Origin of the sequence: Methyloceanibacter stevinii (assembly GCF_001723355.1) — a bacterium.
GTDB lineage: Bacteria > Pseudomonadota > Alphaproteobacteria > Rhizobiales > Methyloligellaceae > Methyloceanibacter > Methyloceanibacter stevinii.
In genome coordinates this window covers 286,630-341,549 of record NZ_LPWE01000011.1, presented here as the reverse complement: position 1 = coordinate 341,549, position 54,920 = coordinate 286,630, and the positions used below count along the sequence as shown (strand labels likewise).

At 63.3% G+C, this 54,920-nt stretch carries 59 protein-coding genes and 5 pseudogenes (2 of these 64 only partly in view); 15 read left to right on the top strand and 49 right to left on the bottom strand.

The window, feature by feature from the left end; translation table 11 throughout:
* Nucleotides 1–536: the 5' portion of a ribulose-phosphate 3-epimerase gene (gene rpe / locus AUC70_RS08415; protein ID WP_069444414.1), read on the bottom strand. 154 nt of this gene lie to the left of the window's left edge; only the first 536 of its 690 coding nucleotides appear in the window; its start codon is at nt 534–536; its stop codon lies off the left edge, out of view.
* Between the two features lie 164 nt (nt 537–700).
* Here rpe and pgl point away from each other — a divergent pair, with 164 nt between their 5' ends.
* From pgl to AUC70_RS08390, 6 genes and pseudogenes are all read left to right on the top strand, one after another.
* On the top strand, nt 701–1,432 hold the full coding sequence (pgl, locus tag AUC70_RS08410) for a 6-phosphogluconolactonase (protein WP_069444413.1): 732 nt from the start codon (nt 701–703) through the stop codon (nt 1,430–1,432).
* Between the two features lie 108 nt (nt 1,433–1,540).
* Nucleotides 1,541–1,861, top strand: a complete 321-nt coding sequence (locus AUC70_RS08405) for a nickel-binding protein (protein WP_206599335.1) — start codon at nt 1,541–1,543, stop codon at nt 1,859–1,861.
* A 9-nt stretch (nt 1,862–1,870) separates the two neighbouring features.
* The gene (locus AUC70_RS08400) at nt 1,871–2,548 is read left to right on the top strand and encodes a Crp/Fnr family transcriptional regulator (RefSeq protein ID WP_069444412.1); all 678 of its coding nucleotides are present in this window, start codon (nt 1,871–1,873) and stop codon (nt 2,546–2,548) included.
* A 165-nt stretch (nt 2,549–2,713) separates the two neighbouring features.
* Nucleotides 2,714–4,890: pseudogene (glgB, locus tag AUC70_RS08395) on the top strand (1,4-alpha-glucan branching protein GlgB).
* 83 nt (nt 4,891–4,973) lie between these two features.
* Nucleotides 4,974–5,387, top strand: a complete 414-nt coding sequence (locus AUC70_RS17520) for an AMP-binding protein (RefSeq protein WP_206599334.1) — start codon at nt 4,974–4,976, stop codon at nt 5,385–5,387.
* Nucleotides 5,387–6,499, top strand: a complete 1,113-nt coding sequence (locus AUC70_RS08390; RefSeq protein ID WP_244505571.1) for a class I adenylate-forming enzyme family protein — start codon at nt 5,387–5,389, stop codon at nt 6,497–6,499. Before AUC70_RS17520 ends, AUC70_RS08390 begins: the two co-directional genes overlap by 1 nt.
* 48 nt (nt 6,500–6,547) lie before the next feature.
* Here AUC70_RS08390 and AUC70_RS08385 read toward each other — a convergent pair whose 3' ends face one another.
* From AUC70_RS08385 to AUC70_RS08370, 4 genes are all read right to left on the bottom strand, one after another.
* Nucleotides 6,548–7,009, bottom strand: a complete 462-nt coding sequence (locus AUC70_RS08385; RefSeq protein ID WP_069444411.1) for a hypothetical protein — start codon at nt 7,007–7,009, stop codon at nt 6,548–6,550.
* The gene (locus tag AUC70_RS08380; protein WP_083241406.1) at nt 7,000–8,406 is read right to left on the bottom strand and encodes a L,D-transpeptidase family protein; all 1,407 of its coding nucleotides are present in this window, start codon (nt 8,404–8,406) and stop codon (nt 7,000–7,002) included. Before AUC70_RS08380 ends, AUC70_RS08385 begins: the two co-directional genes overlap by 10 nt.
* 98 nt (nt 8,407–8,504) lie before the next feature.
* Nucleotides 8,505–8,696 (bottom strand): hypothetical protein, encoded by a 192-nt coding sequence (locus tag AUC70_RS08375; protein ID WP_069444409.1) that lies wholly within the window; start codon nt 8,694–8,696, stop codon nt 8,505–8,507.
* A gap of 53 nt (nt 8,697–8,749) precedes the next feature.
* A complete protein-coding gene (locus tag AUC70_RS08370; protein WP_069444408.1) occupies nt 8,750–8,959 on the bottom strand; it encodes a hypothetical protein in 210 nt (69 codons plus the stop codon).
* Nucleotides 8,960–9,220: 261 nt separating this feature from the next.
* On the opposite strand from AUC70_RS08370, the gene AUC70_RS08365 reads away from it, so the two are divergent.
* From AUC70_RS08365 to AUC70_RS08355, 3 genes are read left to right on the top strand one after another with little or no spacing between them, the layout of a single operon-like run.
* Entirely contained in the window at nt 9,221–9,715 is a 495-nt protein-coding gene (locus tag AUC70_RS08365; protein WP_069444407.1) for a hypothetical protein, read from the top strand.
* A 33-nt stretch (nt 9,716–9,748) separates the two neighbouring features.
* Nucleotides 9,749–10,522 (top strand): DUF937 domain-containing protein, encoded by a 774-nt coding sequence (locus tag AUC70_RS08360; RefSeq protein ID WP_069444406.1) that lies wholly within the window; start codon nt 9,749–9,751, stop codon nt 10,520–10,522.
* Nucleotides 10,519–10,875, top strand: coding sequence for a hypothetical protein (locus AUC70_RS08355; protein WP_069444405.1), 357 nt, complete (start codon nt 10,519–10,521; stop codon nt 10,873–10,875). The genes AUC70_RS08360 and AUC70_RS08355 overlap by 4 nt, the downstream gene beginning before the upstream one ends.
* 62 nt (nt 10,876–10,937) lie before the next feature.
* Here AUC70_RS08355 and AUC70_RS08350 read toward each other — a convergent pair whose 3' ends face one another.
* Nucleotides 10,938–11,558 carry a TetR/AcrR family transcriptional regulator gene (locus AUC70_RS08350; RefSeq protein WP_069444404.1) on the bottom strand — a complete coding sequence of 207 codons (621 nt, stop codon included), beginning with the start codon at nt 11,556–11,558 and terminating at the stop codon, nt 10,938–10,940.
* 450 nt (nt 11,559–12,008) lie between these two features.
* On the opposite strand from AUC70_RS08350, the gene AUC70_RS08345 reads away from it, so the two are divergent.
* On the top strand, nt 12,009–12,626 hold the full coding sequence (locus AUC70_RS08345) for a hypothetical protein (protein WP_141702030.1): 618 nt from the start codon (nt 12,009–12,011) through the stop codon (nt 12,624–12,626).
* A gap of 89 nt (nt 12,627–12,715) precedes the next feature.
* Here the strand turns inward: AUC70_RS08345 and AUC70_RS08340 are convergent, their stop codons facing one another.
* Both AUC70_RS08340 and serA read right to left on the bottom strand, forming a co-directional pair.
* Nucleotides 12,716–13,366, bottom strand: coding sequence for an HAD-IB family phosphatase (locus tag AUC70_RS08340; RefSeq protein WP_069444639.1), 651 nt, complete (start codon nt 13,364–13,366; stop codon nt 12,716–12,718).
* Nucleotides 13,367–13,368: 2 nt separating this feature from the next.
* The gene (gene serA / locus AUC70_RS08335) at nt 13,369–14,961 is read right to left on the bottom strand and encodes a phosphoglycerate dehydrogenase (protein ID WP_069444402.1); all 1,593 of its coding nucleotides are present in this window, start codon (nt 14,959–14,961) and stop codon (nt 13,369–13,371) included.
* A 373-nt stretch (nt 14,962–15,334) separates the two neighbouring features.
* Here serA and AUC70_RS08330 point away from each other — a divergent pair, with 373 nt between their 5' ends.
* A complete protein-coding gene (locus tag AUC70_RS08330) occupies nt 15,335–15,916 on the top strand; it encodes a hypothetical protein (protein WP_069444401.1) in 582 nt (193 codons plus the stop codon).
* Nucleotides 15,917–16,243: 327 nt separating this feature from the next.
* Nucleotides 16,244–16,921 carry a zinc metallopeptidase gene (locus tag AUC70_RS08325; RefSeq protein ID WP_206599331.1) on the top strand — a complete coding sequence of 226 codons (678 nt, stop codon included), beginning with the start codon at nt 16,244–16,246 and terminating at the stop codon, nt 16,919–16,921.
* A 36-nt stretch (nt 16,922–16,957) separates the two neighbouring features.
* Here AUC70_RS08325 and AUC70_RS08320 read toward each other — a convergent pair whose 3' ends face one another.
* A complete protein-coding gene (locus AUC70_RS08320) occupies nt 16,958–17,611 on the bottom strand; it encodes a 3-oxoacid CoA-transferase subunit B (protein WP_069444399.1) in 654 nt (217 codons plus the stop codon).
* On the bottom strand, nt 17,608–18,264 hold the full coding sequence (locus tag AUC70_RS08315; RefSeq protein WP_069444398.1) for a 3-oxoacid CoA-transferase subunit A: 657 nt from the start codon (nt 18,262–18,264) through the stop codon (nt 17,608–17,610). Before AUC70_RS08315 ends, AUC70_RS08320 begins: the two co-directional genes overlap by 4 nt.
* Before the next feature lie 710 nt (nt 18,265–18,974).
* Here AUC70_RS08315 and AUC70_RS08305 point away from each other — a divergent pair.
* Complete coding sequence (locus AUC70_RS08305) at nt 18,975–21,185, top strand: efflux RND transporter permease subunit (protein ID WP_342022012.1); 2,211 nt, start codon at nt 18,975–18,977, stop codon at nt 21,183–21,185.
* A gap of 2 nt (nt 21,186–21,187) precedes the next feature.
* Here AUC70_RS08305 and AUC70_RS08300 read toward each other — a convergent pair whose 3' ends face one another.
* Nucleotides 21,188–22,033 carry an SDR family oxidoreductase gene (locus AUC70_RS08300; RefSeq protein WP_069444395.1) on the bottom strand — a complete coding sequence of 282 codons (846 nt, stop codon included), beginning with the start codon at nt 22,031–22,033 and terminating at the stop codon, nt 21,188–21,190.
* 193 nt (nt 22,034–22,226) lie between these two features.
* Here AUC70_RS08300 and AUC70_RS08295 point away from each other — a divergent pair, with 193 nt between their 5' ends.
* Nucleotides 22,227–23,381: an alkane 1-monooxygenase gene (locus AUC70_RS08295; RefSeq protein ID WP_069444394.1), complete on the top strand. Its 1,155-nt coding sequence runs from the start codon at nt 22,227–22,229 to the stop codon at nt 23,379–23,381.
* Nucleotides 23,382–23,418: 37 nt separating this feature from the next.
* Here the strand turns inward: AUC70_RS08295 and ccoS are convergent, their stop codons facing one another.
* The 16 genes and pseudogenes from ccoS to AUC70_RS08220 form a co-directional block, all read right to left on the bottom strand.
* Nucleotides 23,419–23,586: a cbb3-type cytochrome oxidase assembly protein CcoS gene (gene ccoS / locus AUC70_RS08290; RefSeq protein ID WP_069444393.1), complete on the bottom strand. Its 168-nt coding sequence runs from the start codon at nt 23,584–23,586 to the stop codon at nt 23,419–23,421.
* Nucleotides 23,583–25,778, bottom strand: coding sequence for a heavy metal translocating P-type ATPase (locus AUC70_RS08285; RefSeq protein WP_083241404.1), 2,196 nt, complete (start codon nt 25,776–25,778; stop codon nt 23,583–23,585). Before AUC70_RS08285 ends, ccoS begins: the two co-directional genes overlap by 4 nt.
* On the bottom strand, nt 25,775–26,278 hold the full coding sequence (locus AUC70_RS08280) for a FixH family protein (protein ID WP_083241403.1): 504 nt from the start codon (nt 26,276–26,278) through the stop codon (nt 25,775–25,777). The genes AUC70_RS08285 and AUC70_RS08280 overlap by 4 nt, the downstream gene beginning before the upstream one ends.
* The gene (gene ccoG / locus AUC70_RS08275; RefSeq protein WP_069444391.1) at nt 26,275–27,747 is read right to left on the bottom strand and encodes a cytochrome c oxidase accessory protein CcoG; all 1,473 of its coding nucleotides are present in this window, start codon (nt 27,745–27,747) and stop codon (nt 26,275–26,277) included. Before ccoG ends, AUC70_RS08280 begins: the two co-directional genes overlap by 4 nt.
* 19 nt (nt 27,748–27,766) lie before the next feature.
* Nucleotides 27,767–28,632, bottom strand: a pseudogene (gene ccoP / locus AUC70_RS08270) (cytochrome-c oxidase, cbb3-type subunit III).
* Between the two features lie 3 nt (nt 28,633–28,635).
* The gene (locus tag AUC70_RS08265) at nt 28,636–28,812 is read right to left on the bottom strand and encodes a cbb3-type cytochrome oxidase subunit 3 (RefSeq protein ID WP_069444390.1); all 177 of its coding nucleotides are present in this window, start codon (nt 28,810–28,812) and stop codon (nt 28,636–28,638) included.
* Between the two features lie 10 nt (nt 28,813–28,822).
* Nucleotides 28,823–29,557, bottom strand: coding sequence for a cytochrome-c oxidase, cbb3-type subunit II (gene ccoO / locus AUC70_RS08260; protein WP_069444389.1), 735 nt, complete (start codon nt 29,555–29,557; stop codon nt 28,823–28,825).
* A gap of 10 nt (nt 29,558–29,567) precedes the next feature.
* A pseudogene (ccoN, locus tag AUC70_RS08255) lies at nt 29,568–31,239 on the bottom strand (cytochrome-c oxidase, cbb3-type subunit I).
* A gap of 191 nt (nt 31,240–31,430) precedes the next feature.
* Nucleotides 31,431–31,790: a c-type cytochrome gene (locus AUC70_RS08250; protein WP_069444388.1), complete on the bottom strand. Its 360-nt coding sequence runs from the start codon at nt 31,788–31,790 to the stop codon at nt 31,431–31,433.
* Nucleotides 31,787–32,467: a helix-turn-helix domain-containing protein gene (locus tag AUC70_RS08245; protein WP_069444387.1), complete on the bottom strand. Its 681-nt coding sequence runs from the start codon at nt 32,465–32,467 to the stop codon at nt 31,787–31,789. Before AUC70_RS08245 ends, AUC70_RS08250 begins: the two co-directional genes overlap by 4 nt.
* A 106-nt stretch (nt 32,468–32,573) precedes the next feature.
* Complete coding sequence (locus tag AUC70_RS08240) at nt 32,574–32,975, bottom strand: DNA-binding transcriptional response regulator (protein WP_069444386.1); 402 nt, start codon at nt 32,973–32,975, stop codon at nt 32,574–32,576.
* 135 nt (nt 32,976–33,110) lie between these two features.
* Complete coding sequence (gene fixJ, locus AUC70_RS08235) at nt 33,111–33,737, bottom strand: response regulator FixJ (protein ID WP_069444385.1); 627 nt, start codon at nt 33,735–33,737, stop codon at nt 33,111–33,113.
* Nucleotides 33,737–34,441, bottom strand: coding sequence for a sensor histidine kinase (locus AUC70_RS17950; protein ID WP_141702027.1), 705 nt, complete (start codon nt 34,439–34,441; stop codon nt 33,737–33,739). Before AUC70_RS17950 ends, fixJ begins: the two co-directional genes overlap by 1 nt.
* Before the next feature lie 5 nt (nt 34,442–34,446).
* Nucleotides 34,447–35,277: a PAS domain S-box protein gene (locus AUC70_RS17945; protein ID WP_158007404.1), complete on the bottom strand. Its 831-nt coding sequence runs from the start codon at nt 35,275–35,277 to the stop codon at nt 34,447–34,449.
* A 61-nt stretch (nt 35,278–35,338) separates the two neighbouring features.
* Nucleotides 35,339–35,692, bottom strand: coding sequence for a hypothetical protein (locus tag AUC70_RS17125; RefSeq protein ID WP_069444384.1), 354 nt, complete (start codon nt 35,690–35,692; stop codon nt 35,339–35,341).
* Between the two features lie 41 nt (nt 35,693–35,733).
* Nucleotides 35,734–36,066 carry a hypothetical protein gene (locus tag AUC70_RS08220; RefSeq protein WP_083241402.1) on the bottom strand — a complete coding sequence of 111 codons (333 nt, stop codon included), beginning with the start codon at nt 36,064–36,066 and terminating at the stop codon, nt 35,734–35,736.
* A gap of 185 nt (nt 36,067–36,251) precedes the next feature.
* Here AUC70_RS08220 and AUC70_RS08215 point away from each other — a divergent pair, with 185 nt between their 5' ends.
* Nucleotides 36,252–37,811: an MFS transporter gene (locus AUC70_RS08215; RefSeq protein WP_069444383.1), complete on the top strand. Its 1,560-nt coding sequence runs from the start codon at nt 36,252–36,254 to the stop codon at nt 37,809–37,811.
* A 24-nt stretch (nt 37,812–37,835) separates the two neighbouring features.
* On the opposite strand, the gene modC is transcribed toward AUC70_RS08215, so the two are convergent.
* From modC to nifE, 22 genes and pseudogenes are all read right to left on the bottom strand, one after another.
* Nucleotides 37,836–38,924 (bottom strand): molybdenum ABC transporter ATP-binding protein, encoded by a 1,089-nt coding sequence (modC, locus tag AUC70_RS08210; RefSeq protein ID WP_069444382.1) that lies wholly within the window; start codon nt 38,922–38,924, stop codon nt 37,836–37,838.
* On the bottom strand, nt 38,921–39,589 hold the full coding sequence (modB, locus tag AUC70_RS08205) for a molybdate ABC transporter permease subunit (protein ID WP_069444381.1): 669 nt from the start codon (nt 39,587–39,589) through the stop codon (nt 38,921–38,923). Before modB ends, modC begins: the two co-directional genes overlap by 4 nt.
* Nucleotides 39,590–39,666: 77 nt before the next feature.
* Entirely contained in the window at nt 39,667–40,374 is a 708-nt protein-coding gene (modA, locus tag AUC70_RS08200) for a molybdate ABC transporter substrate-binding protein (RefSeq protein WP_244505552.1), read from the bottom strand.
* Nucleotides 40,375–40,512: 138 nt separating this feature from the next.
* A complete protein-coding gene (locus AUC70_RS08195) occupies nt 40,513–40,764 on the bottom strand; it encodes a (2Fe-2S)-binding protein (RefSeq protein ID WP_069444380.1) in 252 nt (83 codons plus the stop codon).
* A gap of 157 nt (nt 40,765–40,921) precedes the next feature.
* The gene (locus AUC70_RS08190; protein WP_069444636.1) at nt 40,922–41,215 is read right to left on the bottom strand and encodes a ferredoxin family protein; all 294 of its coding nucleotides are present in this window, start codon (nt 41,213–41,215) and stop codon (nt 40,922–40,924) included.
* A 49-nt stretch (nt 41,216–41,264) separates the two neighbouring features.
* On the bottom strand, nt 41,265–42,572 hold the full coding sequence (locus AUC70_RS08185; RefSeq protein ID WP_069444379.1) for an FAD-dependent oxidoreductase: 1,308 nt from the start codon (nt 42,570–42,572) through the stop codon (nt 41,265–41,267).
* Between the two features lie 9 nt (nt 42,573–42,581).
* Nucleotides 42,582–43,697: an electron transfer flavoprotein subunit alpha/FixB family protein gene (locus AUC70_RS08180; protein ID WP_069444378.1), complete on the bottom strand. Its 1,116-nt coding sequence runs from the start codon at nt 43,695–43,697 to the stop codon at nt 42,582–42,584.
* An 18-nt stretch (nt 43,698–43,715) separates the two neighbouring features.
* Nucleotides 43,716–44,561 carry an electron transfer flavoprotein subunit beta/FixA family protein gene (locus tag AUC70_RS08175; protein WP_069444377.1) on the bottom strand — a complete coding sequence of 282 codons (846 nt, stop codon included), beginning with the start codon at nt 44,559–44,561 and terminating at the stop codon, nt 43,716–43,718.
* A gap of 223 nt (nt 44,562–44,784) precedes the next feature.
* A complete protein-coding gene (gene nifW, locus AUC70_RS08170; protein WP_069444376.1) occupies nt 44,785–45,129 on the bottom strand; it encodes a nitrogenase stabilizing/protective protein NifW in 345 nt (114 codons plus the stop codon).
* Nucleotides 45,126–45,875, bottom strand: coding sequence for a serine O-acetyltransferase (cysE, locus tag AUC70_RS08165; protein ID WP_069444635.1), 750 nt, complete (start codon nt 45,873–45,875; stop codon nt 45,126–45,128). Before cysE ends, nifW begins: the two co-directional genes overlap by 4 nt.
* Before the next feature lie 47 nt (nt 45,876–45,922).
* A pseudogene (gene nifV, locus AUC70_RS08160) lies at nt 45,923–47,084 on the bottom strand (homocitrate synthase).
* Nucleotides 47,077–48,266 (bottom strand): annotated as a pseudogene (nifS, locus tag AUC70_RS08155) (cysteine desulfurase NifS). Before nifS ends, nifV begins: the two co-directional pseudogenes overlap by 8 nt.
* Nucleotides 48,263–49,288 (bottom strand): iron-sulfur cluster assembly scaffold protein, encoded by a 1,026-nt coding sequence (locus tag AUC70_RS08150; protein ID WP_069444634.1) that lies wholly within the window; start codon nt 49,286–49,288, stop codon nt 48,263–48,265. Before AUC70_RS08150 ends, nifS begins: the two are co-directional and overlap by 4 nt.
* Nucleotides 49,289–49,315: 27 nt before the next feature.
* Nucleotides 49,316–49,636 carry a HesB/IscA family protein gene (locus AUC70_RS08145; RefSeq protein ID WP_069444633.1) on the bottom strand — a complete coding sequence of 107 codons (321 nt, stop codon included), beginning with the start codon at nt 49,634–49,636 and terminating at the stop codon, nt 49,316–49,318.
* Between the two features lie 160 nt (nt 49,637–49,796).
* Nucleotides 49,797–50,312, bottom strand: coding sequence for an iron response transcriptional regulator IrrA (gene irrA / locus AUC70_RS08140; RefSeq protein WP_069444632.1), 516 nt, complete (start codon nt 50,310–50,312; stop codon nt 49,797–49,799).
* 27 nt (nt 50,313–50,339) lie between these two features.
* Nucleotides 50,340–51,056 (bottom strand): nitrogen fixation protein NifQ, encoded by a 717-nt coding sequence (locus AUC70_RS08135; protein ID WP_069444375.1) that lies wholly within the window; start codon nt 51,054–51,056, stop codon nt 50,340–50,342.
* Nucleotides 51,057–51,067: 11 nt separating this feature from the next.
* Nucleotides 51,068–51,379, bottom strand: coding sequence for a ferredoxin III, nif-specific (gene fdxB, locus AUC70_RS08130; RefSeq protein ID WP_069444374.1), 312 nt, complete (start codon nt 51,377–51,379; stop codon nt 51,068–51,070).
* A gap of 41 nt (nt 51,380–51,420) precedes the next feature.
* Nucleotides 51,421–51,627, bottom strand: coding sequence for a CCE_0567 family metalloprotein (locus tag AUC70_RS08125; protein WP_069444373.1), 207 nt, complete (start codon nt 51,625–51,627; stop codon nt 51,421–51,423).
* Between the two features lie 33 nt (nt 51,628–51,660).
* Complete coding sequence (locus AUC70_RS08120; RefSeq protein ID WP_069444372.1) at nt 51,661–52,161, bottom strand: NifX-associated nitrogen fixation protein; 501 nt, start codon at nt 52,159–52,161, stop codon at nt 51,661–51,663.
* Complete coding sequence (nifX, locus tag AUC70_RS08115; RefSeq protein ID WP_069444631.1) at nt 52,154–52,564, bottom strand: nitrogen fixation protein NifX; 411 nt, start codon at nt 52,562–52,564, stop codon at nt 52,154–52,156. The genes AUC70_RS08120 and nifX overlap by 8 nt, the downstream gene beginning before the upstream one ends.
* Nucleotides 52,565–52,610: 46 nt before the next feature.
* Nucleotides 52,611–53,984: a nitrogenase iron-molybdenum cofactor biosynthesis protein NifN gene (gene nifN / locus AUC70_RS08110; RefSeq protein ID WP_069444371.1), complete on the bottom strand. Its 1,374-nt coding sequence runs from the start codon at nt 53,982–53,984 to the stop codon at nt 52,611–52,613.
* Between the two features lie 6 nt (nt 53,985–53,990).
* Nucleotides 53,991–54,920, bottom strand: partial view of a nitrogenase iron-molybdenum cofactor biosynthesis protein NifE gene (gene nifE, locus AUC70_RS08105; protein WP_069444370.1) — the 3' portion only. 735 nt of this gene lie beyond the right edge of the window; only the last 930 of its 1,665 coding nucleotides appear in the window; its start codon lies beyond the right edge, outside the window — the gene reads right to left on this strand; its stop codon occupies nt 53,991–53,993.

Sequence of the window (54,920 nt, the reverse complement as noted above, 5' to 3'; positions counted from 1 at the left end):
ACTTCGAGGTGGATGGGGCGGTCCCCGATCATCTGTCTGATCGCGCGGATCTTGTTCAGCTGTTCGGGAATAAACGACTGACCGCCAAAGCCCGGATTGACGGTCATCACCAAGACCCGGTGCAGCTTGTCGAACACATACTCAAGGGCGCTTTCGGGGGTGGATGGCGTCAAGGCCACCCCGGCCTTCATCCCGAGACTGCGGATCAGCTGAACAGAGCGGTCGAGGTGGGGGCCGGCCTCCGCGTGCACCGTCACCATGTCCGCTCCGGCCTCGGCGAAATCGGCGAGGTATGGATCGCACGGCGCGATCATCAAATGAACGTCGAAAGGTTTCTTCGTATAGGGGCGGATGGCCTTCACCACATTCGGCCCCATGGTGATGTTCGGCACGAAGTGCCCGTCCATGATGTCGATGTGAATCCAATCGGCCCCAGCCTGGTCGACGGCGCGAACTTCTTCGCCCAACTTGGCGAAGTCGGCGGACAAGATCGACGCGGCGATGACGATGTCATCAGTGACGATGTCTCGGGTCATAGAGGTCCCTCGGATCTGTCCGGGCGCGGCTTACCCTATCGCGAGTCGACGTGCGGTGTCGAAACCTGCGGCACCCCTAGACATCTTCCCATCGCACGGTTGCGACACGTGTCACTTTCTGCCCCTATCGTGTCCCGACCGATGAGCAAGAAGAGGCAGGCGATATGACACCGGCATTTGGCACATTGCGGATTTGCGAGGACGCCGCCGATCTGGCGCACAAGGGCGCCAAGTTCCTCTGTGAGCACGCGGCAGCACGGACCGAGCGAACGATTGTGGCCTTGTCCGGCGGCAATACGCCTAAGCCGTTGTATGAGCTCCTCGCCCAGGAGCCGGTAAAGTCCGCCATGCCCTGGGATCGGGTTCATTGGATTCTCGGCGACGAGCGCTTCGTGCCGCCATCCGACCCCGCCAGCAATTACGGTATGGCGCGGGCTGCGTTTCTCGACGACGTCCCCGTGCCGCCGCAGAACGTGCATCCGGTGAAGACGCACGGCGTGACGCTCGACGAAGCCGCCGAGGATTACGAGGCGATGCTGAAGGGGCTTTACGGCGCCGACACGCTGCAGCCCGGCAAGCCCCTGCTGAACATCACGCTGCTCGGCCTTGGCGACGACGGCCACACGGCCTCGCTCCTGCCCCACGAGCCGGTGCTGCAGGTGCGCGATCGTTGGGTGGCGCCCGTGCCCAAGGGCCGCGTCGAGGAACGCGTCACCCTCACCTATCCGGCCATCAATGCGAGCGAGATCGTCGCCTTCCTCGTCTCCGGCGAGGGCAAGCGCGAGGTTCTCGACAAGATCCTGTCCGGCGACGACAGCTTCCCCGCCTCCCATATCCGGGCATTGGGCGAAGTGCTCTGGTTCGCCGACCGCGCGGCGGCCGGCCGCTGGGCTTGATATCTCCGGCCTCGCCTCCCCGTAACAAATGTTCCAGAAGGCGCCCCGCGGCCTGTGCTTCGAAGGGGACGGCGCAACCACGCGCCGATCTCACAAGGAGCTAGACCCATGCAAAAGATGAAGTTCTTCGTCGACACCCACGACCAGGCCAACGGTACGTTCCCGCAAGGCATCTCAAAGGAAGACTTCGCCGGCTTCTACAAGAAGTACGAAGCGGCTTGCGAGGAAGAAGGCGTCGTGAGCCTCCGCGTCCATGTCGGTTTCGAAGCGGGACGAGCTTTCTGCCTCAACATGGCCCCCGACGCGGACGCGTCCGGCGTGTTCACGACAAGGTCGGTCTTCCGTTCGATGAAATCACCGAGGTCACCATGGCGACGCCGGGCGACATGTTCTTCGCACGGGTGGCCTGACCCCACCCATTCCGCGTAGAAGTGGCGGATGACCGTTGCAGACCACGTCTCCGCCGCTTTCCCCTTCGTCCGCGCCATGAGCCCCGCGGCACGTGACCGCCTGCTCGGGGCGATCGCGCCCAAGGCCGTGACGCCCGGGACGGATCTTCTCCGGCCGGGCGATCCCGTCGACGGCGTGTATCTGGTCCGGGGCGGGGCTATTCGCGTTTACTACATCGAGGAGGATGGCCGCGAAGGCACGCTCTACTGGGTCGAACCGGGACAGAGCTGCATCCTCGCGCTGAACAGCCTGTTCTCCGAGATCCCCTACCCGGCCTTTGCCGCCGCCGACAAGGATGGCGCCGCGTTTCTGGCGATCCCCGGCGGCGTGTTCCGCGAGCTGTTCTCGCACGAACCCGCGGCGCAGCGATTTCTGTTCGATCAGCTCTCGGTGCGCGTCTTCTCCCTGCTCCAACTCCTCGAGCAGCGTATGCGGCTGCCGCAGGAGGAACGGCTCATCGCGCTCCTGCTCGCTAAGGCCGATGGCGCCGGCATCGTGGCATTGTCACAGGATGAAATCGCCCGTCACCTCGGAACCAGCCGGGAGGTTATCGCGCGGCTTCTGCGAAATATCGCCAATCAGGGCTTGATTGAGTCGGGCCCACGCCGTATCGCGTTGGGCGACATAGAGCGCTTACGCGCGAGGCTGTCTCGTGCGGACAGCTAGACGATACACAACTGTTGGGCCGAGATCGTCTCATGCGCCGCAGTATCGTCATCCTTTCCTAGTCCACATGGGAACCCTAAGCCCCAAATCGTTAGCCCCGTGAAAGACCCTATCGTGCCGCGACCCGCCCCGACCTCCGCCACGCCTTTGCCCCGCAAGAGCTGGATGCCGAGCCAAGCCGACATGGACGCCATTGCGCGCGGCGAGCACGGCAATCCGTACGCGGTTCTCGGGCTGAAGCGGTCCCGCGACGGCGCATCGGTCCGCGCCTTTCTTCCCGACGTGGACTCCGTCAGCGTTTTCGATCCGGAGACGGGCGAGGAAATTCCGCTTGTCCGGCTGCACGAGGCGGGCATTTTCGGCGCCAAGGTGCCGATGACGTTCACGAGCGCCTATCTCAAGCGCTGTGTGCGGGACGGCGAGACGGAGGAAATCGACGACTCGTACCGGTTCGGACCGATCCTCGGCGAACTCGATCTGCATCTGTTGGGTGAAGGCACTCATCTGCGGCTCTACGAGAAGCTCGGCGCTCATCTCATCCGGCACGAGGGCGTCGAGGGTGTCGGCTTCGCCGTCTGGGCGCCCAATGCCGCCCGCGTCAGCGTGGTCGGCCCGTTCAACGACTGGGACGGCCGCCGTCATGTGATGCGCAAGCGTCCCGAGGCGGGCGTCTGGGAGATATTCGTACCAGGTCTCGAAGCCGGCGCGCTGTACAAATACGAGATCCTGGGCCCCGGCAACGAGTTGCTGCCGCTGAAGTCGGACCCGTTCGGCTTTCAGCAAGAACGTCCGCCCGCTACGGCCTCCATCGTTCATCCGATGCCCCGCCGCCCGGCCGCCGGCTCAGATTGGCGGAAACACCGGCAAACGGCTCACGACATCCACGCGCCCATCTCGATCTACGAGCTTCATCTTGGGTCGTGGATGCGCGGGCCGGGCAATGACTACCTCTCCTACGCCGAGCTTGCGGACAAGCTCATTCCCTATGTGCAGAAGCTCGGCTTCACCCATATCGAGCTGATGCCGGTGAGCGAGTATCCGTTCGACGGGTCCTGGGGCTATCAGCCCATCGGACTGTTTGCGCCCACCTCGCGCTTCGGCACGCCGGAAGAGTTCTCCGACTTCGTTGCACGGTTTCACGCCGCCGGGATCGGCGTCATGGTCGACTGGGTCTCGGCCCACTTCCCGACCGATTCTCATGGTCTCGGCCGGTTCGACGGCACGGCTCTCTACGAGCACGAGGATCCGCGGCTCGGCTTCCACAAAGACTGGAATACGCTGATTTACAATTACGGCCGGCGCGAAGTGATGAACTTCCTCCTGGCCAACGCGCTGTTCTGGATGGAGCGGTTCGGGATCGACGGATTGCGCGTGGATGCCGTCGCCTCGATGCTCTACCTCGACTACAGCCGCGAGGACGGCGAGTGGATCCCGAACAAGTTCGGCGGCAACGAGAACCTTGAGGCCATCGCCTTCCTGAAGCGCTTGAACGAGCTCGTGTTCGCACAAGAGCCCGGCGCCACGACCGTGGCCGAAGAGTCGACCGCCTGGCCCGGCGTCTCACGGCCGACCTATGTGGGCGGGCTCGGCTTCGGCTTCAAATGGAACATGGGCTGGATGCACGACACGCTCGTGTACATGCAGAACGAGCCCATCCATCGCAGTCATCATCAAGACAAGCTCACCTTCGGCTTGCTCTATGCCTACTCGGAGAACTTCGTGCTGCCGCTGTCCCATGACGAGGTCGTGCACGGCAAGGGCTCTCTCCTCAACAAGATGCCCGGCGACCGCTGGCAGAAATTCGCTAACCTGCGCGCCTATTTCGGTTTCATGTGGGGTCATCCGGGCAAGAAACTTCTCTTCATGGGTGGCGAGTTCGCACAAGAGGCGGAATGGAATCACGACCAGAGTCTCGATTGGCACTTGCTCGCCGACGGCATGCACCAGGGCGTGCAGAAACTCATCGGCGATCTCAATCGGCTCTACCGCGAGACGCCCGCTTTGCACGTCTACGACACGGAACCGCGCGGCTTCGAGTGGGTCGACACGACGGACAACGAAGCAAGCGTGATTTCCTTCCTGCGCCTGGGCAATGACGGCGATGCGCCCGCCCTCGTCGTCTGCAACTTCACCCCGGTGACGCGTGAGGGCTACCGCGTAGGCGTGCCGTCCGGCGGACGTTGGCTCGAACGGGTCAACACGGACTGCAAGCTCTATGGCGGCTCCGGCGTGGCAATCTGGGCGCGGTGAAGGCCGAAAAGGTGCGGTGCCATGGGCGCCCCTACTCGGTGAAGCTGACCTTGCCGCCGCTGTCGACGCTGATCCTGACGCCCGAGGGTTAGGCCGCGACCGGCGGCTAGACCGCATCGCGTTGGGGATGCGGCAAGGCTTGCAAGGGACAGGCGAAGCGCGTAGCAGGCCTGGCATGGATGCGATCTTCGATCAGGGCCCGCCGCCTCCCTGCCCCGAGCCGTTCAACCTCGCGGCTTATGTCCTGTACCGGGCGGGCGACCTCAGCGAGAAAACAGCGCTGTCCGTGGTCTCGCCCGATGGCGCGGAGACCTGGAGCTATGGGGCGCTGGAGGCGGCCGTGCTCGGCGCCGCAACGGGTCTCAAGGAACAAGGTCTCGAGCCCGGCGACCGGCTCCTCATGCGCCTCGGCAACAGCGTCGAGTTCCCGATCTGCTATTTGGCGGCGCTTGCCGCCGACATCATTCCCGTTCCGACGTCCGCGCTCCTGACGGAAGAGGAAGTTTCGCAAATCTGCGAGGACGTCTCGCCCCGGCTGATCGTCGCCGGCGCGGGATCGCCGTGCCGCCTAACACGCCGTGCCCGGTGATGGGAGAGGACGCCTTTCGGTCCCTCTACCGGTTGCCGGCGGCCGGCTATGCGCTCGGCGATCCGAACCGTCCCGCTTACATCATCTATACATCCGGCACGTCGGGCAGTCCGCGCGCAGTCACGCACGCCCATCGGGCCATCTGGGCGCGCCGCATGATGTGGGACGGGTGGTATGGGCTGACCGAGGACGACCGGCTGATGCATGCGGGATCCTTCAACTGGACCTACACGCTGGGGACTGGATTGCTGGATCCCTGGTCGCACGGCGCCACGTCTCTGATCCCTGCAAACGGCGTGACGCCCGATCAGCTTGGCGCCCTCATAGGCGCGCACGAGACCACCCTGTTCGCGGCCTCGCCGGGGGTCTACCGGCAACTCCTCAGAACGCCGCCCGGTCGTTGCGCCTCGCTGCGCCATGGTCTCTCAGCCGGTGAGAAGCTGCCGGACGCGACGCGGGCGCATTGGGAAGACGCCACGGGCACGCCGATCTTCGAAGCATTCGGCATGTCCGAATGCTCCACCTTCGTGTCGGGCAGTCCGGATCACCCTGCCCCTCATGGCACGCTGGGCTTTCCGCAAGCCGGACGGCGGGTGGCTGTGCTCGGCGAGAACGGCTGCGTCGCGCGCGGCGAACACGGCGTCCTCAGTGTCTCGCGACGCGACCCCGGCGTAATGCTCTTCTACTGGAACGCCGAGGCGGAGACGGCAGCCCGCTTTGACGGCGAGTGGTTCTTGACGGGCGACCTCGTGAGCATGGCGCCGGACGGGGCGCTTACCTATCTCGGGCGCGCCGACGACATGATGAATGCGGGCGGCATCCGGGTCTCGCCTCTCGAAGTCGAGAACGTTCTCAACGCCCACCCGGACATCGCCGAGAGCGCCGCCGTGGAGGTGCTGGTCAAGGCCGACACGACGGTGATCGCAGCATTCTACGTGCCGCACGGGCAGGTCGACCTGGCGGATATAGAGCGGCACGCCGCCGAAAAGCTCGCGCGCTACAAATGCCCGCGCATCTATGCGGAGGTGGAGTCGCTACCGAAAGGACCGAACGGCAAACTGCTCAGACGCCGTTTGCGCGACGAATACGAGACGTCCCACGGCCAGCGTTGAGAACCCTGAAGGAGCCCGGCTTGGCGAGCGTGAGCGGAAGCCGTTGGCCTAGCGACCGCGCCGGAAGAGGCCGAATCCGCGCGGAGCCGAGACTGAGCGCCGGGTGGTCGTCCTTTGTCTCGTGATGACGCGACGACGCTGCGTTTCTTCGCGGGCGAAGCGTTTCTTCTGCGAGGCGCGTTGACGCGCAAGATTACGCTGTTGGGCCTTTGCCTTCTCCGCGACAACGTTGGACTTCGCCGAGTCAGTCGTCCGCACGATGAAGTCGTCACCCTCGGGAAGGACAGATGAGTGCTTGCCGACATCGGCGACGATGAACGACGCGCCCGAGGTCAGGCCGCCCGCGATCTCGTCCTTCATATCCTCGGGAATCGTGATCCGGTCGAGCACCGACTGGGAGTCCTCGCCCTCAAGGCTGAACCCGACCCAGCCTGGATCACTTCCATCGCTGGGCTGTACATAGGTGAAAAGATGTGTCCCGAGCGGCTTCTTGGGATCGCTCAGCTGCACCGGAACATGCCGGACCCGGCTGAAACCTTTGCGCAAGAACAGATAGCGTCGGGAAGCGGCCCCTTGCCGGCGGCCTCGTAGACTTTGGCCGCGATATCCTCGCTGAAGATCCCCCGCTGCCGCAGACCATGGTCCTTCTCGAAGGCACGGATGGCCTTCCTGGTGCCATCCCCGAGGTAGCCGACGAATTGATCCTGGGGTTCGAGGTAGCCCATGGCCGCAAGAGCCTCTTGCGTGCCGATCGCGATATCCCGCTCCTCGCGGCGGGTCACGAGAATATGCCAAGCCCTTTCGTCTTCTTCTTCGGCGTCGCCGGCATCACCGGTCGCCGCTGCAAGCTTCTCCTCGGGCGCAAAGGCGGCCGCCAGGGCGCCGGCGCGAAGGCCCGCATCGACGCTGTCGTCAGCCGACACATCGCTCGGGTCTGCCGCTGCTGCCGGCATCACCAGGGCAGCGCTCTCGATGCGTTTCGGCGCAACCATCGGCCCCGTCGTCATGGCGACCTTGCCGCCGACCTCCGTCATGCGGAAGAGCTTGGGCGCGAACGCATAGGGCATGCGTACGCAGCCGTGGGACGCCGGATAGTTCGGCACGGCGCCGGCATGCAAAGCGGTCCCGGAGCGCGTCAGGCGCTGCATCCACGGCATCGGCGCGGCATCATACAAGTTCGAGAAGTGCTCCGGCTTCTTCTCCAGAATGCCGAATACACCGGTCAGCGTTTGGTATCCGGTCTTGCCGCTCGACACGCGCGTGCTCTCGACACGCTCAAGTCCGCGGTAGACATGGAGCTGCTGGTCTTTCAGCGAGATGATGAGTGTCAGCGGTTCAGCGATATGCCGCCCGCTAATGTCCGTGGACGCAATCTCCACGGGCTCAATCGGTTCGCTCGGCTCGATTTCCACCAGGTCGTCGCGCGCGACCGTCTCATCCAACGGCTCGGGCACCGCTTTGGACTGAAGGGCGATTTCCTTGAGAGACGGTGTCGTCAGCGAGACCGGCACGAGCTTGGCGCCCTCGAGCGGCACGGCGTCGGGCAGTTGGAGGCCCGCCAGTTGCTCGTGGCGCGGTTCCGCGGCATCAAGGTTTTCGGACATTGCAATCGGCTGCATGACCTGAACCACATCGAGCCCGTCGGACAGCTCCTGTTCCTGTGTGTCAAGCTCGGAGGCCTCGAGGGGTTCGTTGTCGCCAGCGACCACCGGTGCATCGGTGATACCTGCGGGGCCGGTGTCGATCAGCTCGACCAGGGGCGCCTTAGAGATTTCCGCCGCATCCGAAGCACTCATGGCCGTAGGCGAAGCACTCATGGCCGAAGGCTGCGTTTCAGCCGCGCCCGCGCACAGCGGGAGCGCCGGGACGAATAAGACTGCCAAGGTGGAGAGGTGCGTAAACCTCATAATTCTTCCTCGCTGCGGTCAAACGAGTGGAATCACACACCCGTTTTCCGGGAAACTAGTTACAAGAACGTGACGCAAATCTCGATTTCTGCGCCGATCTATTTCGTAAGTTCAACGTCGACCCGGCTCGACGGCACGAGGCGCTGAACGCAATCTGACTTGGTTTTTTTGCCCTGCTGGCACTCAAGCACACCGTTGATCAGGAAACTCCCGATCTTGTCGCAGGCGATCTTCTTGAACTCGAACATCCGCAAGGTGCGCTTCTTGGCATCGAGCGGCGCGACGCTCATGGCGAACCGGCGCTCGAAAACATCTTCGGAGTTGAAAACGACCAGATCGATTTTCAGCTTGTCGTATTCGGCAGCGCCTGGTTATCGAAGACGAAATAGGCCTGACAGCCGGCCGCATCGTTGCTCAACTTATTGAGTTCCATGCTGACCTCGTCTGTAGCCGCCTTCGCCGACGACTGTCCGGCCATGAACACACTCACGACGACCGCCGCTACTGCGAGACTGGCGCGTCTTACGCCAAGGCCGAATGCTCCACCGCGCATACATCCCCCCTCTGATGCCCGTTGTCTGCCACGAATAACCCGTTAGGTGTAACCAACTACGCCAATTTACAAGGCCATCATTGTCATTAACCGCCACGCACGGACTTTGTTCGCCAAAAAGATTGCCGAATGCGGGAGAACGATCAGGATACACTGTCCGATCTAGATGGTCGGGCACGCAGATCGCCCCCGCGAAGATCGCGTTGCTTCGATATTGTGCAGTTCTTTTGATAGGAACTTACGTTCTATGAGGAGGCGCCGATGGCCGACAAACAAAGCTTCACACAAGACGAATGGATCACGATCCTGATGAGCCCCACGATCGCCGGCATGGCGATCACAGCCGCCGACCCCAGCGGGCTGTGGGGAATGCTCAAGGAGTCGTTTGCAAGCGGCACAGCCCTCGCCACGGCTAAGTCGGATCCGAGTGCCGATCCGTTGGTCAAAGCCGTCGTCACCGATTTCGAGTCCGCGGATGGGCGCGGTGAAATCATAGAAGCCCTGAAGGCACGCTTTGCCGGCGCCACGCCGGACGACGTCGTGCCCAAGGCGCTGGCCGTCCTCGCCGATGTCGCCCGCATTCTGGACGCCAAGGCGCCTGGGGACGCCGCCGCCTTCAAGGCCTGGCTGGAAGAGATCAGCTTGAAGGTTGCGGAAGCCTCCAAGGAAGGCGGCTTTCTCGGCTTTGGCGGGGTCAGGGTGAGCGACGCGGAAAAAGCGACATTGGCTGACATACAGAAGACCCTCAGCGCTTGAGCTGCGGGCAACTCACGGAAGGAGGATTCCAGCATGGCAACGTTGCAAGACATCCTCGCCGCCTCTCAGCACGGCGACGCCATGAACCTCATCGCACGTGCCTACGACCTGACCCCTGAACAGACCGAGGCCGCAGTCGCCGCCCTTCTGCCTGCGATCTCCCTTGGCCTGAAACGGTCCACCGCGACGCCCGAAGGGCTCGGTGACCTGTTCGATGTGGCGGGGCGCCAGCCCAGTCTTTACGCCATGTATGACGACCCGGACGTCGCGCTCTCGCCGGAGGGGGTCGCTTCCGGCAACGCGGTCTTGGCCAACCTGTTCGGGTCACCGCAGGCCAGCCGGGCGGTAGCCGCCCACGCGCAGCAACTGTCCGGCGTGGGCGGGGCGATCCTCGAGAAGATCCTGCCGGTCCTGGTGGGGATGCTTCTGTCGGGCCTGATGCGCGGCAGTTCGGGCCAGGCCGGACCCGCACCGCAACAGCCGATGCCACGGCAACCGATGCCGAGACAGCCGGAGCCCCAACAGCCGGGACCCGGCGGCGGGGGAATCTTCGATATCTTCCGCGAGATTTTCCAGCAGGGCGGCGGCTCGTCGGCCCCCTATCAACCGGGGCAAAGTCCGGTGCCACCGATTGGCGATATCCTGGATTCGGTCGGCGACGCCGCCGCGCGCCTGCCGAGCCCGCAAGGCCCAAGTTTCCCGTCCCGGACGTCTCTGCCGAACTGCCGGACACGGGCACCCAATCGCAGCCGGTTCCCCGTCCCCCTGCATCGGGCGGCGATCAAACCTTCCCTGGCGGCCCGGTGACACCAGGCGGCGACATCTTCGGACAGATCTTGAAGGAACTCGGCAAGGCCGTTCAGGAGGGGCGCGTCAAACCGGTGATCGTCGGCCCGGGCGGCCCAGGCACACCCGCTGGCGGCGGACAGGCGCAGCCCCAACCTCAAGGCGGGGGCATCTTCGGCGATATCCTGAAGGAGATCCTCGGCGGCGCTCTCGGCCAAGGCCGCTCAGCACGTCAGTCGCTCGCAGACTCGGGCGCGGGTGCGTTTGTCTTCGGCGACGCGCTCGAACACGGCACGAGCCTTCCCGAGCGCGACACGGCGAGCCTACAGGAGATTTTCGATCGTTTCGGAGCGATACCGCCCCAGGCGGATTGACGAGGCTGGCCTGCCTGCGCGGATCGGATCTCAGAGGTGCTAAGTCGTATGCGACTGCCAGCCTAGACAGCCGCGTCGGCCCCGGCGTCTGCTGAGATACAAGCGTCGCCCGGCAAATACGGATTGGCGAAAAAGCCTTCCGCCCAACGAAGCCGTTCGTCGGGGTCGCGCAACGCTTCGGGGACATAGATGACCCCCTTCCCCACTTGATAGGCAAGGAAAGCATGGGTGCGAAATTCGAGCTCCGCGCCTTCGAAACCCATCTCCGCAAATAGCGACCGGCAAAAGAGGTGACGCCTGGCATCGACTTTCCGAACCATCTCGGCCACGGACGGCTCTTGAGCCGCCCAACTCCGAAAGGCGATGTCATACCGGTCCAATCGCTCGCGAACGATGAGGCGCATCATCTCAAGGACGCGCTCGCGCGCAGACACCTGAAGGGCCCCGACCTCCTTGATGACGCGATCCGTGTAGCTCCGAGACCAGAAGTCGAGGAGCTTCTGGACGAAATCGTCCCGCGATCTGAAATGATGATAGAAGCTGCCTTTGGTGACGCCGAGATCGGCCGCGAGTTTGTCGATCCGCAGCTTTGCCTGCCCTTCCTCGGCCAGAACATTCAGCGCCGCGGCGAGCCACGTCTCCCGGTGGAAGCGCGGACCGGATTCAACTCGTCGTTTCAGCAACCTAAACCCCTGAAAAGCCAGCCAGCGCACCTCTGATTGGCTTTGGTAACATGGCCTCCAAAACCATGCCAAAATGCAGGTTTGGCAAAAATGACGGGAATATGTTGCAAATGTTGTGGCTAGCCACCGGAGTTTGGCCTCTCGCCATTGTTCTGGGTTCTGGCCGGATGACGTCTGGGCACACCCAACGATGCGGTGCCGGGCTCTCCGTGCCGCGGTCGGTGGGCCAAAGTTTTTCGCACGCCGGCAGGTATTGATCTGTGCAGTTAGGCCGACAGTCACCACATTGCTGTTACGGGAGTCCCGTATCGCTGCAGCGTCCCGACGATGCTTTCAATGCTGTCGCTACGCGGCTTTCGGCCAGCAGCCGCACATACAAAAAGAGAGCGGCAATGGAATTGGTGTCCAATTGGCTGTCCCTGGAAACTCCAAGCAAGTGAGGCCTGAGATATGAGTGAACAATCTTCCCTTCAGAACAGTGTGAATGTGTTCGTCGATTGGGCGAAAGCACGTCTCGACGAGATGGCCGCCAACGCCGGAACGCTGCAGGCCAATCTCGACAAACTCGATGCGAATTCGCGCGCTCAAGCCGAGCAGGCCATTGCGCAATTGAATCAATGGGTCGAGCAAGGCCAGCGCGACATCAATACCGCACAGGCGCAGGGCGAGGCTTCCGTGGCCCAGGCCAAGGCCGACATGGAAACCCTCTGGGCCAACTTTCAGAACAACGCCGGCGACTGGGCCGGCCTTCTGAAAGACAATCAGGCCATGTTCCAGGCGCGGGCCCAAGCGCAAGTTCAAGCTTGGCAGGACACGGTCAATGCCTACATGGCGCGCGTGAGCGACGTCAACGACAAGAACAAGGCGCAAGCGCAGGCCCAGGTCGCGCAGCTCCAGGCGGACGCCAAGAAGGCCCAAGCGGATCTCACGGCGAAAGTCGACGAACTGACCAAGGCGGGCCAATCCTCCTGGTCGGCGATGAGCGACGCGCTCGACCAGTCGCGCAATGCCTTTGCGAAATCGCTCGAGACGACAGCCAAGAACTTCAACGACGCGATGAAGAGCTAGCGTCCCTCGACGTCACAGACCTGATGCGAGACGTTCATGGGAGGCGCTGATCGGTGCCTCCCATTTTCTTGATTGCCACAACGCGTTCTTTACAAGAGCGCGTCGAGGACCGCCGTGAGCGACGGCCCGGCGACGAAGATGTCGGCGCCCGATTTCACGGTGTCGCGAACGACCACGCCGCCGAAACCGACGATAAAGGCACCGGCCTCACGCGCTTCTATGTCCGTCGCGCCGTCGCCGACGAGAGCCACCGACCGTTCCCCGCCGCTCAATACGCGGCAGACCTCCGCCTTGCCCCCTGGCTGGGCCAGGGGCGAGTTCCGGTCGAAATCGCAATAGGCCCCGTCACCGCCGAACATCACGTCGACGGCGTGGACATTCGCCACCGGCACGCCGAGCGTGTCTGCCAAGGGCAGAATCGCCTGCCTCAGTCCGCCGCTGATAATGTGAACGTCCGTCCCGGCGCCGCGCAGGGCCCGCACCGACTCCTCTGCCCCGGGGACCATCTGCTCCACGTAGAGCTGCGCCAGCCATTCGACCGCCGCCCGGTCGGGCCGCACGAGGTCCAGGCGCCTCCCGTATACGGCATCAAGCGCCAACTCGCCGGCCATGGCCGCCGCCGTGAGCGGGGCGACCTCCTTCTCGGCGCCGGCACGGCGCGCCAATTCGTCGATGCCTTCCACCCGGCTGAGGGTGCTGTCACAGTCGAAGCAGACGACGTCGAAGGGCTTGGCGGACACGGTCACAACGCAAAGCCAACGGCCTGCTCGATGGGCGGCAACGACCGGATCTCCTCCATGGCCGCTGCCGACAGGGAGGCCGATATGCTGATCAGCGCAATGGCGGTGTCGGGGTCATCGCCCACGCCCACCTGCATGCGCGAGATGTTGATGTTCTCACGACCCAAAATGCTGCCCAGTGCGCCGACGACGCCCGGCCGATCCTGATGGCGCGTGAAGAGGAAGTTCCCCTTGGGGATGGCTTCCACGTCGTAACCGTCGATCCGCACAAGCCGCGCATGGCTGCCGCCGAGCAATGTTCCCGCCACAGTCGTCGTACGGCCGCCGCTCTGCGCCGAAATCTCCACCAGCGAAACGAAATCCCGCGCCTCCTCGGTTCTCGACTCGGTGACCTCGATGCCCTGCTCCTTGGCGAGATGGCCCGCGTTGACCCGGTTCACCCGCCCGGTCATGCGCTGGCTGAGCAACCCCACCAGTGCCTCGGCGGTGATGGGCCGGGAATCCAACTCTGTCACCCGGCCGAACAGATGCACGTCCAATTGTGAGATCGGCCCTTCGCAGAGCGCTCCCACGAGACGGCCGAGTGCATAGGTCAAACTCTGGTACGGCGCGGTCTGTGTGAGCTGGTCGGCAGTAACGCGGGGCAAATTGACGGCTGTCTCGGCGGCACCAGTGCTTAGGAACTTGATCATGTCCTCGGCGATGCGAAGGCTCACCGCCTGCTGGGCCTCCTCCGTCGAGGCGCCCAGATGCGGCGTCAGAACGATGTTATCGAGCGCGAGGAGCGGAGACCCGGTTGGCGGCTCGGCTTCGTAGACATCGAGCGCGGCACCGGCGAGGTGTCCGCTCTGCAGGGCATCGAGCAACGCCGCCTCGTCGATCAGGCCGCCCCGCGCGCAATTGATGATACGGGCGCCTGGCTTCATCGAGGTCAAGCGGGGCGCGTCGAGTAGGTGATGCGTCTTGTCGCTCAAGGGGCAATGAAGCGTGACGTAGTCCGCGGATGCGAGCAGCGTCTCAAGATCGGCGGCTTCAGCTCCGTGCTGGGCCATGATCTCCGGCGCAACGAAGGGGTCGTAGGCGAGCACCCGCATCTTCAGGGACGCACATCGCTCGGCGACAAGGCGTCCGATCGTCCCGAAACCAATCACGCCGCTGGTCTTTCCCGACAGCTCAACGCCGGAAGTACGCGCGGGCTTCCACTCGCCGCCTCGCACGGCGCGGTCCGCCTGCGGCAGATTGCGGCTGAGCGACATCAGGTGGGCGATGGAAAGTTCCGCCGTGGTCGTGGCATTCGCGTCCGGCGTATTGAAGACGACGATCCCTCGCTCGGTGGCGGACGGGATGTCGATGTTGTCGACGCCGATCCCCGCACGGCCGACGGCCCGCAGGCGGCTCGCCGCCTCGATAACGGGCTTGGTCACCTTGGTCTTGGAACGGACGATCAGGGCGTCATAGTCGCCGATCCGCGCGATCAATGCCTCCTCGTCGAGCCCTGTTTCGACATCGGCGCGAATGCGGGCGTCGCTGTCGAGAATATCGCGGCCCGAAGCGTGGATCGGATCGGCGATCAGGACACTATAGAGCGCACTCATGGGGTACCCCTTCCTGGCTCTTGGGAATCGCTCATTTTGCTGCAGTGCAAGAATGCCAGTCTCCGCGTCCCCTGCAAGGGCCTCCCTGTCTCGTCCTTTGGACCAATGGATCGGCGATCGCGCGTGTTTGAAGGCGGATCAAGGGTCCCCAAGGTTTCACTAACCATGGCCGCTAACCAACCGAGCTAACCATCGGAGAAAGAACAAGAAGCGCAGGGGGCACCGATGCGCTAGCGTCTTTGAGGCGTCGCGCCGATGTCCGGATTCGGGGGGACAGGCGGCTTGTCGCCCAATCAATCGAGGGGCCCGGTTGAAACGCGACGCGCGCTCCCCCATCTACACGGTACGGGGGGCCAGGTTCGGAGATCTGGCCATGACAAGGTTTATACTCTTTATCGCTTTTCTCGTCGGCATCGCCTATGTGCTGACTGAGCCCCCTGAGTCCAAGATGGCACTCAGCGCGAACGAGATTCCCGTCCACAACGATAAGCCGCTTCTGACATCTTGGGGCCCGACCCTCGGGTCGCTCCGCGATGGCATTCGCATGCGCCCGCGGGCCGCGACCACGATGCTGGCCGCGAACGAAAACTCGGAGCCGTACGGCAGCCAGAGTTCGAGTTCTGCGGGCACGGCCGATACGCCGGCGCTTGCAGCCAACACGGCGGCGCAGGATCAACCCGACGTCCAGCGGCATGAGCCCACGACGGTCGCGAGCGTCCAGGAGCCCACACATCCTAAGCAGCCGGTGGCCGAACCCGCTGTCGACCGCATCGCCGCGGCGCTTCCGCCTCAGCGGCGGGGCCTCTTCAGCCGGGCCTTGGCGCCCCAAGCTGCGCAGGCTCCGCGCGAAACGCGCGAGGTCCAGGCAGCGCCGCGCAATCGTGGCTTGTTCAAGCGCCTCCTGGGGCGGAGCAAGCAGCCGACACGCGTCTGGGCTCTGGGACCGGCGCGATAAAACCTCATAAGCAAGACTTCAGGCGGCACGCGAAAATAGCGTAGACTCCCGATGTCGCGCGCGCATGTGCGCGCGGCATGTTGCCTTGGGAGGATCGCACCATGCAGGGCGAAACCGTCACGATTTGGGGCGTGCTGGCTGCCGTGGGGATTGGCGTGATCCTCGCCGTACTCATCGCATTCGCAATCAACACCTGGAAGAGGCGCGGGTAGTTTCAAAGGAGCGACCCGGCGGCGGAGCTCTTCGAAGCTCGTCAGCCATCTGCCGGGACAGTCCGCTCCCAGTGCCTCCCGCGAGAACCATGTTCGAGACCCGCTATTTTGGATCTTGGTCGCACCCGGTCTCTTGCTGGGCTTCTATGCGCAGACACGGATCAAGAAGAACGTCACGGAGTATTCCCAGGTGCGGACCACCAGCGGGATCACCGGCGCGCAGGTGGCGCGGCGCCTGCTGGACGCCAAGGGGCTACAGGACGTGGCCATCGAGTCCACGCCTGGGGTCCTCAGCGATCACTACGATCCGGCCGCAAAAGTGCTGCGATTGAGTCAGGACGTCTATTTCACGCCGAGCGTCGCGGCCGCAGGGATAGCCGCACATGAAACAGGCCACGCGATCCAGGACGCCGAGGATTACGGGCCCATGGAATTCCGCACCCATGTGGTGCCCTTCGTACAATTCGCCGGGCAGATCGCGCCATGGCTGTTCGTGGCGGGTCTGGTCCTTCAGACCAACGCCCTGACCTGGAGCGGGGTCATTCTCTTCGGCGCGTCCTTCGTCTTTGCGCTGCTGACGCTACCGGTCGAGTTCGACGCCAGCCGCCGCGCGAAGAACCTGCTCGTGACGCACGGCATCATCGAGGGCGATACGCAGATCGACGGCGTCGATCACGTTCTCGATGCGGCGGCCTGGACCTATGTGGCGGCCGCCGTGTCGGCCATCGGCGTCTGGCTGTTCTACGTTTTCGTGCTGCTGTTCCGGGGGCGCGGGTCCGCGGCGCCGCGGTAGTCGCTTCGTGTGCGTGTCCGGTGTAGCCGTCGGAACCTACGCGAACTTCATTTCCAACGGCGGTTCGTCGACAATCAGCTTCGCCGAAGTGGCGGCGATGACGTCGTCCACGCTGGAATCGGAAGCCACCTCGCGCAGGACGAGCCCCTCTTCCGTCGGTTCGATCACGGCCATTTCCGTCACGATCAGACTGACCCGGCGGACGGCGGTGAGCGGCAACTCGCATTCCGGCACGATCTTGGGCGTTCCCTTCGCGGTGTGAACCATGGCGACGACCACGCGCTTGGCGCCGGCGACAAGATCCATGGCGCCGCCCATACCCGGCACCATCTTCCCGGGCACCATCCAGTTCGCGAGATAGCCGCGCTCGTCGACCTGCAGGCCGCCCAGCACCGTCATGTCGAGATGGCCGCCGCGAATGATCCCGAACGACATGGCCGAGTCGATGGATGCCGCGCCGGGGACGGCGGTGACGAAGCCGCCGCCGGCATCCGTCAGGTTCGGATCTTCCATGCCTTCGGGCGGGCGGGCACCAAGCCCGATCACCCCGTTCTCGGCCTGGAAGAAGACATCGACCTGCTCGGGCAGGTAGTTCGCGACCATGCTCGGCAAGCCGATGCCGAGATTGACGAGAGAGCCGGGCTTGACCTCGAGCGCGACGCGGCGCGCGATGCGTTCCTTCGGGTTCATGCGGGAGCCCTCTCAATCAAATGGTCGATCAGAATACCGGGCGTCTTCACCGCATCGGGCGGGATGACGCCGATCGGGACAATGCTCACCGGCTCGGCGATGACAGTCTCGGCCGCCAGGGCCATGACAGGATTGAAATTGTGGGCCGTCAGCGAGAATTCCAGATTGCCCACATAGTCGGCCCGGCTCGCCGCAAGGAGAGCGACGTCACCCTTGATGGGCATCTCGAGAAGGTAAGGCTTGCCGTTCACTTCGACCTTCTCCTTACCCTCTTCGACCGGCGTCCCGATGCCCGTGGCCGTCAGTACACCGCCAAGCCCGACACCGCCTGCGCGAATGCGCTCGACCAGCGTCCCTTGAGGCACGAGTTCGACTTCCATCTCGCCGGAAATCATCTTGGCCTGGGTTTCGGGGTTGAGGCCGATATGGCTGACGATCGCCTTGGAGACGGCGCCGGCGGTTACCAGTTTGCCGATCGCCTTGCCCGGCATGGCCGTATCGTTCGCGACGACGGTGAGATCTTTGCGCCCCGCAGCAACAAGAGCATCGATGAGCCGGAGGGGTGAGCCGACCCCCATGAAGCCGCCAATCAGAACGGTCGCGCCGTCCGGGATCAGCTCCGCGGCGGCGGCGGCCGAAATTGCTTCTCTCATGCCAGTTTCCCCCAGTTGCGCAGCCAAAGATGTGCGGTGCCCATGTCACCCCCGTGACATCCACGCCAGTCTTCGCCAGCACAGAGTGTAGCGACGCGGCAGCCCTCCCAACTGCGCCGTGTCGCCGCAGTTGGGCCCGATGGCCGCCGGCGCCACCACCGCCCGGCGCAAGCCCCTACCCTCACTGGATTGCTACTCAGACCACTGTATAAAAGGTTCCAAGCTCAAGGGGGCGCACGGGGGCGTCCTATCGAGTCCGTGTCACGGGGGCGACCACGGCCAATCATTGGCTGCCGGCGCCTTTGGAACGCCTTAGAGATTCCGTCACTAGTGGCTCGTAAGCAGTTCTCACCCCATCCCGCCGCATGACCGGCACGGAGACGGCCACGGAACGGGCGAGTACGGGCGGAAAACCCAGGGTTTTCGGGACGGGGTGTCCTGTACGGCACCTGTTCCAAGGCACCTGTTCAAGTCCGCCAATTAAGGCTACAGGTCGGGGCTAATGGTTTGCGCCGGTGGGCAGAAGTAGAATCGATTCGGGGCGCGCGACTGAGAGGAAGATTTTCGATGACGGCTGGTTTCGGAATAGAGAAACTCGGGCTCGTTTCTCTACGATATCCTTGGTTATGCCTCCTAATCATCGCGGTGATTACGCCGTTCGCAATTTTCGGCGCCACCCATAACCGCTTTTCAAGTGACGTTCGCGAAATATTCCGCTCGGACGATCCGGCATTCGTCCAGCTCGATCTCCTCAACGAGCGTTTCCCCGCCAGCCAGCCCGACCTTCAGATCGTCACGGAATCCGAGACGCCGTTCAACACCAAGGATCTCGAGGCGCTTCGCGCTCTTCGCGACAATCTGCTGAAGATCGACGGCGTCACCGGCGTGCTGTCCATGTTCACCGCCGTCACGGCGCCCGAGGACGAGGACGCCGAGTCCCTGCCGGTCTTCCCGAAGACCTCTCGAAACTCCAAGACAACGACGCCGCGCGAAAAGAGATAACCAGTCACCCGCTGGTGAAGGGCAAGCTCTTGGACGACGACTGGACCATCGCGGTCTTCGCGCTCACGCTGGAGCAATTGGCGCAGGACACCGAGGGACAGGCGGCCGAACGCGCGCTTGTCGCCGAAATCGGCAAGACCACCCAAGAGACCTTGGCCGGAACCAACGTGACTGCGCGCCTGACCGGGCTTGCGGTGATCCGCGACGAAATTCTGTCCGGGCTTTCGAGCGACCAGCAAATGTTCGGCCTCGTCGCGGTCGGACTCGGGATCATCGTCTGCTGGATTTTCCTGCGCAGCATTCCTCTCATCATTATCGCCGTCGTACCCGCCATCCTTGCCGTGGCCTGGCTGCGGGGCGGCATGTGGCTGTTTGGCCAGGACATCAACCTGCTGACCGGAATTGCGCCGACGATCATCCTCGTGATCGTGTTGTCCAACTGCCTGCACTTGCTGTTCTCGATACGCCGAGGTCTCGAACGCGGCGACCCCCTGGAGGAGGCGATCGAGGGATCTGTAAGGCGTGTCGGACCGGCCTGCGTACTGACGTCCTTGACGACGGCCCTGGCGATGTCATCGCTGATCTGGATGCCGCATTCGTTCATCGCGCATTTCGGCATCACCACGGCGTCCGGTACAGCCATGTCGCTGATCCTCACGCTGCTGATGGTTCCGGCTCTGTCCGTGCTCCTCCTTCGCGGCTTCGCCAAGAAGGTCCAAGGCAAGACTCAGAAGACCGATCTTTTCCGGAAAGGCATCGACGGCCTTTGCGAAAAGGCGGCGGACGCGGTCACGTCGTTCCCACGGGCCATCGCCCTGATCGGGCTGGTGCTGACCGCAGGCGGTCTCTGGCTCCATTTCCTGAACGAGCCGCAATACAGCTATGCCAACAACATGCCGCCGCAAAGTACGGCCCTGAAGGCGATCCAGGCCTACGACAGCAAGCTCGCGGGCGCGAGCACCCTTGAAGTGCTTCTCTACTTCCCCAAGAAGCACGCTCTGAAGTCGTACAAGACAATTGAGATCATTCGGCAGGTCCATAAGGTCCTCGACGACGAGCCCGCCTTCGGTGCGGTTACCTCGCTCCATACGGTCGAGGAGTGGCTCGGCGGCGGCGAAGTGGGTGAGGACCGGCTGATCGGTTTTCTGGAAGCAAAGAACACGCGGGACTTCGCCGCGAGCTTCGTGGCTCTCGATGAGAACGCGATCCGCATCTCGGCACAGTTCCACGCCATGACGTCCGACGAGATGACGCCGATCCTCGACAAGGTCGAGCGCAAGATGCGGCGGATCGAGGCCAAGAACCCGGGACTCGAAATCGCCGTCACCGGCATCGTGCCGGTGTCGTCGGCGGCTAGCCATGAGATGATCAAGCAGCTCAATATCAGCCTGATCACGGCCATCGGGCTTATTCTCGTGCTGATCGGCGTTGGCATGCGGTCGCTGCGGGCCGGGCTTGCCAGCGTCCTGCCGAACCTGTTCCCGATCGCCATGGGCGGCGCCTATCTGCACCTCGTGGAGGGTGGCCTCGAGTTCACCAGCCTCGTCGCCTTTGCGGTCGGATTCGGCATCGCGGTCGACGCGACCATCCACTATCTCACCCGCTACCGCCTGGAGCGCGCGAGCTTGGACTCCGTGGCTGCCGCCCTCAGAAAGACCACCATGGATGTCGGCCCTGTCGTCATCATGGCCACGGTGCTCATCGCCGGCGGTATCGGCACGACGATGTTGAGCAAGCTGCCGACAGTGGCCCTCTACGGAACCATCGTTGTGATCGTGCTGACCTCTGCGGTGATCGGTGCGCTGTTGTTCCTGCCGGCCGTCATGTCGACGATGGAGCGCTACTGGCCCTCGCGCGAGAAGCGCGAAGCCACGGCAGCGTCGGATGAGACCGAAGAGCCCGAAGCGAAGTCGGCGTAAGCTCAGCGCGTGCGCGGAATACCGAGATAGCGCGTAGTGCCGCGCCGAATGAAACGGCTCGGTACTTTGCCGCGCAGGAAGAAATCGAGCTTCGCGAAAAAGCCGACTGGATACCGAAATTTCGGATGCGGCGTCTCCAGCGCGTTGGCCACGACGTCCGCGACTTCCTTGGGATCACGTGCATTCTTGGCTGCATGCGCATCGGCGCCGCGCATCACCAGCCGCACCCAGTTGGTATAGGGGCCGCCAGGCGGCGTGACCCGCTCGGTGGCCTCCCAGATCTCGGTCTTGTAGGGGCCGGGCTCGACAAGGATGACATCGATGCCGAACGGGTCCAGTTCGTAGGCGATTGACTCGGCCCAGCCCTCCAAGGCCCATTTCGACGCGCAATAGATCGAGTTGGTGGGCTGACCGGCAAAAGCCGACTGGCTGGAGATACAGACGATGCGGCCGCGCTTCTGAGCGCGGAACGTCGGCAAGAGCGCGCGGGTCAGTCCGAGGACGCCGAAGAAGTTCGTTTCCATGACACGCCGGATTTCGGCGTCGGGCAGGTCTTCATGAGCCCCGGCGATCGCGACCCCCGCATTGTGCACGACCGCGTCGAGCGTGCCGCCGGTCTGGGACAAAATGTCCGTCACTGCGGCCTCGATCGAGGCCGGATCGGTCACGTCGAGCGCCACGAACGTCACGCGGCCGGGACCGTCGGCCTGCCTCACCATCTTCTCCAGCGGTCCCTTCTTGTCGAGGTTCCGCATGGTGGCAAAGACGTGCCAGCCCTTTGATACCAAGACCTTGGCCGTGATCTGACCAATGCCCGTAGACGTCCCTGTGATCAGTACCGTTCGCATAGCACTCCGTGCGCGTCACGCCGTGGTCATGACCGCCCGACGCCCAGGCAGCGCAATACCGGCCGGCATGGTTTTTTTCAAAAGCCGGCGCCGTGCTGTCAGACGTCAAACTATGGCTTTTCCCCAGCTTCGAGATATGTAGCATAGGGACCGTAGGCACAAGCAAACCTAAGAGTGCACGAAGAGAAGGGCCGTGGTTTCGTCCACCAACGAGGCGAAGACGCGCCGGACTTGGGGGTCCGGCATTCTCGCCGCCGGGCAATACGCGTCGGCAAACATTCTACTGCTACTGGGATCCGTCTCGCTGCTCGTCGGCGGCTGGATGCCGTTCGCGGTCATCCTATTGATCATGGTGTTCGGGTCCTTCGCCGATGAGCTGAGCGGCGAAGACTTGGACCGGTTGGGCGACGGCGCCCGCACCTTCTACAACGCCAATCTCTACCTGGCGCTGCCGCTCATGTGCCTGCTGGCCGTGCTGCTCGCGGTGTATGCAAGCACCACCGCCATCACCGACCACCCGCTGCAGACGGTGGGGGTGATCTGGGTTGTCGGCTATCTCTTTGCCTTGGTGGGCGCCACGGTCGGCCACGAACTCACGCACCGGCAGGGCTGGATTCCCCAAGCGGTCGCGCACGTATTGCTAGGCTTCACCTTCAACACGTCCTTCGTCATCTACCATGTCCATGTGCATCACCGCCGGGTGGGCAGCTACGACGAGGCCTCGACGGCCCGCCGCGGCGAGCGGCTCTTCCCGTTCCTGGTGCGCGCCGTCCATGGGCAGTATGCGCATGCAGCAAGCGTCGAGGCGGAGCGGCTTCGCCGCAAGGGGCTCCCCGTCTGGTCCCGCCACAACAGATTCATTCAGGCTCTGGCCGCGCCGCTTGCTATCGTCGCGGTGGTGGTGCTCATCGGAGGCGCTTCCGCGCTCCTCCTTTTCGTTCTGGCCGCGCTGCTGGGGCGGTTCTTCCACGAGTTGATCAATTACGTGCAGCATTACGGCATCGTCCGTGCCGACAATGCGCCGATACGGCCGCGCCACAGCTGGGACTGCTATCACCGGCTCTCGAACGTGCTGCATTACAATCTGCCGCGGCACTCCGATCACCACATGTTCGCGACCAAACCCTTCTGGCGTTTGGACACCGCGGAAGATGTGCCGATGCTTCCCTACGGCTATCAGACCATGGCCACGTTAGCGCTCGTCTATCCGCTCTGGCGGTACATCATGCAGCCTCTGCTTGCGGACTGGGATACGCGCTTCGCGAGCGACGCCGAGCTCGAGATCATGCGGTCCCGGGGCTGGGAAATCACCGAACGGACGGCCGAGGAACCGTCAATCGCAGAGTGATCGTCCGCGCGGCTAAGGTTCCGCGCCGGTTGATCGCCTAGTCGCGCGATGCGTCCTCGTCATCCGGAGGCACGTCTTCGAGCGCGCGGTATGCCGCGCCATCCAAGTCCTCGAACTGTCCGGAGCGCAGGGCCCAGAGGAATGCCCCGAGCCCCAAGGCTCCGAGAAAGAGAGCGGCAGGAACAAGCCAGGCAAGTGCGGTCATGGTCTCGGTCCTCCGGCCAGCCGGGTCGCATTGAGCGTCACGAGAATGGACGAACTCGACATTACGATGGCCGCGATCAAGGGCGTGACGAAACCCGCCATCGCAAGGGGTACGCAGATCGCATTATAGACCAGGGCCACACCGAAATTCTGAAATGCCATGGTGCGGGCGCGGGAGCCTGTCTTTATAGCCTCTACCACCGGCGACAGCGCGCGCCCCTGGAAAATGAAATCGGCGGCCCGTTGACTGATATCGGCTGCGGTCGCCGGTGACATGGACGCATGGGCTGCGGCAAGCGCGGGGGCGTCGTTCAGCCCATCGCCTACCATCAGGACCTTGCGGCCCTCGTTGGCGCAGTCTTCGAGCCACGAAATCTTCCCGGCCGGCTTGAGTTCGCCGACGAAGACGTCGATCCCGGCTTCGCGGGCCGTGCGCGCGACAACCCCTTCCCGGTCTCCGGACAGAAGCGCGACGGCAAGTCCGCGCGCCTTGAGCGCCGCGACGGTCTCGGCGGCATCAGGGCGCAGCCGGTCGGCAAATCGGAAGCAGACGGGCTCGTCATCCCCGCGCCGATACCAAACCTCAGCCGTTTGTCCGGCAGCGCCTTCGACACCGCACCAAGCGGCCGAACCGAGTCGCTCCTCGCTACGCGCCGTCTTGACTGACAGACCTTCGCCCGGCGTCTCCTCGACGTCGCGTGCGACCTCGACGGATCCGAGACGTTCCTCCGCTGCCGCGACAAGCGCGCGAGAGAACGGATGGCGGCTTCCGCTCGCGAGCGACGCAGCGGCGGCAAGCGTGTCCGCCGGAACGTTCCCGGCATCGAGTAGTTGCGGTTCGCCAAGCGTCAGCGTGCCCGTCTTGTCGAAGACAACGGTATCCACTTCGGCGATGCGTTCGAGCCCATCGGGGACCTTCACCATGACGCCGCGCTTGAACAGCCGCGATGCCGCCGCGATCTGAACCACGGGCACGGCGAGAGCGAGCGCGCAGGGACAGGTGATGATCAACACGGCGATGGCGTAGGTGAGCGCCGTCTGCCAGGACGCGCCGAAGACAAGCCAACCGACGAATGTCGCGAGGCCCAGCCCGTGCACGGCCGGCGCGTAAATCTGCGCCGCCCGGTCGGCCAGAACGCGATAGCGGGCCTTCCCTTGCTCGGCTGCCATCATCAGACGGCTGATCTCGGCGAGCAGCGTGGCGTCGTCAGCAGCGGTCACCTCGATCTCGAGGCTGCGCGTGAGGTTCAGCGTGCCTGCATAGACTTCCGCCCCATCGGTGACGCCGACGGGCATCGTCTCGCCGGTGATCAGGCTTTGATCGACCTCGCCGGTCCCATGCGCAACGACGCCATCGGCGCCGACGCGTTCGCCCACGGCGACGAGAATTCGGTCGCCCGGCCGAAGCGCGCTGGCCGGGACCTTGGTCTGGCTCCCGCCCTCGGCCACGAGCGTGACGATCCCGTTCTGCAGGCTGAGGAGATTTTGCGCCTCGCCGCGCGCGCGGACCCGCAAGGCTTCGTCGAGATAGCGGCCGACGAGGAGGAAGAACAGCAATGTGACGGCAGCATCGAAATAGACCTGCTCGCTCGCCTCCATCGTCTGGTAGATGCTCATGCCCGTCGCCAGGATGATGGCGAGCGAGATGGGCACATCCATGTTGAGCCGGCGCCCCTTGAGCGCCGAGTAGGCCGATACGAAGAAGGGCTCGCCGGCATAGATGACTGTCGGCAAGGCAATCAGCGCGGACAGCCAGCGGAACATTTGTGCAAGCGCCGGATCCATGTCGCCCCCTTCGCCGGACCACACGGCGATGGAGATGAGCATGATGTTCATGGCGGCGAAGCCTGCCACCGCGACGCGCCGAAGCAGGTACTTCTGGCGCTGGTCCCCGCGATCCTCCTTGGATTCCTCCAGGGTCGCGGCTTCGAACCCGACACGGTCCAGCGCCGCGATGACGTCGGCCTCGCACGTGGCGGCCGGGTCGTAGGTCGCCGTCAGCCGCTTGGCGGCGAGCGAGGCTCGCGCCGTCGCGACACCGGGAACACGCATGGCGGCCCGTTCGACGGAGCGCAGGCAACCGCCGCAATGCATGTCCTCGACGGCGAGCGTCATGGTGGAAGGTTCAGCGTGCTGGATAGGCTGTGCGCGCGGGCCGGACTCTTTGATCTGGGCGCTATGAGCCTCCGTCATGGCCCGTCGGCAACGATCAATCGCTTTTTCAGGCGATAGACCGGTGAACCGCCCTCCTGCTTCGAGGATTCCACGCTGAGAATCCAATTGCCGGGATCGAGGGTCACATCGGAGACGTACACCCCTTCGCGCCATTCGCGGAATGTCACGACGCGATCGTCGGAATCAACGGCTGGCCGGGCGAGCCTGCCGGACAGCGCCAATCCCGTGACGGGCGCCGCAGCGGAATCGGTGAAGTGCAAGGTGACCCGGGCGGCACTCTTGTCGTAGTTAGCCTTGGCCGACCAGCCCAACGCGGCCTGCTGCTCCGCTTCGGCGATGGTCTCGTTGTAGTTGAGGCCGCTGCGATACGGGTTCGGGCGGTCGCCCCCGCTGAACGTGGAAACCGCGTAGTAGACGAGCAAACCGTTGGCCACGAACATGATGCCGAAAAAGATCACGAGGCCGATCAGCACATGACGGCCCGTCACGCTCCGTGGGAATGGCGCGGCCGCCATCATCGTCTCGCCTCGGGCTTGGGCGGCCCCTGGAAGGTCGCGCCATGTTCGGTGCTCGTTCCTGTCGCGATGTCGGTCACGACGAGCTGGAACGGGGTCGCCTGCTCGGGCAGCGCGCGGACGCCGGCCTTGTCCAGGGCGATGTAGAGCTTGACGGCCTGCAGCTGGTCCGGCGGAACCGGCACGACACCACCCTCATGGCCAACCATCTGGACACTCGCGCCCGTCAGACCGGATACGCCGATCTTGAAGGCACGCGGGACGTACTGCTTGTTGAGAAGCTTGACTTCATAGCCGTTGCGCACGCCACCATCGGAGAGTTTCACATAGAGCGGATTGCGGTCGTGCAGGACGTTGACCTCGAGCACCGGCCGCATTGCAAGTGCGACAATCATGATGATGCTGACCAGGGCAATGGCGCCGGCATAGAGCAAGACGCGAGGCCGCAAGAGACGCAACGGCTCGGCATCCTTCGCACCGGCATCGAGATTGCGAATGGTGTCGTAAGCGATCAGACCGCGGGGCCTGCCGACCTTGTCCATGATTTCGTCGCAGGCATCGATGCACAGTGCACACTGAATGCATTCGAGTTGCGCCCCGTCGCGAATGTCGATACCGGCCGGACAGACGGCGACGCACTGATTGCAGTCGACGCAATCACCCCTGCCCTCCCAGGATTGGCCCGCCTTGTGTGGACCGTGAGGTTCGCCGCGCCATGAGCGGTAGGAAATCAGCAGGGAATCGCGATCGAACATTGCGCCCTGGATGCGCGGCCACGGGCACATATAGACGCACACCTGCTCGCGGGCGATGCCTCCCAACACGTAGGTCGACAGCGTGAACAGGCCGATGAAGAAGTAGGCTGCAGCCGGCGCGCTGAACGTGACGAGCTGCTTGGCCAGGGTCGGCGCATCGGCGAAGTAGAAAACCCATGCGCCGCCGGTTGCGATGGCGATTGCCAGCCAGGTCAGATGCGTGGCGCCCTTCCGCCAGACCGTTTCGAGTGCCCAAGGATGCTTGTCGAGGCGTAAGCGCGAGTTGCGGTCACCTTGCCAGTAGCGCTCTACGGCGATCATCAGATCGGTCCAAACCGTCTGCGGGCAGGTGTAACCGCACCACACGCGGCCTGCCACGGACGTAACGAGAAACAGCGCCAACGCCGCCAGCACCAGCAGGCCCGTGACGTAGTAGAACTCCTGCGGCCAGATCTCGATGAAGAAGAAATAGAAGCGGCGCGCCGGCAGATCGATCAGAACGGCCTGGTCGGGCAGATAGGGCCCGCGGTCCCAGCGTACCCATGGCAGCAGGTAGTAGATGCCGAGCGTGACGGCCATGACGATCCACTTGGTCGTCCTGAAACGGCCATGAGCCTCTTTCGGATAGATTTTGGTGCGGCCGGCGTAGAGCTGCGTCCCCTCTTTTGAGGAAGACGCGCTGCCGCCGCTGCCCAGCTCGACATTTGCCATCTTCATTCCAAGTTACGCCCGGACGCTACTGACCGCCACCCAGGGAGTGTACGTAGATCGCCAGTTCCTTGATCGTTGCCGGATCGAGCCGGCCGGACCAGGCCGGCATCATGCCGCGCGGGCGTTGGTGATCGTTTCGACGATGGTGTCTTTGTCACCGCCGTACAACCAGAGCTCGTCCGTGAGATCTGGGGCGCCGAGCGCCTGGTTCCCGCTGCCGGCCGGACCATGGCAAGCCGCACAGTTGGTCGCGAAAATCTCTTTGCCACGCGCCGCCGCCTCGGCATCGTCCTCATTGCCAGACAGCGACATCACATATTCAGCGGTGTCGGAAACCTGCTCGCGGTTGAGCATGCCGAGCTTGCCGAAAGCCGGCATCATGCTCATGCGCGTGGACGAATCCTCGGCGCGAATGCCGTGCTGGATGGTCTGGTGGATCGCCTCGAGTGAGCCGCCCCAAAGCCAGGCATCATCGCGCAGGTTCGGGTAGCCGAAGGCGCCCTGGGCACCGCGACCGTGGCACGGAGCACAATTATCGCCGAAAGCCGCCTGACCACCGGCCAGCGCGAAGTTGAGCAATTCAGGATCGGCCTTGATCGCCTCTAGATCGCTGTCGGCGATCTTGTCCCGGAAGACTGCCTTCTCGGCTTGCGAGGCGGCCACGTCGTCCGATACCTGGCCGCGCTGGCTGTAGCCGAAAAATCCCTTTGTATATGTCGAGGCCGTGGGCCACGCCGGATAGACGATCCAATAGCCGATTGCCCAGACGATGCAGGCGTAAAATACGTAAAGCCACCACTTGGGCAGCGGGTTGTTCCACTCCTCAATGCCGTCCCACTCGTGACCGGTGGTTCCGACCTCCTCCGAGGGTTTGGGTTCCTTGTTGGCCATTGCTCAGCTGTCTTTCCCGTTGTCGGACTCTGGGTCGTCTTCCAAAGGCAGCTTGGCCGCCTCATCGAAACGCTTCTTGTTGCCGGGCCAGAACGCGTAGAGAACGACACCGGCGAAAAGCACGATGAAGAAGATGAGCGCGGCTACCTGGCTGATCGAAGCAACTTGTTCGTATTCCATCGTCCCGTCCTCACCTCAGATTGGGGCCGGCTTCGTCAAAGCTTGCGAAGTCGACGAGCGTCCCGAGCATCTGCAGATATGCGATCAGAGCATCCAACTCGGAGATTTCGTCCGGATTGCCATCGAACGGCCCTGTCTGCGCCTTCGGATAGCGGGCCAGCAGTGCCTCCACGTCACCGGACTCTTTGCCGGCCTGCGCCTCGAGATCGGCCTTCGCGGACTCGATCATCTCCTCCGTATACGGCACGCCGACCGCGACGTTGGTCTTCAACTGTTCCTGGATGTCGTCATAGTCCAGGGCGGTGTCCGCCAGGAACGGATAGCCGGGCATGACGGATTCGGGCACCACCGCACGCGGGTTGATCATGTGCTCACGATGCCACTCGTCCGAATACTTCCCGCCGACACGCGCCAGATCGGGGCCCGTGCGCTTCGATCCCCATTGGAACGGATGGTCGTACATGCTCTCGGCGGCCAAGCTGTAGTGCCCGTAGCGCTCAACCTCGTCGCGCAGAGAACGGATCATCTGGCTGTGGCACAGATAGCAGCCTTCGCGGACGTAGATGTTGCGCCCCACCAGCTCCAGCGGCGAGTACGGCCGCATGCCTTGCACCTTCTCGACCGTCGAACTCAGCCAGAACAGAGGCGCGATTTCGATCAGACCGCCAATGCTCACAACGATGAGGATGCCGATCAGCATCAGCATCGGGCTTTTTTCAAGGACCTCGTGTCTTCCCCAGCTCATTGTCCTCTCCCTACTCCGCCGGCGCCGTGTATTCGCCGGGCCGGAACTCAGGAGCCGCAGCGACGGACGGTTGATCGGTCGCATCGACGGGCTGATCGCCACGGGCCGTGCGCCACAGATTGTAAGCCATCAACAGAGCACCAAGGACGAACAGCAATCCGCCTATGGCCCGGATGATGTAGAACGGGTGCATGGCCTCGACCGTCTCCACGAAGGAGTATTCGAGGAAGCCGAGCGAGTTGTAGGCGCGCCACATCAGCCCTTGCAGGATTCCCGAGACCCACATGGAGGTGATGTAGAGCACGATGCCGAGCGTGGAGATCCAGAAGTGCCACTCGACCAGGCGCTGTGAGTAGAGCGCCTTGCGGTGCCACAGCCACGGCACGAGGCAATAGAGCGCGCCGAAGCTGATATAGGCGACCCAGCCGAGCGCACCGGAGTGCACGTGCCCAATCGTCCAGTCGGTGTAGTGCGAGAGCGAGTTCACCGACTTGATGCTCATCAGCGGGCCTCGAAGGTCGACATGCCGTAGAAGGCGACGGCTACGATCAGCATGCGGATAACCGGGTCGGTGCGCAGCTTGTCCCAGGCGCGGACAGCGTCATGAGACCGTTGATCATGCCACCCCAGGACGGCATCCACAGGATGATTGAGAAGGTCATGCCCAGCGTCTGCGCCCAGTCCGGCAGCGCCGTGTAGTGCAGGTGATGCGGACCGGCCCAGATATAGATGAAGATCAGCGACCAGAAGTGGACCACCGACAGGCGGTAGGAATAGATGGGCCGCTCGGCGCGCTTGGGCACGAAGTAGTACATCATGCCGAGGAAGCCAGCCGTCAGGAAGAAGCCCACCGCGTTGTGGCCGTACCACCACTGGGTCATGGCGTCCTGGACGCCCGAATACAGGATGTAACTCTTCGTCCCTAGCAGCGACACCGGCACCGCCAGATTGTTGACGATGTGCAGCATGGCGACGGTGACGATGAACGCCAAGTAGAACCAGTTCGCGACGTAGACGTGGGGTTCCTTGCGCCTGGCAATGGTGCCGATGAAGACAAGAAAATAAACGACCCAAACGAGCGTCAGCCACAGATCCACATACCATTCGGGCTCTGCGTATTCCTTGCTCTGCGTGACGCCGAGCAGATAGCCGGTGGCCGCCAGAACGATGAAGAGCTGATAGCCCCAGAATACGAACCACGGGGACCACTTACCTGCCAGGCGCGCACGGCAGGTGCGCTGCACCACGTAGAAAGACGTCGCGATCAGCGCATTGCCGCCGAACGCGAAAATGACCGCCGACGTGTGGAGCGGCCGCAGGCGCCCGAAGCTCGTCCATGGCAGATCGAAGTTCAGGGCCGGAAACGCCAGCTGCCAAGCGATGAGGTCGCCCACGATGAAGCCGGCAATGCCCCAGAACACCGTCGCGATGACGCCTGCCCGGACGACGCCGTCGGCGTACCCGCTGGTGTCTGCGGGCTCACGCGCCTCGACGAACTGGGTCAGCATATAAAGAAGTGCAAGGCCCGATGCGCCGAGCAGGACGCAGCCATGAAACTTCATGGCCAAGCCGTCGCCTGCTATCGCAAGGACGAGACCGATGATAACGAGAAATGCTGCGGCCCCAATCGCGAGAATGTCCGACAGCGCTTTCCACTCATCCCGCTGAGTCGATGCGGCCATGTTCCCAACCCCTTAATCTCAAGCCTTGCCCAGATCCCCACCGGTGGCGCAGAGCCCCGGAAGCATCGTCAGTCCCGCGTCAGCCATCGCGGTCCACTACAACTTCGTTACACGCCGACCGCTGCCGGCATACCTTGATCCAGCGCAAGCTTCGGCGATCCCCTACGATAGTAGGAGTGTCCGCTTGCTGCTTATTCGTTTCGCAAGCTCATGATGTAGGCCGCGACGTCCTCCAGCTCATGCTTGGTAATCGGAATAACGGGCATCGGATGCTTGGGGATGGCGATCCGCGCTATGATATTGCCCTCGGTCTGATCGGGCTGGTCTGCGATTTCTTGGAAACTCGGCACGTCGGCGACGGCTTTGGTCTGTTCGCTGGAGACCAGGTGGCAATTCGAGCAGACGCTCTCGGCAACCGCTCTGCCTTGTTCGAGGCGCTGCTTGTTCGCGGCCGGCTCCTTCGCTTGCGCCGCTGAAGCAAGACCAACCAGCAGTACGACCGCCAGGAGAGCGCTAACGCCAAGCGATTGCCGAAATCCGCGAAAAATCATGTAGCCATTGCCTCCAGCTTCTGCATGTCGAGCACCGAGACCTGCCGGGCCGATTCGAGCTTGATGATACCGGCGTCTTTCAGTTCGGCAAACATTCTCGACACCGTCTCAAGGGTTAGCCCGAGATAGTCCGCAATGTCGTGGCGCGGCATGGCCAGCTGCAGGGAGCGATCGGAACCTGTGCGGCGCACCATCTCGATGAGAAACGCCGCAAGCCGTTCCAGCGCGTTTTTCCGGCCGAGCAGCAGCAGATGATCCTGGGTCTGCCGCAGGCCGATCATGGTGCGGTTGAGCAATTCGCGCACGAAACTGCTCGAAGGCGTGGTGCTGATCAGGCTCTGCCATCTATACGCGAGAACCTTCACCGGCCCGATTGCCTCGGCCGATACGTGGTGCACATCGTCCACCTCGAAGCCGAACATGTCGCCCGGAAGATGGAAGGCACTGATTTGCCGGCGACCGTCCGGCAGAAGCTTCGAGACGCGGACAACGCCCGAGACGATCTTGTAGACGTAGCCGGCGGTTTCACCCTCGGCGAAGATCTCGCTGTTGCGCGCGAAATTGAGCGGAACGCTCGATGTGTGGAAGTCGCCTTCGTCGCGCGGCTGCGGAACAACCGACCGTGCGGGCAGCACCTGGTTCTGAGGAAGGTCGACGGCGGGATTTGGCGTCAGCATGATAACCCCCGAAAGGTTAATTTGACTGACGTCAGAGATAGAGATGTTTGCGCTCGATCAAAATTCGGGCCGGCTCCCTAAGGGAAACTACGTAGCCCGGCGCTCATCAGGACGGCAGTTTGGACCGGCCAAAATCTCTCTTAGATTCAATCGCTTGCCGTATGGTCTCAAGCATGACCCCGCCGAGGATCGGCTTCTCGAGGACCGTGGTGACCCCGCCTAGCCTCGCTTTGGCAAGGATCTGCTCGGTCTTTTGGGAGACCATGAGGATGATCGGGACACAGGAATCGCAGGGGAGCTTCGAGTCGCCAGCTTCTGCGACGCGCGAAAAGACGTCTTGGTCCAGCACCACGCAGGCGCTGCGGACACAGGGCGCCCGCAGGAGTGGCGAAAGTGCGTGCTCATCGCAGAAGCGCGTCTCATATCCTTCGAGCTCCAACGAAAATCGCAGGCTATCGGCGAGTATCCCGTCGCCAACGGCAATAAGCACCGTACCAGTCTGGCTCATATGCCTCCCCCAACATCGGCCCTCGCCCAGCGGTTCACCCCGTGCCAATGCCTGCAGCCTAGGCGGCGGAGCAGGTGCGGCATTGAGCCACGTCAAACGGACATCGAGGTTGGAAACGGCGCGCTCTTTGCGGCCTTAGCCAGCGCTGTCGCCGGCGGGGCCCACATGGGCAAGAACCGCCATGCGCACCAGTTCCGAGAGGCTCTTCGCCTGCATCTTGGTCATGAGGTTCGCACGGTAGACCTCAACCGTTCGCGGGCTGATGCCGTAGGCGGCGGCGATGGTCTTGTTGGCCTGACCCGCCACTAGGCCCTCAAGAACCTGGCGCTCGCGCTCGGACAAGCTGGCGAGCCGGCTCAAGACCTCCTGCATTGAGTTGTCGCCATCTCCGCTGGCCCTCTTGAGCGCGGATTCCACTGCCCTGAGCAGCACCTCGTCCTCGAAGGGCTTCTCGATGAAGTCCACCGCGCCTGCCTTCATGGCCTCGACCGCAAGCGGAACGTCGCCATGGCCCGTGATAACGATCGCCGGCAGGCAATGCACTTTATCTTTGAGCCGGCCGAGCAGTTCGATCCCCGTCATATCCGGCATGCGGACATCCGTGACGAGACATCCGCACAGCATCGGATCGAGGGCCTCCAAGAATGCGCTGGCCGAATCGTAGAGCCGAACGGGAAGGCCAGCCGAGCCGAGCATGAACGCCAGGGACTGACGAACCGCCTCGTCGTCATCGACGATATGCACGACGGGATTGGCTGGCATCACACGGGTTCCTCGCGTCCGGCCGGCTCCAGAGTGAACCGGAACACCGTGCCGCCGCCGGGGTTCTTCTCGACCCACATGCGTCCCCCGTGCGCCTCGACCAGGCGCTTGGAGATCGACAGCCCCACACCCATGCCATTGGTCTTGGTTGTCACGAAGGGCTGAAAGAGCTGGTCGGCGATGTTATCGGAGATGCCGCTTCCGGTATCGGCGACCGTCACTTGCACCATCGGCTCCCCCGTCTCGTACGTATCCGCGGGGGATCGGGCCGTCGAGACCAACAAGATTTTCGGATCGCTGCCTTCCATCGCCTCGATGGCATTGCGCATCAGGTTCAGAAGGACCTGCTGGACCTGCACCTTGACAACCATCACATCCGAGACCGAGCTATCGAACTGGAAGCTGGGCTTCACGCCCTCGTCCTTGGCGTCGATGAGCGCCAAGGCGCTGGTTTCCTCGACAAGATCGTTGATGTTTTCCGGTTGGCGAACGGTTTCGTGATGCGTCACGAAATCGCGGAGTTGCCGGATGATGTCGGCGGCGCGCAAGGTCTGCTTCGTCGTGGCGGCAAGCGCCTCGCGTACCATGGCGACTTTCTCATCCTCGATGGATTCCAGCAGACGGTTGCAGCCTTGCAGATAGTTGGAGATGGCCGTCAACGGCTGATTGACCTCATGCGCCAGGGTCGAGGCCATCTCGCCCATGGCGGTCAGCGCGACAGCCGCGCCAACTCAGTCTGCAGATCCTGTAATTGCTTCTCCGTTCTCTGACGTTCCGTCAGGTCGCGAATGAAGCCGGTGAAAAACCGCTGCTCGCCCGATCGCATCTCGGCGACCTCGAGCTTCATCGGAAAGGTGGATCCGTCCTTGCGCGCGCCGGTCACCACCCGGTCGAAGCCGATGATGCGCTTCTGCCCGGTTTGGAGATAGCGCGAGATATAGGCGTCATGCTCTTCGCGGAACGGCGAGGGCATGAGCATCGCCACGTTCTTCCCAGCAACCTCCATCTCGTTGTGTCCGAAGAGGCGCTCGGCCGCGGCGCTGAAGGAGCGGATCATGCCCGTCTCGTCGATGACCACGGTGGCATCGGGAACGGTGTCCAGGATCGACCGCAGATGGGCCTCTCGCGCACGGACCTCTTTGGCGCTGCGGCGGCTGCGCAGGCGCGTACGCCGCAGCAACTCGCCCAACCAGGCGATCCCGATTCCGACGCCGCTGAAAATGCCGAGCTCGGCCAGATCCGGAAGGTCGGCCGTGCTGTGTGGAATCAGTGCATAGCCGATTGCCGCCGACAAAAACGTCGCCAGGAGACCGGGGCCGATGCCGCCGAACCCGGCCGCGATGGCAAGGCCGGGGATAAAGATGAGGAAGGACGCGCGCCCTTCGAGCCACGGGTACAGGCCCCAGGCAAGGCAGGCCATGCCCACCACGGCCGCGACGGCGACGCCGTAATGTACGGCGCCCGCCTCCGGGTTCAGGATCGCACGCCGTAGCTGCTCGACTGAGCCGAGGGGGCGCTTGTTCGATACAGGTCCATGCATTGCCCGGACATTAGCACTTTCGCGCGGCGCGCGAAGGTCGGGCGTCGGTCCCTCGGGTGCCCTACTCGACCCGTTTGACAGGGGTGGCCTTCGCCCCTTCGTCCGTGACCGGTGTTCCGGGCCGATAGGCGGTCTTGGAGTAACCGTCTCCGTCTTGGGTGAGCTTGGTCGTCCAGCCGGTGGTCCATTTGATGACGGCGCTTGCGCCGTCCACCGACCACGCCCCTTCGAGGACATGGCCTTGCTTTTCGCCGTGCGCTTTGGAATCGGCCGCGAGGGTGATCGTGAAGGCGTTGCCCTTCGTATCCTCAGTCACATATGTCCCCGCCCAGTCGCCGGCGAACACGGCGCTGACGCTAAGCAGCGTCAGAAGCATGGCGGCAAAGATGCCGAGGAATTGTTCGTGCTTTGTCATGGATGTTTCTCCCCTGGGGTTCATCGGCCCGCTTGGCGATCCTAGCGTGACTTCTTTCTGCGCCGGTCGACTTCCCGCTGGCTCACTTCTCCGGACTGGACCAGCGCACGCACGCATGCGTCCGACAACTTGTCGCCGTGCCGGTTCATGCAATTGCGCAAGGCATTGGTTTCGAGTCCGTACTCGCCGCAATACTTCTTGTAATCCGCCCGGCAGTACTTGCGCACCGCATCGCTGTAGGCGGAGGCGTTGGCGACGCCCATCTGGGCCGCGCCCGCCAAGAACGAAACGATCGCGACGATGACGAAATTCTTCATAACGGAATTGTCCTCCCGGTTGTCTTCGTGCTGCTCCCCCGGGGCGGCGTCGGTCACACCTACGCTCTTCTCTCTTCCTGGCGTTGATGCCAGTCAAGATATTGCGCCTCAATGGTGCCGCTCACGGAGCCTCATAGGCGATTTGCCATAGCTCGCATGATTCCGGCAAGCGAGGGGCCGCGCGCAATAATCATCACTCTGTGCTAGACGGGGTCGGGGCAAGCGAGCATCAGGGGGACTTCATGACATCGGCGACCGATCCGGCCGGCCGGAAGCATAGTTTCTGGCTGGTTGTCGTGGCGGCTTGCGTGGGCGCATTCGCTGTCGCCTACAACACGACGGCCGTCATGACCGCCCTTCCGGCGATGAAGTCGGAACTCGATCTCGATCTCGACACGCTGCAATGGGTGATCAACATCTACATGCTGTTCGGTGCGGCGACGCTGGCAGCCATGGGCCATCTTGGCGACACGTTCGGCATGGCTCGTATCTTCCTATGCGGCATTGCCTTTTTTGCACTCGGCTCGATCACCATCGCCTGCGCGGACGGGGCAATCCTGCTGCTTGTGGGACGCGCCTCCCAAGGACTTGGCATTGCCGCCGTCATGGCCGCTTCCGTTGCTCTGATCAGCCGATCGACCCCCGCCGACCAGCGCGCATCCGCCCACGGCGTGTGGGCCGCCGCCGTAGCCTTGGGTTTCGCTCTCGGGCCGCTGATCGGCGGGGCGCTGACCGATGGCATCAGCTGGCGGGCGATCTTCGTGCTCGATCTGGCGATTCTCGGAACGGCCGCCCTGCTGTGCCTGTGGGTCATGCGCGCCGGACTGACGCCGGCCGTGCTCGAGGGCGGCAAGCGAACCGACTTTGCCGGCATCGCGCTACTGTTCGTGACGCTTGCGGCATTCCTCTATGCCCTGACCTGCGGCCCCCTATACGGCTGGACCTCGCTGCAGGCGCTCGGTCTGTTTGTGCTCACATTGATGGCCGGCGCGGGGTTCGCGGCCCGGGAACTCTATTCGGCGGATCCGCTCGTCCGTTTCGACTTTTTCCGCTATCGGAACTATTCGGCGGCGGCGGCCGGCATGTTCTTGAGCGGGTTCACGCAGATCGGAATTCTCTTCTTCGTCAACTATTACATTCAGGCGCCGGAGGGTCTGGGCTTCAGCGCCCTGCAGGCGGGACTCGCGCTCCTGCCATTCACGGCCGTGATGTTCGTGGTCTCCCTCGTGGCGCCACACACTATTTCACCGAAGCGCTATAGCATTTGGGCGACCGTCAGCATGGTCGCCCTCGCGATCGGCTTCTGGCTGATGCACGGCGTCGATCACCAGACGCCGTTTGAAGACATCTGGTGGAGGCTGACCTTCATCGGTGTCGGCGTGGGGCTGACGATGACGCTCCTGCCCCGGATCGGTTTGGACGCCCTGCCCGACACCAATGCGGGACAAGGCTCCGGTGTCGTCAACACATGTCTTTATTCAGGGCTCGCGGTCGGAACGGCGCTTGGCGCGGTCGTCGCGCTCCAAACCAAGCGCCGCATCATCGATCCGTTTATCGATGGCATCGGCAGCGCGCTTCCCGATGCGCATGCGTTGAAAGTCACGTTGGTCCACGGCTCCGAGAGCCAAGTCACCAAGGCCCTGGCGCAACTCCCGGCCGGGGACGCGTCGAAGGTTCAATCGGCTCTGTTGCGAGCGTTCGATGCCGGCTTCTCCGGCGTCATGATCCTCATGACCGCAGCCGCGCTGATCGGCGTGGTTCTCTGCGCTGTCCTTATCCGCTCTCGGAAGACACCGTCCTAGCCCCCGCGCACGGCGTCTGCGGCGCTAGGTCCGCGCGAGTGCGACGGCCTTGATCTGCGCCACGACCGTGTCACCTGGCTTGAATCCGAGCCGATCCCACGACAGACGTGAGACGCGGCTGAGGAGCGGCGCCCCGTTCCCGTCCTCCCCGAGCTTGAGCCGGACGGTCATCTGCGTGTCGCCGATGGGCTGGACCATATCGATGCGGACCGGCAGCGCATTCAAGATCGTAGTGTCCTTCAACACCTCACGGCTGAGGCTCACGTCACTTGCCTCGATCCGCAATCGCCGGGTCGATCCCGTGGGCCCGATATCGCCGGCAATGAGAAGCGTGCCGCCGGGCACGTCGACGGTTGCGAGACCGTAGCCCGGGTCGTACTCCATGACGGTGCCATCGAGAACAGACGCCGGTTCCGGCATGCGGACTAGGGGCAAGCTTGGATCGGACAGCAGTTCCGCGATGGGACCCGCGGCACGCACTCCGCCATGCCGCATGAGAATCAAAGTGTCCGCCAGTCGTTCAATCTCGCCGATATCGTGACTCACATAGAGCACCGGGATCGATAGGGCTCGGTGCAGTTGCTCGAGATAAGGCAGGATCTCCTCGCGCCCCATACGGTCGAGCGCCGACAGCGGTTCGTCCATCAACAGCAGGCGGGGCTGTGAGAGAAGCGCGCGACCGATGGCGACACGCTGACGCTCGCCGCCCGACAGACGCGACGTGGGCCGATCGAACAACGGCGCGATAGCGAGAAGTTCGACCACGTCGTCGAAGTTGATCGTCTGTTTGCCGCCCTTGGCCCGCTTGGCGCGCTTCTGTCCAAACTCGAGATTGTCGCGCACAGACAGATGCGGAAATAGGCTCGCTTCCTGAAACACGTAACCGATCGCACGGCGGTGCACCGGCACGAAGCGCCGTCCCTCCTGCCATACCTCGCCGTCGACCACGAGCTTGCCTTGCGCCAAGCGGACAAGACCGGCCACGCAGCGCAACACCGTGGTCTTGCCGCAACCGGACGGGCCGAACAAAGCCGTGACCCCCTGGCTCGGCGCGGCGAACTCTACATCTAGCTTGAAGCTGCCTTGCTGACCTGAAAACTGGGCCTCGATCACGGGCGCTCGCTCTTGAAACGCGTTTCGACCATTCGCATCGCGAGGATCACCGCGAAGGACAGCAGCAGCATCGCACCGGCCAGCACGTGGGCTTTGCCCCACTCCAGCGTTTCCACAAAGTCGAAGATGGCGATGGAGAGGACTCTGGTCTCGCCGGGGATACTCCCGCCGATCATCAGCACGACGCCGAACTCGCCCATCGTGTGCGCAAATCCCAAGATAGCGCCGGTCAGAATACCCGGCAGCGCCAGCGGCAAGGCAACATTGAAGAAGGCGTCCAGGGGCCGCGCGCGTAAGGTCGCGGCGGCTTCCCAATGGCGCTCGCCCATCGCCTCGAACGCGGTACGGATCGGATTCACGACGAAGGGCATGGAGTAAAGTACGGAGCCCACGACGAGCCCCTCGAATGTAAAGGGAAGCGATCGGCCGATCAGAGCCGTGAGCGGGCTATTGGGCCCCATAGCGATGAGCAGGTAGAAACCGAGGACGGTCGGCGGCAGTACGATGGGAAGCGCGACCAGAACCGCGACGATCTCCTTGCCCCGCGCCTTGCTGCGCGCCAGCCACCACGCGAGCGGGATGCCGATGATGAGAAGAACGAACGTGGTGACCACCGCGAGCTGCAACGTGAGCAGGATTGTCTCGATCAGCGCTGCATCGAACATGCCTCTTCTCCCCCGCTATTCCTCTCACGGCATCTTGTAACCGAACCCCTCAATCACTTTGACGGCTTCGGGGCCTTTCAGGAACTCCAGAAAGGCTTGGCGGCCTCATTCTCACGGCCGTGCGCCAAGAGAACCGCGTCTTGCCGCAAGGGGCGGTACATGTCGTCGGGCACGGTCCAACTCGAACCCGTGTCGTTATCCTTGACCTGCGAGGCCGCGACAAAGCCCACCGGTGCATTGCCCGTAGCCACGAACTGATAGGTCTGACTGACATTCTTTCCCTCAACGAGGCGCGGTTCAAGCTCCTCGAGAACGCCGAGCGCCTTCATCGTGTCGACCGCGGCCGCGCCATAGGGCGCAGTCGCCGGATTGGCGATGGCGACATGGCGCAGTGTCGGGTCGGACAGGACCGCCGGGGTGCCGTCGATCCGATCGGGATCCGCGCTCCACAGTACGAGAACACCGATTGCATAAGTGAACCGCGTTCCCGCAACGCCCAGTCCCTCTGTTTCGGCCCGCTCGGGCCGCGCTTCATCCGCCGCCAAGAAGGCATCGAACGGGGCGCCGTGCGCGATCTGGGTGAAGAGTTGCCCGGTCGAGCCGAAGCTAAATTCGACGTGATGGCCCGTCGACTCCTCGAAGGCCAATCCGAGTTGCTTCGCGGCCGATGTGAAATTGGCGGCGACGGCAATGGTTGCCTCCGCGGCGCGGACCGACGTTACCGGCAGGCACGCCAGCGTCGTCACGACGAGACCAAAACAGAATCTCAGCAGTGTGTTTGTCATTATACTCCGTCGCATAGGAAAGCCGCCGGCAGCAGAAGTGGCAGGCGTCACCAGACGTGGCAAGAGCCGTCAGCGCCGCAGCCTTCCGCGCGTACGTTGCGGTATTGGCCTATTGATTGGTTCCGTGCGTGCGCCCGGTTAGTCCAATTTGCACGCATCGCCGCAAGATGCCCTACACGACATCAATGAATCGGTGCTCTCCTCGTCATCGTCGAGGCCAAGTATGATCTTGATCATTTGCGGAAGGCAGCTGCCGCAGTCCGTGCGTTTGCCGAGCGTCCGGCAGATCAGCCCCGCCGTCAGTACCACCGCAGGGTCCAGCGTTCGCAGCGAAGCGACGGCGTCATGGATGTCGCTCTCGCAGATCTGCTGGCACGAACAGACCATCATGCTCCGGCCGCGCCGGCGAGGCGCGACGGCCGGTCAAACTCCGCTTGCGGTGCCTCCACCCCGGAGAGTTTGGCGATCAAGCGGCTGTCCGAGTAGCTCGTGTGCGGTGGCACGAGCCGTGTGTGTCGCGACATTGCGGCCCCCGTCTTTTTCGAGCCTAGCCGAACTTGAACGAGATGCCGTAGCCCCCGCGCGGATAGTTCCACTCTATGTCACCCGACGCCTCGCCGATGATCCGGCACGTTCCGCACTCGATGCAGCCATCGGCCGTGAGCTCCACCTGCCCCTTGTCATTCAGCTCGTAGCAGCGGGCCGGACAGGCGGTGAGCAGCGCGCGGAGCGGCGCGGTGGGCGTATCGTGTTCGCGCACCTTGATATGCACCTTGCCCGCGTCGACCTGGTAGCGGTTCTGGTAGAGCTTGTCTTCCACTCGAACGGAGAGATCAGTCATTTCCGGCACCTCCGGTTTGGGTTTTGGCCACACACATCATCAAATCAACTCAGCGCCACGCGCGGGCAAGGCGGACGGCATCGCCGGCCAGTCCCCACCATGAACGGGCGGATACAAAAGACTTCAGGGTTGCTTTTTCCTTCTGAGCCTTCGGCGTGCCGTCGACACGCAGGAAGTCCTGCATCGCTTTCGAAACAAGCTGCGGATAGGTGAGGAAGAAGTTCTTGGACTGCGTATGCAGCAGGGCCGGCATGTCCTTGTACTTCTTCAGATCCTTCATCACGAACGAGTCGTCGATCATCTTCTTGTAGAGCGACAGGTTTTCGGCCGTCATGGGATCGCGGCGCGACTTGACCTGGAAGATCGCCTCTGCCGCCAAGCGGCCAGAGGTCATGGCGAGGTTCGAGCCTTCGCGATGGATCGCGTTGTTGAGCTGCGCGGCATCACCGACCATGACCCAGCCGTCGCCATAGAGTTGGGGAATGGCCTTGTAGCCCCCTTCGGGAATGAGGTGAGCGGAGTATTCCTTTACCTCGGAGCCCTCGATGAGCGGCGCGACGGACGGATGTTTCTTGAAGCGCTCGATCAGGTCGTAGGGCGTCTCGCCCGTGCTCTGGAAGTCCGAAACGAGGCAACCGATCCCGAGAGAGATGCATTCCTTGTTCGTGTAGATGAAGCCCATGCCGGTCATGCCTTGCGAGATCGTACCGGCGGCTTCGATGACGACGCCTTCGTCGCCCTTGAGGTTGAAGCGCGCCTCGATCGTCTCGCTCGGCAGGAAGTGCATCTCCTTCACGGCAAGCGCCACCTTGTCGGCCTCCGGCCGGTCGCGGAGCCCTGCGCGCGAGCCGAGCAGACCGCTGACGCCTTCCGCCAGCACCACGACATCAGCGTGCACCTCGCCATCGGCGCGGTCCGTCTTTACGCCGATGACCCGGCCCTCACCGTTCTGCACGAGCCCTGTGACGGTCGTCTCGCAGATCACCAGCGCACCGGCGTCGCGCACCTTCTGAGAGAACCATTTGTCGAACTGGGTGCGGATGATGGTGTAGCGGTTCGGCTTCTCCTCGTTGAAGTCGTCGGACCGGTACTGCATGCCCGTGTGGGAGCGGTCGTCCATCATCCAAAAGCGCTGCTCGACAAGGTGCCGCTCGAGCGGTGCATCCTCGCGGAAGTTCGGGATGATCTTCTCCAGCATGTCCGCGTAGAGAATGGCGCCTTGGACGTTCTTCGCACCGGCGTACTCACCGCGCTCGAGCTGCAGAACTTTGAGTCCGCGCTCGGCCAAGGTGTACGCCGCAGCGTTTCCCGCCATGCCGGCTCCGACAACGATTGCATCGAATCTCTCGTCGATCATGTCGCTCTCCTAACTCGCCAGCTTGTCGCGGTTGTGGGGCGACAGCCGCCTGCGGAACGCCTCGGTCAGCGCCGGCAATAGCTTGATGGCATCCGCGACGAGGCCGACATGGGCGAAGTCGAAAATGGGCGCGTTCTTGTCCGTGTTGATCGCAACGATGAGGTCTGACCCTTCAACCTCGACCCGGTGCTGAATCGCGCCCGATATGCCGGCAGCGATATAGAGCTTGGGGCGGATGGTCTTTCCGGTCTGCCCGATCTGCCGATCGCTGGGCACCCAACCCTTCTGCACGAGGGGACGGGAGCAGCCGTATTCGGCGCCGAGCGTCGTCGCGAGCTGCTTGACGAGCTGGAAGTTCTCCGGCGAGCCCAGGCCCATTCCACCTGCGACCACCACATCCGCATAGGCGAGGTTCGACGTGGCCGAGTCGCGGGCCGGAAGAAAATCCAGCACCTTTGTGACGATGTCGCCCTCGACGAGCCCCAGCGGGTGAGTAATGACTTTTCCGACGGGCCGCTCGACGCGCTCCGGCATCGGCATCACGCGGGGGCGTACTGTCGCCATCTGCGGCCGGTAGTTCAGCGTATAGATCGTGCACAGTAGGGAACCGCCGAAGGTCGGCCGCGTCGCCGCAAGCGACTTGTCGTCATCCACGTCGAGCTCGGTGCTGTCGGCGGTCAGTCCGGTCTTTAGCGTCGTCGCAACCGAGCCCGCCAGATCACGCCCGAGCGTGGTCGCGCCGAGCAGCAGGATCTCGGGCTGGTAGGTGTTGACCAGATCGGTCATCGCCTTGGTGTAAGGCTCGTTACGGTAGTCCCTGAGCAGCGGGTCCGCGACGAGATAGGCGAGATCGGCGCCGTAGTTGAACGCCTCGGCCACCACGTGCTGCGTTTCCGCGCCCTCGGGCCCCAGAACGACTGCGGCGAGATCGACATCCAGCTTGTCCGCGAGCTTGCGTCCTTCGCCCAGCAGTTCCCAGGAAACGGGATGCACCTGGCCGCGCTCTTGTTCGACGAAAACCCAGACGTGCTTGTAGGGCTTGAAGTGGTCCGGCAATTCTTTCTTCGAAGCCGCGCGGCCGCCGGCTTGAGGCTTGGCAGGAGGTGTTTTGGGAGCGTCAGCCATTTGTCGTCCTTCTTCCCCTCAATAACCGCTCGCGAGCGCGGCGAGATCGTCCTCAAGGGCGGGCTGCCGCTTGAAGATCTCATCGATCAGCGCTTCGGCCGGCACTTGGTCCTCGGTCTCGATGAAAGCGGCCTTCTCCGAGCGTGCGCTCGGGGCGAAGACCTTCTTCACGATCGTCGGTGAACCGCGAAGGCCGCATTTCTGCATGTCCTCGATGCCGGCATCCGCCGCGCTCCAGCGCACGACCTCCGCACGCGCGGCCGCGATGGCTTCTTCCAGCGTGCCGCGCCGCAAGTCGTTCGTGCCTTCCAGCATGGCGACGAGAACGGGCAACTGGCTCTTCAGCACCTGAACGCCGGCCTCGGAGCGGCGCTCGACCACGATCTCCTTGGCGTCCGTGTCGACGGAATCGATCTTGGAAATGTAGGTCAGTTGCCGGAGGTCGAGGCGCTTGGCGATGCCCGGTCCGACTTGGGCCGTGTCGCCGTCAATCGTCTGCTTGCCGGTGAAGACGATGTCGGGCGCACCGAACGTCTCACCGATCTTCTTGATGGCCGTGGCCAGCGCATAGGTCGTGGCCAGCGTATCGGAGCCTGCGAAGAATCGGTCCGTGAGAAGGACCGCGCGGTCGACGCCGAACGAGAGCACGCGGCGCAAGGAATCCTCGGCCGATGGCGGCCCCATGGTCAGCACCGTGACCTCGCCGCCGTGCGTGTCGCGGAGACGCAGCGCTTCTTCAACGGCGAACAGGTCGTAGGGATTGATGATCGTAGGCACGCCCTGGCGCATAATCGTATTGGTCACGGGGTGAACGCGGATCTGCGCCGAGTCCGGAACCTGTTTTATGCAAACGACGATATGCATCGGGATCTTCTCCTAGCGAGGCCACGCGGCCTTGGAGAATAGATGAGCAAACGGCGTGCCAAGGTCTCTCCGCTCAAAATAATCGTTCGATTCCAATGATTTAGACTGAGCCCTGATCGGACCGTTCGAAACCCGACAGGTCCGGCTGCGCATGCATTCGAACGGGCTTGTCGGGAACGCGACAGTCGCGCGATGGGAAGCGGGCGAGTGCGAATGCCGCGCCCTATTTGAGCGAGTCTAAAGAGACGAAATTCGCCGGCGCTTCGGGCTCGGCCTTCGGCGCAATGGCCTCTTTGTGCACCTTGAAAACGCGCTCATCGATGGGCGAGGACTTCACGAAATCCTCGTAGGCGCGTTCGAGGACCGCCTTGCAGCGGGCTTCGACGTCTGCATCCGATACGCCGTCAAGCTCCTCGCTCGCGAGATACTCCCCCATCCTTCTGAGGATATGGAGCCGCGCCACATTCACGACCTTGGGGTCGTACCCGACGCCGAGAATGTCGAAGAACTCTTCCGCCGCTGACGCATCGTTCAGTTTGGCGAGAATGTTTCCATCGGAGGTCGTCATGAGGTGTGTTCCTTTTGATCGCGCGAGTCTTCAGACCGGTCTTCGCGCACATGCCGTTGCAGAAGCCCAAGCCTCGCCTCGACGAAATCAACCCGGTCGATGATGTGCGACAGCGCCGCGCTGACAGGGTCGGGCATGAAGTGGTGATTGAGATCGATGCGGCCGACCTTCTTGCCCGCACCGTCCGGGTAGACGACCTTGGCCGGAATGCCGACCACGGTCACATCCGCGGGCACGTCGTTCACGACGACCGAGTTGGCACCGACGCGGGTCCCGCGACCGACGGTTATGGGACCGAGAATTTTCGCACCCGCGCCGACCACGACATCGTCTTCGAGGCTCGGGTGACGTTTCCCCGGCGACCAGGTGGTGCCGCCCAGCGTCACGCCGTGATAGAGCGTCACGTCGTCACCGATCTCGGCTGTTTCGCCAATGACGACCCCTGCCCCGTGATCGATGAAGAAGCGCCGGCCGATGGTCGCGCCCGGATGAATATCCACATTGGTGAGGAACCGTCCGAGCCAGGAAAGGAACCGGGCCGGAAAGCGCCAGCCGCGCCGCCAGAGCCGGTGGGAGAGGCGGTGCCAGATCACGGCATGGACACCCGGATAGGTGAGCAGGCTTTCGAGTTCCCCGCGCGCGGCCGGGTCGCGCAGCTTCACGCAGCGCAAGTCTTCGCGAAGCAGGCGCAGCAGGGACAGTTGCTCCGCCGCCTCGCCGGACGTGGACGTTGCCTCAATCGGCACATCCGCATCGCTCTCGGTGATGTTCACGCTATCGGTCACGGCCGGCCTCACATCGCAACTTCGAGCACCGCCTCACGATGGATCTCTTCCCAGATCTCGGTGAGGTCCTCGGCGGTGACGGGATTCTTGGTGGTCGCGGCCTGCTCGCGCACCCGTTCCAGGATCGCACGCAGCTCAAGTCCGTTGGCGGACAGGTTGAGGTTGGACAGGGAGGCGGCGAGCGCCGCGAAGCCGGAATGCTTGCCCAAGACAATGGAATGGGACCGTCCGAGGGTGGCCGGGTCCAACGACTGGTAGGTCCGCGTATCCTTCAGGAGGCCGTCGACGTGAATACCCGACTCATGGGTGAACACATGATCGCCGACGATCGCCTTGTTGAGCGGGATTGGACGCGCGGCGGCGGCCGAAACCAGGAAGGCGATGGAACCCAGCGCCGTCATATCGACGGCCGTATCGCACCCGTAGAGATGGTGGAGGCTGACCGCCACCTCTTCCAGCGGCGCGTTGCCCGCCCGTTCGCCGAGCCCGATGACCGTGACCGAGGCGTGGGTGGCGCCGGCACGGATCGCCGCCAGCGTGTTCGCGGTCGCAAGCCCAAGATCGTCGTGGGCATGAATCTCGAGTTCCAGCGCGGTCTCCGCACGCAGTGCCGCGACGAGGCTGTAGGCGGCAAAGGGCTCCAGAACGCTCAACGTATCCGCGACCCGGAACCGTCGCGCTCCGGCCTGCTCGGCCGCCTTGACCACCTCGATCAGAAAAGCCGGATCTGCGCGCGATGAGTCCTCCCCGCCGACCGCGACGTCGAGGCCGCGCTCGCGCGCATAGCCAACGACCTGCACGAGCCGATCGAGCGCCTGCTGCCGGCCGCCATGAAGTTTCGCGGCGATCTGAACGTCGGAGACGGGCAGCGATAGATTGACCATCGGGACGGTCGACGCGAGGGCGGCATCGACGCGTCGCAGGTCATGCGGCACCAGGCGATCGGCGTCGCGGGCAAGCCCGCCTCGACGACCGCGCGAATAGCGGCGATTTCTTGCGCACCCATGGCAGGCGTGCCGACCTCGATCTCCGGAACGCCGGCATCGGCGAGCGCCGAGGCGATCGCCAGCTTTTCCTCCAGGCTAAAAGCCACACCCGGCGCTGTTCGCCATCGCGCAGGGTCGTGTCGTTGAGAACGACCGGCAGCGGTGTCGTCGGGCGGTCAAGCATAGGCGCTCTCCTGCGTGGCCGTATCGCCTGCCTCCCCGTAAGGAGAAATCTCGCGCAGTTTCGCGACGATGCCCGGCAATACGTCGAGCACGCGATCGATCTCGCTTCGGTGTTCTCGCGCGACAGGGAAAAGCGCACGGCGCCGCGCACGGCCGTCTCGGGAACACTCATCGCCTGAAGCACGTGCGACGGTTCGAAGGAGCCGGACGAGCACGCCGAGCCGGACGATCCTGCGATGCCTTCCTTGTCGAGCAGCAAGAGAATGCTTTCGCTCTCGATGTAGTCGAAGGCCACGCTCGTCGTGTTCGGCAGGCGGTCGTTGTCCGCTGCAACGATGTATGCGTTCGGGATCTCGCGAAGGCCCGCCTCCAGCTTTGCTCTCAGCGGCTTCAGGTATTCGGCATCGGCTTCCATGCGCTCGCCTGCGAGTTCCGCGGCTTTGCCCAGCGCGACGATGCCGGGGACGTTCTCGGTACCGGCGCGCCGGCCGCGCTCCTGGTGGCCCCCCTTGATCTGCGGGCGAAACCGCAGGCCCTTGCGCAAGTAGAGGGCGCCGACGCCTTTCGGCGCATGCAGCTTGTGGCCGGAGAGCGACAGCATATCGATCTCCGTAGCCTTCAGGTCGATCGGAATCTTGCCAACGGCTTGAACGGCGTCGGTGTGGAAGACGGCACCCACTTCCTTGGCCATCTCCGCAAGCTCCACGACCGGCAGGATCGTGCCGGTCTCATTGTTCGCCCACATCATGGATACGACCGCCACCCGCTCGGACAGTGCTTCTTTGTAGGCGACGACATCGATGCGGCCGTTCTTATCGACCGGGATCGTGTGAACGCGAATGCCTTTGTTCTTCGCAAGCCAGTCAGCGAGCGTCCGCACCGCGGAATGCTCTATCGCGCTGATGATCATCTCGCGGCGAAGTGGCGCGCTTTCCAGCGCCGAGACGATCGCCGAATTGACGCTCTCGGTTCCGCCGGAGTTGAACATGATCTCGTGGGGATAGTCCGCGCCAAGCAGAGACTGTACCTGCGCGCGCGCCTTCTGCACGGCCATGGCGGCCACTTCGCCGGGACCGTGTTTCGAGGACGGATTGCCGAAGGTCTCGGTGAAGAACGGCAGCATGGCGGCGAGCACGTCAGGATCGACGCTGGTCGTCGCGTTATGGTCGAGATAGATGCTCATTGCACCGGCACCACGCGCAGCGGCATGCCGGTCTTCTCGATGAGCCGCTGCTGCACCCCGCTCAGGGTCACCGAGGCCATCTGGCATCCCATGCAGGCGCCGGTGAGCCTCACATAGGCCGTGTTCTCCTTCACCTCGACCAGCTCGCAATCGCCCCCGTCGGCCTTGAGGTGCGGACGGAGTTCATCGATAGCCTTGCTGACGACCTCGATCCGCTCTTGCGGATTGAGCTTGGCAAACGCGGCCATACCTTGGGGTGTCGGCTGCGCCTCCTGGCCGCCGGTCGGCGCCGCATTCGGCCTCGCGATCCCCGGCCCGATGGACTTCCCGTTGGCCTCGGTCACACCGTTTGGCTTCACGGGCGCGCCATTGCCGTTCATCTGGAACTTCGCCGGCATGAAGTGCGGGGTTTTCATAGGCGCCTGGTAGGCGTCCGCCGCGGCGAGTACGCCCTCTTCCACCATGGCCGCATTGACCTCGGCGAGGAGCGCCTCGATCGGCTTCTTGCAACTTTGGCAACCGCCGCTGACTTTGGTGTAGTTCGTGACTTGGCTTGGCACTGTCAGCTTGTTGGCGCGAATGATGCGCTCGAGGAACGCTTTGCGTGCCGGGAAGCACTTGCAGATCGTCTCCGAAGTGTCCGCGCCGTTCTGACCGCGATAATGAGCGATCGCCGTTTGCAGCGCTTCCTGTCCCAGCACGGCGCAGTACATCTTGTCGTCCGGAAGTCCGCCAAGATAGTCGACGATATCGGCGTCCGAGACGGCGCTCGCATCGTCGATCGTCTTGCCGATGACGATCTCGGTAAGGGCGGAGGCAGCGGCAATCGACACGCCGCAGCCGAACGACTTGAAGCGCGCGTCCGTGATGACACCCGAGTCCGGGTCGACCTTGATGGCGATCTTCAGGGCATCTCCGAAGGCAATCGTGCCCGCCTGCCCTTCCGCATCGGCCTGCTCGAGGACGCCGACATTGCGCGGGTTGAGAAAGTGATCTTGGACTTTGTCGGAGCATTGCCACATGCGCGCCATCCTCGCCGGATCGAAAGGTCAGCCGAACGACTTGCCGCAGGAGCACTGCGACGCCGCGTTCGGATTCTCGAAGACAAAGCCAGACCCCTGCAGACTGTCGACGAAGCCGATGGTCATGCCAGAGAGGAGCGGCTGCGAGTCTGGGTCGACGAAGACTTTGACGCCCGAGGACTCGAACACCGCGTCGTCGTCACGGGGCTCGGTGTCGAGGCCCACCAGATATTTGTGGCCCGCGCAGCCACCGGTCTCCACCATGATGCGGAATCCCGCACCCACCTTGCCAGCACGCTCCATCGCGCCCTTCACGGCGGTCGCGGCTTCCGGCGTCAGGTTAATCATCGACGGCACCTCCAAGTCATGTCCTCAGACACAAGTCGTGTCTCTTGACCCTTGACGGAGCAATCCGCGTGCCATCCATTAACTTGCTGAATTTACGTGATTTATTCCGAGGCCCTATTGTCGGGTTCGTGACAAGCGTCGGATACGCGACGCTGTCGGGTCACGCGGTCTCAGGCGCGTGGTTCTTCCGGCGCAGCCGCACAACCACATCGACCCGGTCGATTTCGAATCCTTCCGGCGCGACCGGGAGCTTGCCGAACTCAACATCACCGTCCGGGATGTCGAACAAGACTTCCTCGCCGCTGACAAGGAAGTGGTCGTGGTCGGTGGGGTTGGTGTCGAAGTAGGACTTGGCGCCGTCGACCCCGACCTGCCGCAGCAGGCCGACCTCGGTGAACTGGTTCAGCGTGTTGTAGACGGTTGCGAGCGACACGTTGATCTTCGCTCTTACGGCCTCTTCACGCAGAAGCTCGGCGGTGATGTGCCGCCCGCCCTTCGAGAACAGGAGCCAGCCGAGCGCCATGCGCTGGCGGGTCGGCCTGAGATTGACGGCGCGCAGCATCTCTTCATAATCGCGCCAGGGGCAGCCAGACAGCCCGGCGCGCAAGGCCGCCCCTGGACGCGACTCCTCCGCCGAGGTTTCATCGACAGAGAACTTTTTGAAGTCTGGTTGCATCGTCACTTCCGCCCTTCGGGTCTTTTCTTACGTCGCTTCGTCGAGGTCTTCGGCCCGGCGGGCGGCGGCCAGACGGCTCTCGCCGGTCTCCTCGCCGAAGCACAGGTCGAATTCGTTGCAGTCGGAGCACACCGGCGTGCTGCACAGGGTGAAGCCCTCGCCTTCGCAGAGCTTGCGATAGAAGAAGCGCTTCCAGCGCATGTTCTGAGTATTGCCCGCGGCCAGCGGCGCGAAGTGACGCTCCAGAAGGCGCACAAGCTCCTTGCGGTCGCGCAGGCCGAGATCCTCCCAGAGATGGCTCGGTTCCATGCAGCGCCGCGCAATCATGTGCGCGAGCAGCCGGCCGGCTTCTCCCTCGCTTGAGCGGTTCGCCAGCAGAAGCTCGCGCACCATCGCGATCTCGTCCTCGTCTTCCATTGCGCCATCCGGATACCAGGCGGTCGCCAGCGGTACGGCGTGGGAGAACCAGCGCCAGAGCAGAAGATCGAGGTCGGACGCGGTCAGCCCGGCCTGGCCCGCGACCTTGCCGTCCTCGGTCGCAGACACGGCGAGGATCGAAGCGAAGACATGCGCGTCGAAGTTTTCGTCGTCGACCGTCCAGAGGTCGCTCGGATCACGGCGGGTCAACATGCGATAGGTCGCAATCCCAAGCCCAGCCGCGTTGGAGTCCTTGCCCTTCAGCGGCGGCCACGGTCCATCCGCTGCAACTTCGAATCCCTCGGGGAGAATAACAGGCTTTGTCACGATGCTTGTCCCTAGGCCGCGGCGGATTCGAGCTCGCTCGCAGGCGTGAAGCTCTGACAATCCTTCGGACACACCCGATTGCAGGCTGAGCAACCGATGCAGTTGCCCGGATTCTCCATCACCATGACGAGACGATCGTAGTCGTCGCCATCGTCGTCTTCCGGATCGAAGGGAACGAGGTCGCCGTCTTCGGTCATGCCCTGAAGATTCATGACGTCCCGGCCACAAACCTTGTGACAGCGCCCACACCCAATGCAGGTTTCCGAATTGATCGCCGTGAGATAGGTGGGCTCCCAGGGCTTCCCGTCTCGCCTTGTGAACATTGCTTCGTCCCTTCCTTGGGTGTGGAGAGAGGCTTCCCCCGCTACGAGGCGAGCGCTTCCTGCTCCTTCAGTTCCTTGCGAGCCGCCTCGAGAGCCTCGTAGGCGTCGTAGGTCTGCTGCGCCACGGACATGATGTTCGTCCAGTCGATCGGCAGATCCTCGGCGAGGTCGTGCAGGTTCATTTTCTGGGTGACTGCACGCGACGACAGCTTCTTGATCTTGGTCTTGAGTTCCTCGACATCGGACATAACGACTTCCTTTCTCCGTTACGTGTTCGGTCCCTAATAGTTCGCGACCTCGGGAAACTTGCCGATCATTTCCACGGCGGAGGCCACGGCTTTGTCGCCTTCCGAGGCGAGCTTTTCGAAGCTGGGGAACCCGAAGCGGTGTACGTCCCGCAAATGTTTGTTGATGACGATCAGGCGCCCCGCGGCGAGGATCATCCGTCCGAAACCTTCGTGATGCATCTTCATCATCGGCGACACCATGATCCCGGTCTCGCGCTCGATCGTGAGGCCGATGGCGTTGTAATAAAGCTCGAGCCGCCACAACGTCTCCGGATCCGGATCGCCCATGATCGGGATCTGCTTGCGCTTCTCCTTGTCGAGCACATAGGGCTCGAGCAGTTCGAGATCGCTCTTGCTTTCCCAGACACCATGGGTGTCCTGCGCCCGCCACTGCTTGATGAGCTCCTGGAAGAACGGCGAGTCCGTCGGGATCGTCTGCTCGGGCGCAGTTGCGCTCTCGTCGGTCTCAGCAATTACTTCTGCGGCTTCAGCCATGTTGTACCTCGTCCTCGAAATCGAATGTCCGTTCCTTGCCCTTGAGCAGCGCCTTGCGCAGCCACGGCGGGGGCGTGCCTTGAAGGACGCCGCAGAGCTTGTCGAGGAGCATGTCGATCTCCTCGGACTGCGTGACCTTGATGGGATGAATGTTGTTCGCGACCACCCGCGCCGCGCCCGACCCGCCGATGGCGGCGACATACAGAATTGCGCAGTCCTTGATGGCCTCGATCTTGGGAAGGAGCTTGTCCTCGTTCCCGTCTTCCTGAAGGTCGCCGTCGAACTGGATCGCCTCGATGAAGCGATGGCCATCCGCGGAGATCTCGTGGATGGCGAGATTCTTCGCCCAGCCGAAATGCGCATCGACGTGCTTCAGGTCTTGCGTCGAGAACGCAACCTTCAACGTACCGGTCTCTTTCGTCGCTTCCATGGCTAGTCTCGACCTCCTCTCAATGAGCCGCAAACGCCTCACTTGTGTCATCCGAAACCTCTGCGGTGTGGCGCCACGTTTCCGTATCGGGCTCGTGCGCGTTCGCTATGAAGATGTTGCCAATGTCGAAGACGAGATCGCGCGTGCCGCGATAGCCGACCGTGGTTAGATGCGCGGCGCCCAGCCGATCGAACATGGGAAGCCCCATGCGGAAGAAGGGAATATCCAAACGCTCGGCAGCCTGCCGCCCATGGCTGTGGGTTATGAGCAGATCGCAGCCTTCGGCACGTTTTCCGAGATCTTCGAGGTCGCCGATCAGGACTTCATCCGTCTCGATCTGTTCGAGCAGCGGGCCGTGCGTCGTCGTCACCGCCGCTTCGATGTCGCAACCCATCTCGGTCAGGAAAGACGCGACGGCCCAGAGCAGATCCGGCTCGGCGCCGATGGCGATCCGCTTGTTGCCGAAGAAGAAGTGGCCATCCAGCATGGCGTCCACGAGCTGGCTGCGTTGGCGCCGCCATTTCTGCGGCACGGGCTTCGCGCTCAGCCGCGACAGCAAGGCGATGAGATCGTCGTTGGGCGCGAGCCCTGTCAGCCTGTCGTAGAGGGTGAACGGGACGCCGGACTTCTTTTCGAGGGCCTCCGCGGCCGGGCGCATCTGTTCACCGATGGCGATCGTCCAGGCCGACGATCCCAGCGTTGCGACGTCCTTGACCGTGATCCCGCCAAGCGTCGTGGGCGTGAATTCGTCCGGGATGCGTCCATCGACAGAGCCCGACAGATCCGGCAGGAACATCGGCTCCAATCCGAAGGACTCGATGATGTCGCGAATTTCGTAGAGGTCCCCGGGGGTCAAATGGCAGCCCGGCAGCACATTGATGCGCCTGTCGGAACGCTGTGCTTCGGGCGCCGCGGTCTCGACGATCTCGTCGATGATCCGCGTGACGGTGCGCGCCCAGCCATCTTGGAACGCGTCCTTGAAGTCGGGAGTCGAGACATAGACGATCGCGATGTCGTCGAGCTCCGGGTGCTTGTCGCGAATGAGCTTGATGTAACCGTCGACATCGTCGCCCTTGGTCTCGGTGACACCCGTCGAGCAGATCCCGATGATTTCGGGCTTGGTGCGCTTGGCGATATTGACGATGGCTTGCTCGACATTGTCGAGCCCGCCCAACACCGTCGCTACCTCGCTCATCGCGGTCGTCTGCATGGGAATGGCTTCGCGGAAATGGCGCACGAACAGCACCAGGCCGAACGAGGTACACCCCTGGCTGCCGTGTAGCAGCGGCATGGCGCCATTGAGGCCCATGAAGGCGAGCGCGCCGCCGATGGGCTGGCTCATCTTGAGCGCGTTGACCGTACAGGCCTTCTTGGAGTTGCGGACTTCAGCCATGACGCTTTACGCGGCCTCCGCCTTGTCCGCGGTCAGCCCCGCGAGAATTCCGGCAATACGTTCGTGGCAGCCGCCGCAACCGCCGCCGGCAGTGGTGACCGCCGTGACCTGGTCAACTGTCGTCAGATGGTCCGCCTTGATGGCGTCCTCGATCGTTCCCGTATCGACGATCTTGCAGTTGCAGATTTGGGTACCGCGCCGCTTCTCCTCGGCGAGCACCGGATCTGCGGCAATGGCGGCGGCCTCCGCCTCGGCTTCGGCCAGCGCGCGGCTTTCCCAGCTCTCCTCGCCGTCGTCCCAGGGCGCGGCCCTGCGCACCTGGTCCCAAATGGGATTGTACAGCGCCTTGTCGATCTCACTGACCAGATCGACCATGCCTTCGTAGCCGGCAAACGCGTGATGGCGTTCCTGGTTGATATCGAGCCAGGGCATCTTCGCCTTGAGCGCGATGAATTGGGAGCGGCCGCCGGAGAGCATGATGTCGGCCTGCGCGTCGCTCAACATCTTGAACATCTCGCGCGGCGTCATGTCTTCGATCATGTGGGCGTCCTGCCCCATGAGTTCCTTGATCTTCTCCTTGTCCTCCTTGGTGGACTTCTTCACCGAGGTGCCGACAAGTTCCAACCCGGCTTCCTGCAGCGCCGCGACGACGGACCAGGATTTGACGCCGCCGGTAATGAGAAGAACCTTCTTGCCTGTGAGGCGCTCTTTATAGGGCGCGATGCGCTCCCACGCGCGCGCTTCCTCGCGTTGGATGACGGCCTCTGTGCGATCCATGAGCTCGGGGTCGGCGCCCTTTTCGATCAGGAGCCGCGCAATCTCGCGCAGCGAGTCGCTCATGTCGCCAATGCCGTAGAACGAACCCTCGAAGAACGGGATGTCGTAACGCTCTTCCATCTTGCGGGCGATGTTGATCATGGCCTTGGAGCAGACCAT

What these genes read in the sequence shown, in the direction of transcription:
- AUC70_RS08280 (WP_083241403.1), bottom strand. Translation starts at nt 26,278, where the DNA reads ATGATGGCGGCCGCGCCATTCCCACGGAGCGTGACGGGCCGTCATGTG.
- AUC70_RS08215 (WP_069444383.1), top strand. Translation starts at nt 36,252, where the DNA reads ATGACATCGGCGACCGATCCGGCCGGCCGGAAGCATAGTTTCTGGCTG.
- AUC70_RS08150 (WP_069444634.1), bottom strand. Translation starts at nt 49,288, where the DNA reads ATGTGGCAATGCTCCGACAAAGTCCAAGATCACTTTCTCAACCCGCGC.
- irrA (WP_069444632.1), bottom strand. Translation starts at nt 50,312, where the DNA reads ATGCAACCAGACTTCAAAAAGTTCTCTGTCGATGAAACCTCGGCGGAG.
- AUC70_RS08125 (WP_069444373.1), bottom strand. Translation starts at nt 51,627, where the DNA reads ATGTCCGATGTCGAGGAACTCAAGACCAAGATCAAGAAGCTGTCGTCG.
- serA (WP_069444402.1), bottom strand. Translation starts at nt 14,961, where the DNA reads ATGAGTGCGCTCTATAGTGTCCTGATCGCCGATCCGATCCACGCTTCG.
- AUC70_RS08190 (WP_069444636.1), bottom strand. Translation starts at nt 41,215, where the DNA reads ATGACTGATCTCTCCGTTCGAGTGGAAGACAAGCTCTACCAGAACCGC.
- fixJ (WP_069444385.1), bottom strand. Translation starts at nt 33,737, where the DNA reads ATGCCAGCCAATCCCGTCGTGCATATCGTCGATGACGACGAGGCGGTT.
- AUC70_RS08185 (WP_069444379.1), bottom strand. Translation starts at nt 42,572, where the DNA reads ATGATCGACGAGAGATTCGATGCAATCGTTGTCGGAGCCGGCATGGCG.
- AUC70_RS08320 (WP_069444399.1), bottom strand. Translation starts at nt 17,611, where the DNA reads ATGAACCCGAAGGAACGCATCGCGCGCCGCGTCGCGCTCGAGGTCAAG.
- AUC70_RS08365 (WP_069444407.1), top strand. Translation starts at nt 9,221, where the DNA reads ATGGCCGACAAACAAAGCTTCACACAAGACGAATGGATCACGATCCTG.
- AUC70_RS08315 (WP_069444398.1), bottom strand. Translation starts at nt 18,264, where the DNA reads ATGAGAGAAGCAATTTCGGCCGCCGCCGCCGCGGAGCTGATCCCGGAC.
- AUC70_RS08195 (WP_069444380.1), bottom strand. Translation starts at nt 40,764, where the DNA reads ATGATGGTCTGTTCGTGCCAGCAGATCTGCGAGAGCGACATCCATGAC.
- AUC70_RS08345 (WP_141702030.1), top strand. Translation starts at nt 12,009, where the DNA reads ATGAGTGAACAATCTTCCCTTCAGAACAGTGTGAATGTGTTCGTCGAT.
- AUC70_RS17945 (WP_158007404.1), bottom strand. Translation starts at nt 35,277, where the DNA reads ATGCATGGACCTGTATCGAACAAGCGCCCCCTCGGCTCAGTCGAGCAG.
- ccoO (WP_069444389.1), bottom strand. Translation starts at nt 29,557, where the DNA reads ATGAGCTGGGGAAGACACGAGGTCCTTGAAAAAAGCCCGATGCTGATG.
- pgl (WP_069444413.1), top strand. Translation starts at nt 701, where the DNA reads ATGACACCGGCATTTGGCACATTGCGGATTTGCGAGGACGCCGCCGAT.
- AUC70_RS08405 (WP_206599335.1), top strand. Translation starts at nt 1,541, where the DNA reads ATGCAAAAGATGAAGTTCTTCGTCGACACCCACGACCAGGCCAACGGT.
- AUC70_RS08250 (WP_069444388.1), bottom strand. Translation starts at nt 31,790, where the DNA reads ATGATTTTTCGCGGATTTCGGCAATCGCTTGGCGTTAGCGCTCTCCTG.
- modB (WP_069444381.1), bottom strand. Translation starts at nt 39,589, where the DNA reads ATGTTCGATGCAGCGCTGATCGAGACAATCCTGCTCACGTTGCAGCTC.
- AUC70_RS08180 (WP_069444378.1), bottom strand. Translation starts at nt 43,697, where the DNA reads ATGGCTGACGCTCCCAAAACACCTCCTGCCAAGCCTCAAGCCGGCGGC.
- AUC70_RS08265 (WP_069444390.1), bottom strand. Translation starts at nt 28,812, where the DNA reads ATGGAATACGAACAAGTTGCTTCGATCAGCCAGGTAGCCGCGCTCATC.
- AUC70_RS08240 (WP_069444386.1), bottom strand. Translation starts at nt 32,975, where the DNA reads ATGAGCCAGACTGGTACGGTGCTTATTGCCGTTGGCGACGGGATACTC.
- nifW (WP_069444376.1), bottom strand. Translation starts at nt 45,129, where the DNA reads ATGACGACCTCCGATGGAAACATTCTCGCCAAACTGAACGATGCGTCA.
- AUC70_RS08245 (WP_069444387.1), bottom strand. Translation starts at nt 32,467, where the DNA reads ATGCTGACGCCAAATCCCGCCGTCGACCTTCCTCAGAACCAGGTGCTG.
- AUC70_RS08390 (WP_244505571.1), top strand. Translation starts at nt 5,387, where the DNA reads ATGGGAGAGGACGCCTTTCGGTCCCTCTACCGGTTGCCGGCGGCCGGC.
- AUC70_RS08120 (WP_069444372.1), bottom strand. Translation starts at nt 52,161, where the DNA reads ATGGCTGAAGCCGCAGAAGTAATTGCTGAGACCGACGAGAGCGCAACT.
- AUC70_RS08300 (WP_069444395.1), bottom strand. Translation starts at nt 22,033, where the DNA reads ATGCGAACGGTACTGATCACAGGGACGTCTACGGGCATTGGTCAGATC.
- AUC70_RS08370 (WP_069444408.1), bottom strand. Translation starts at nt 8,959, where the DNA reads ATGCGCGGTGGAGCATTCGGCCTTGGCGTAAGACGCGCCAGTCTCGCA.
- AUC70_RS08360 (WP_069444406.1), top strand. Translation starts at nt 9,749, where the DNA reads ATGGCAACGTTGCAAGACATCCTCGCCGCCTCTCAGCACGGCGACGCC.
- ccoG (WP_069444391.1), bottom strand. Translation starts at nt 27,747, where the DNA reads ATGAAGATGGCAAATGTCGAGCTGGGCAGCGGCGGCAGCGCGTCTTCC.
- AUC70_RS17520 (WP_206599334.1), top strand. Translation starts at nt 4,974, where the DNA reads ATGGATGCGATCTTCGATCAGGGCCCGCCGCCTCCCTGCCCCGAGCCG.
- AUC70_RS08285 (WP_083241404.1), bottom strand. Translation starts at nt 25,778, where the DNA reads ATGACGGAGGCTCATAGCGCCCAGATCAAAGAGTCCGGCCCGCGCGCA.
- fdxB (WP_069444374.1), bottom strand. Translation starts at nt 51,379, where the DNA reads ATGTTCACAAGGCGAGACGGGAAGCCCTGGGAGCCCACCTATCTCACG.
- AUC70_RS08175 (WP_069444377.1), bottom strand. Translation starts at nt 44,561, where the DNA reads ATGCATATCGTCGTTTGCATAAAACAGGTTCCGGACTCGGCGCAGATC.
- modA (WP_244505552.1), bottom strand. Translation starts at nt 40,374, where the DNA reads ATGACAAACACACTGCTGAGATTCTGTTTTGGTCTCGTCGTGACGACG.
- nifN (WP_069444371.1), bottom strand. Translation starts at nt 53,984, where the DNA reads ATGGCTGAAGTCCGCAACTCCAAGAAGGCCTGTACGGTCAACGCGCTC.
- AUC70_RS08375 (WP_069444409.1), bottom strand. Translation starts at nt 8,696, where the DNA reads ATGAGCGTCGCGCCGCTCGATGCCAAGAAGCGCACCTTGCGGATGTTC.
- AUC70_RS08145 (WP_069444633.1), bottom strand. Translation starts at nt 49,636, where the DNA reads ATGATTAACCTGACGCCGGAAGCCGCGACCGCCGTGAAGGGCGCGATG.
- AUC70_RS08400 (WP_069444412.1), top strand. Translation starts at nt 1,871, where the DNA reads ATGACCGTTGCAGACCACGTCTCCGCCGCTTTCCCCTTCGTCCGCGCC.
- AUC70_RS08330 (WP_069444401.1), top strand. Translation starts at nt 15,335, where the DNA reads ATGACAAGGTTTATACTCTTTATCGCTTTTCTCGTCGGCATCGCCTAT.
- AUC70_RS17950 (WP_141702027.1), bottom strand. Translation starts at nt 34,441, where the DNA reads ATGGGCGAGATGGCCTCGACCCTGGCGCATGAGGTCAATCAGCCGTTG.
- AUC70_RS17125 (WP_069444384.1), bottom strand. Translation starts at nt 35,692, where the DNA reads ATGACAAAGCACGAACAATTCCTCGGCATCTTTGCCGCCATGCTTCTG.
- ccoS (WP_069444393.1), bottom strand. Translation starts at nt 23,586, where the DNA reads ATGACCGCACTTGCCTGGCTTGTTCCTGCCGCTCTCTTTCTCGGAGCC.
- AUC70_RS08380 (WP_083241406.1), bottom strand. Translation starts at nt 8,406, where the DNA reads ATGAGGTTTACGCACCTCTCCACCTTGGCAGTCTTATTCGTCCCGGCG.